Annotated in this window: 21 protein-coding genes; 14 read left to right on the forward strand and 7 right to left on the reverse strand. The window is 45.6% G+C overall.

All coding sequences use genetic code 11. The annotated features are described in order from the left end of the window. Positions 1-188: 188 nt before the first annotated feature. Entirely contained in the window at positions 189-749 is a 561-nt protein-coding gene (locus tag ACFW2W_RS01980; protein ID WP_378172622.1) for a phycobiliprotein lyase, read from the reverse strand. 136 nt (positions 750-885) lie between these two features. Here ACFW2W_RS01980 and ACFW2W_RS01985 point away from each other — a divergent pair, with 136 nt between their 5' ends. Then, entirely contained in the window at positions 886-1,410 is a 525-nt protein-coding gene (locus tag ACFW2W_RS01985) for a calcium-binding protein (protein WP_378172625.1), read from the forward strand. Between the two features lie 71 nt (positions 1,411-1,481). On the opposite strand, the gene ACFW2W_RS01990 is transcribed toward ACFW2W_RS01985, so the two are convergent. Then, the gene (locus ACFW2W_RS01990; protein WP_378172629.1) at positions 1,482-2,153 is read right to left on the reverse strand and encodes a HEAT repeat domain-containing protein; all 672 of its coding nucleotides are present in this window, start codon (positions 2,151-2,153) and stop codon (positions 1,482-1,484) included. Between the two features lie 305 nt (positions 2,154-2,458). Between ACFW2W_RS01990 and ACFW2W_RS01995 the strand changes: the two genes are divergently transcribed. The 3 genes from ACFW2W_RS01995 (at position 2,459) to ACFW2W_RS02005 (ending at position 4,552) form a co-directional block, all read left to right on the forward strand. After that, on the forward strand, positions 2,459-2,509 hold the full coding sequence (locus tag ACFW2W_RS01995) for a hypothetical protein (RefSeq protein WP_378172675.1): 51 nt from the start codon (positions 2,459-2,461) through the stop codon (positions 2,507-2,509). Positions 2,510-2,681: 172 nt separating this feature from the next. Next, positions 2,682-3,047: a Lin0512 family protein gene (locus ACFW2W_RS02000; RefSeq protein WP_190816392.1), complete on the forward strand. Its 366-nt coding sequence runs from the start codon at positions 2,682-2,684 to the stop codon at positions 3,045-3,047. A 194-nt stretch (positions 3,048-3,241) separates the two neighbouring features. Further along, positions 3,242-4,552: an FAD-dependent oxidoreductase gene (locus tag ACFW2W_RS02005; protein WP_378172632.1), complete on the forward strand. Its 1,311-nt coding sequence runs from the start codon at positions 3,242-3,244 to the stop codon at positions 4,550-4,552. 255 nt (positions 4,553-4,807) lie between these two features. Here ACFW2W_RS02005 and ACFW2W_RS02010 read toward each other — a convergent pair whose 3' ends face one another. The 5 genes from ACFW2W_RS02010 to ACFW2W_RS02030 all read right to left on the reverse strand — a co-directional run bounded on the left by ACFW2W_RS02010 (position 4,808) and on the right by ACFW2W_RS02030 (position 11,878). Next, on the reverse strand, positions 4,808-6,115 hold the full coding sequence (locus tag ACFW2W_RS02010; protein ID WP_378172634.1) for an MFS transporter: 1,308 nt from the start codon (positions 6,113-6,115) through the stop codon (positions 4,808-4,810). Positions 6,116-6,288: 173 nt separating this feature from the next. After that, the gene (locus ACFW2W_RS02015; protein ID WP_378172637.1) at positions 6,289-7,410 is read right to left on the reverse strand and encodes an ABC transporter substrate-binding protein; all 1,122 of its coding nucleotides are present in this window, start codon (positions 7,408-7,410) and stop codon (positions 6,289-6,291) included. Between the two features lie 181 nt (positions 7,411-7,591). After that, complete coding sequence (locus ACFW2W_RS02020; RefSeq protein WP_378172639.1) at positions 7,592-8,548, reverse strand: sucrase ferredoxin; 957 nt, start codon at positions 8,546-8,548, stop codon at positions 7,592-7,594. A 209-nt stretch (positions 8,549-8,757) separates the two neighbouring features. Continuing rightward, positions 8,758-11,343 carry a TonB-dependent receptor domain-containing protein gene (locus ACFW2W_RS02025; RefSeq protein ID WP_378172642.1) on the reverse strand — a complete coding sequence of 862 codons (2,586 nt, stop codon included), beginning with the start codon at positions 11,341-11,343 and terminating at the stop codon, positions 8,758-8,760. Between the two features lie 409 nt (positions 11,344-11,752). Beyond that, positions 11,753-11,878 carry a hypothetical protein gene (locus ACFW2W_RS02030; RefSeq protein ID WP_378172645.1) on the reverse strand — a complete coding sequence of 42 codons (126 nt, stop codon included), beginning with the start codon at positions 11,876-11,878 and terminating at the stop codon, positions 11,753-11,755. Positions 11,879-11,914: 36 nt separating this feature from the next. Between ACFW2W_RS02030 and ACFW2W_RS02035 the strand changes: the two genes are divergently transcribed. The 10 genes from ACFW2W_RS02035 to ACFW2W_RS02080 all read left to right on the forward strand — a co-directional run bounded on the left by ACFW2W_RS02035 (position 11,915) and on the right by ACFW2W_RS02080 (position 56,955). Then, entirely contained in the window at positions 11,915-17,692 is a 5,778-nt protein-coding gene (locus ACFW2W_RS02035) for an amino acid adenylation domain-containing protein (RefSeq protein ID WP_378172647.1), read from the forward strand. Next, a complete protein-coding gene (locus ACFW2W_RS02040) occupies positions 17,685-22,313 on the forward strand; it encodes an SDR family NAD(P)-dependent oxidoreductase (RefSeq protein WP_378172650.1) in 4,629 nt (1,542 codons plus the stop codon). The genes ACFW2W_RS02035 and ACFW2W_RS02040 overlap by 8 nt, the downstream gene beginning before the upstream one ends. Positions 22,314-22,597: 284 nt before the next feature. Further along, positions 22,598-29,431, forward strand: coding sequence for an amino acid adenylation domain-containing protein (locus ACFW2W_RS02045; RefSeq protein WP_378172653.1), 6,834 nt, complete (start codon positions 22,598-22,600; stop codon positions 29,429-29,431). 3 nt (positions 29,432-29,434) lie between these two features. Further along, complete coding sequence (locus tag ACFW2W_RS02050; protein WP_378172655.1) at positions 29,435-34,309, forward strand: amino acid adenylation domain-containing protein; 4,875 nt, start codon at positions 29,435-29,437, stop codon at positions 34,307-34,309. Beyond that, on the forward strand, positions 34,299-40,319 hold the full coding sequence (locus tag ACFW2W_RS02055; protein WP_378172658.1) for an amino acid adenylation domain-containing protein: 6,021 nt from the start codon (positions 34,299-34,301) through the stop codon (positions 40,317-40,319). Before ACFW2W_RS02050 ends, ACFW2W_RS02055 begins: the two co-directional genes overlap by 11 nt. Before the next feature lie 157 nt (positions 40,320-40,476). Further along, positions 40,477-41,523, forward strand: a complete 1,047-nt coding sequence (locus ACFW2W_RS02060; protein ID WP_378172660.1) for a TauD/TfdA family dioxygenase — start codon at positions 40,477-40,479, stop codon at positions 41,521-41,523. Between the two features lie 23 nt (positions 41,524-41,546). Further along, positions 41,547-44,918 (forward strand): amino acid adenylation domain-containing protein, encoded by a 3,372-nt coding sequence (locus tag ACFW2W_RS02065; RefSeq protein ID WP_378172666.1) that lies wholly within the window; start codon positions 41,547-41,549, stop codon positions 44,916-44,918. Then, positions 44,915-50,653: an amino acid adenylation domain-containing protein gene (locus ACFW2W_RS02070; RefSeq protein WP_378172669.1), complete on the forward strand. Its 5,739-nt coding sequence runs from the start codon at positions 44,915-44,917 to the stop codon at positions 50,651-50,653. The genes ACFW2W_RS02065 and ACFW2W_RS02070 overlap by 4 nt, the downstream gene beginning before the upstream one ends. 137 nt (positions 50,654-50,790) lie before the next feature. After that, entirely contained in the window at positions 50,791-55,323 is a 4,533-nt protein-coding gene (locus ACFW2W_RS02075) for an amino acid adenylation domain-containing protein (protein ID WP_378172672.1), read from the forward strand. Positions 55,324-55,542: 219 nt separating this feature from the next. Then, a complete protein-coding gene (locus ACFW2W_RS02080) occupies positions 55,543-56,955 on the forward strand; it encodes an aspartate aminotransferase family protein (RefSeq protein WP_378172677.1) in 1,413 nt (470 codons plus the stop codon). Positions 56,956-57,171: the final 216 nt, after the last annotated feature.

Below are 57,171 nucleotides of genomic sequence, written 5' to 3' on the forward strand. Positions count from 1 at the left end.
TTCAGTTTGCCGCTTGAAGCCCTGCCGCTGCGACGCTTTCCAGCGGAGCGGCTTTTGTAGGACAGCCGGAACGAAGGGGTGCCGCAGTTGTTCAGCAGCGCCAGTGACTCGCCATTGAGCTTGACCGCATTAAAAATGCTTGCATTAAAAATTAAAAATGAACAATCCCCATTTTTAATTTTTAATTTTTAATTTTTTGCAGCGGTATCAGCGGCTTTTTCTTGTGGCTTTGTGACACCCATGCGAATTTCCGAGCAAAAAGAAGCCATCGAGAAGCCGCCAAATCGCTTTAGAATGCTGGCTCGTAGCCGCAAGTTTTCGCTGGCAAACCAGATGCGTTCTTCCGAGTACATCGTTTCATACTCAGTAATCAGCGTGAATGAATCATCGCTACCCATGACATAACGACCGGCAACCGATGCTTTCTCGGCATAGCCCATGTCGCGGAGCAACTGACCTTCGTTGGGCTTCTCCGGGTCGGGAATCGGGACGAGAACGCTAGAACCAGCGTGTTTTTCTTGATCCCATTCCATCGTGCCATCCCAGCTAACGCGAGCGCCTCCCCAAGCTAAGGCTGGGTCAACTTCGTACTGTTCGCAGAGCTTGATTACTTCGGGGTCTTGTGCCGAGAGCATCTCGATCTTGATGTCTGACTTGCCACTTTCTGCTTGCTTGAAAGCCAGATGGTGACTGGTACGCTGGGAAAACCACTTGCCTGCACTCAGCTCAAAAAACTTTTGAATATCCATGAATCAAATTCTTCGGGACTAACACTTTTTAACATCACATTAAATATCTTAATTTACCAGTCGCCAGAGAGAGTGCCGAGCGCTGGACTCTACTTTATAAAAAGATTAAGAGTTCTCGGATTAGTAAAACTGCATCATGTCAAGAATTCACGGCACTCCCAGCGATGACTACATTGAAGCCACCGAGGGCGACGATGTTATTTTTGGCTATGCTGGCGACGATACGCTGGTAGGGAAGTCAGGCAACGATATCATCCACGGTGGGCAAGGAAATGACCTGATTCAAGGGGGAGAAGACGACGATTCCCTGTACGGCGAAGCTGGGAACGACTTTTTACTTGGTGGTTCGGGGCGCGATCGCTTATTCGGAAGCAATGGCGATGATGTCTTGGTTGGCGGCGCAGGTGACGATCGCTTGGATGGAGGTGACGGCAATGATGTCTATATTTACACTCCCGGCGATGGGTTTGACACGATTGAGGATGAGTCGGGAATCGATGTCCTGCGATTAGACAATATCTTCTCGAATGAGATTACGGTCGATTTCGTCATCGGTGGTTGGTTGTGCGTGTCTTATCTCGGTCAGCCCATCGTCAAGATGCGCGGTGTGGAGCATATCCAGACGGAAGATGGCTTGTTTTCCGTCGCCCATTGGCTGTAAGCAATTAAAAATGCTTGCATTAAAAATTAAAAATGAAGAATCCCCCATTTTTAATTTTTAATTTTTAATTTTTAATTGTTTTCAGACAAGCGCTTGAGGGAGATGGTGGCGGCGGTAGCAACGTGGGGATGACTGTCTTTTTCCAGGTAATTGAGCGCTGAGATACTCTTATCGCCAGGAAGGTGTCCTAGGGCTTCTGCTAGGCGCTGACGGATCAGCCAATCGTCAGATTGGGCAAAGCGGAGAATTTGATCGACGGCTGCTACTGCTTTGATTTCGCCGAGTGCCGCGATCGCTGCCTGTTGCAACACGACTTCTTCGCTATCTAACGCCCGAACCAGCACGTCGAAAGCGCGGGGATCTTTCAAATTGCCCAAACTAACGGCGGCGCTGAAACGCACTAGCCAATCTGTATCTTCGTAGAAAGCCCGCACCAATGGTTCAAATCCTCTGATATCGCACAGGTAGCCCAAGGCACCGGCGGCGTCGGCGCGAATGCCATAGTCGGGGTCAGTTTCTAGCAATTTCACTAGAATCGGAAAGCATTCTTCTGTAGGTTTAAGACCCAGTGCAAATACCGCCATTGAGCGAATTTGCAGGTTTTCGTCGTCTAAAACCTTTTTGATCAGGGGTACAGCTTCATCTGCTGATACTTCGCGCAACGAGGCAAGTGCCAACATGCGATCGCGCGAATTCGGGCTTTCTAGCTGGGCACCAATATTTTCTAAGCTGGGATGAGTCATAAAATCTAAGCTTTTTAATAAATCTTAACATAATTGAGCGAGTTATCTCAGGAAGTGGGATAGATAGTGAGAATTGTCATCCGCGAAGCACGAGGAGCATTAGCAGCCAAAGCCTCTCAGTTATCCGATATTCATAGGACTCGCCGCACATCACCACATATAGGGGCTTTTCCCAGGGGGATTGAACCCGAAAAAACGCTATATGTATAAGCTTTGCGTAAGTCCTGATTCATCCTTCGCAGTCCCTAGGGGCATCTCTGGGGAGTGCCCAAAGTCAGGTAATACATCTTACCGTCCGAAATCAGATGGGTTTGCACGCCCGTCCGGCTGCCAAATTCGTGATTGGGAGTCGATGAATTAAGTATGAACTTACCAGCCATTTCTACGGTAAAAGCAGGGATTTCAAAGTTGAGGATGGATGAAGTAGCAGCGATCGCATCTGCTGTCTTGCAGCTAGATTCAGCCAAAGAAGTCAGAGAATATATTGCAGGTCAGTTGGAAAAATAAAGTGTAGTCAGAGGGGTGACTGTGGCTCGTAAACGCTTGATTATCGAGATGGGTATGGGAATCGATCAGCACGGACAGGAACCCACTGTCGCCGCCGCCAGGGCTGTCAGGAATGCGATAGCTCACAATGCCTTGCCGGGTGTCTGGGAAGTTGCAGGTTTAAGCGACCCCGATCAAATGATAGTTGAAGTACAGGTGGCAGTGCCTTACCCGGAGCAAGTGCGGGAAGCGGAGGTGTTAGCTGTGTTACCTTTTGGGCGCAAAACTCTCACCGTTGAGTCTGGCGGAATGGTTGTTCAGGGTCGAGCAATTCCTTCACTTAATGATAAAAATGACGAAATGCTCATCGCTGTTGCTGCTGTTACAGTTTTGGTGGAAACTGATTAGTTGCGTGGACGAAGTGGAAGCGATCGCAACTATTCATTTGAAAAGCCCGTGTCCCGATGTTTGATATATAGCAGTCCTAAATGAGGGCAATACCAAAAATTTATTCCTTTTCTCTCCCAAGAGTAGGAAAGGGTTGGGGAGAGGTTTCCTGGTGACAGATGTGCAGCTCCCACCACGCTAAGGAATTCTAAAACATGGTTAAGAACGTTGTCATTATCGGTGCTGGCCCTGCCGGAACCCTGCTTGCACACTACTTGTTGCGTCGCGGCGACCAATACCAAATTGACATCTACGAACGCCGCAGCGACCCCCGAATTGTCTCATTCTCAAAATCCAGAACCTATCCCATTACCCTGAACGAACGGGGAACGAATGCCTTAAGTAAAATCGAGGGCATCGCCGAAGCTGTTAAGGCGATGAGTGTAGAGATAATCGGAACCCTATCTCACCAAAAAAACGGCAAGACGCGCCTCACGCCGAGAAGAAAACCTTTCCTTGCCCTCGACCGCACCAACTTAGCGATCGCTCTATTGGAAAAACTCAGCGAAAAGTACGACAATAACCGTCTCAACATTCACTTTAACTATCAATGCACGCAGGTTGATTTTGAGGCGAAGACGCTGAAAATTCAAAAAGTGACCGAAGCGATACCGGAAGGAGTGCCAGCGGATCTCACCATTGATTATGACCTGTTAATTGGTGCAGATGGGGCGCATTCGGTTGTGAGAGAGCATTTTCTCTCCACGGAACTGTTTGAATGCGAACAGAATTACGACCGAAATGACCGCAAATCGATTTTCTTTGACGGAAATGAAAAGTCAGACATCCCCCTCAAAACGAGCAATGTTCACGCCTGGAGACTCGATGACGGCACTGGCTTATTGATGCTGTATCAGCCAGACGGAACCATGAGTGGTGCCATCCGCTTTCCCCACCAGCAAAACCAGGTGGTCGATCTTTCCACAACCCAAGAGGTTCTCGAATTCTTTCACAAAAATTTCCCAACAGTTGGTCAGATGATGTCGGAGAAGGAAGCCGAAGCTTTCCTCCAAAGACCCCTATCAAGGGTGTTGATGATTCGCTGTAGCCGCTACCACCACAATGACAGCGTACTGCTGATTGGAGATGCGGCGCATTCTGTGTCGCCCTCTATCGGTCAAGCTTGCAATGCGGCACTGGAAGATTCGGTCATATTCGATCGCCTTTTGGACGAGTATTCTGACAATTGGGCGCAGGCAATCGAACAATTTACGGTACGTCGGAAGCCGGATGCCCACGCTTTGGTGGAGCTTAGCAATCACGTTTTTCCCTCATCTAAGAAATTATTGATTGAGTTTATTTTCAGGGAACGTCTTGCCAGAATTTTGCACCAACGATTTCCCCAGCGTTTCTCACCTTCCCTATCCGAACTGCTATTTGAATCCGCCGTTCCTTATTCAGAAATTTTGAAGTTATACCAAGGCTGGATATCAAAAGTAAAGGCTCTTCATTACTTGGTATGCTAAAAAGTTGATTCCAAAACTTGAAAGGCTTACCTAGCAAGGTATAACGATTTTGGACTGTATTTTCTATTTAATAAACGCTAAATTGGCTTAAATTCATGGCTAGTATAGCTTGTGGCGCTTCTTGACTATAAATTTAGCATACCAACTACGGAAGAGCCAAAGTAAAAAAGTCGAACGAAAAGTTTTTAAAAGCTTCGTAGCAATTTGTTCTATCAAATCCGCATGATTCCCTACAATTTTCCGCATCTGGAGTCCTCACCTTTGCTGGTCTGGCTCAAAATCATGGTCAGGTAAGCTAATTTCCACGTCGCGCAACACGCGGAAGCCATACCCACCCAAACCAACCAACAATAAGCTGATGGAAGTGATGACATACAAAAGCGCCATCCCGGCACCAGATCCAGTGCCGAATAGCCTGCCGAGAAGGGGTGCAAGAACACCTCCTGGCATCATCGCTGGTTCAAAAACATTGTCAGCAAGTGGCCCAGCGATTAATAGAGCGATCGCACAAACGACTTGCTGAATCGTCGATCGCGCAGCGAAAACCCGTCCTTGTACATCCGGTCTTACCTTGCTCAGCAAGATGGCTGTGTTGGAACTGCTCAATAAGGGAAAATTCAGCGATGAGCAAAACTGAGCGGTCAGCCAAATCATTGGCATCTGACCCAGACCAAATACGGTTTTACTCAGACCCGCCCCCACCATTGCCAGTAAAAAGCCGTGGATGCGGCGCTTGGAACCGCCCCAGACACTCAAGAGAAACGCCCCCGTTACCCCACCGAATCCGGCTGCTGAAGAGACGCTGCCTAACACCCTGGCATCATTTCCCGTGCGTGCCAAAATCATCGGCGCATACAAGGCAGCGCCCAGATCGTGGGCAAACCAGAACAAGGACGCCACGACTACAATGGCGAGCAAACCGGGACGCACCAGAATATAGTGGAAGCCGAAGATCATCGGCTGGAAGATTCCTTTATCGTGAGGGGATGCTTTATCGCTACTCGTGGGTTGGGGGATATGTATCTTGAGAACTGTGCCGATAGCGATCGCAAACGTAACGATGTCGATGAGCGAGATCCCGGCAAATCCAATCGCGTAGTAAAGTACACCCGACAGTGCCGGGGCAATAATAATCGAACTGTAATGAATCGCAGAATCCAGGCTGGTGGCACGAGTGTAATGCTGTTTAGGCACTAGCATCGCCATCGATACTGAATATGCCAGCGCCTGAATTTCACTAAAAGCACCGCTAACCGCACCACCTACATAAAGATGCCAGATTTGCAATTGGTTTGTCAGGTACAGCCAGAGAATTACCAAGGTACACAAAGCTGTCACTGTGTCGCCAATCATCATCAGGAATTTGCGGTTCCAGCGGTCTACAATTAGCCCAGCAATTGGTGTAATTAAGATGCTCGGCACTAGGGTAAAGAAACCCACTAAAGCGAGTGCCGTTGCCTGACCAGTCAGTTCCCACACCCAGATTTGGATGGCAAAACTGGTCATATAGCTACCGATGGTTGAGACTAGCTGACCAATCCAAATGATCAAGAAGGTTCGCATATTGGTTGTGTTATTGCATCAAACCTGCAACTGTAGAAAACACCTTCCCATCGCTTGATTTGTCTGTGACAACTCACATCTTGCACCAGTCGCATTACCCGCCTATGCTTTAAACCCCAGGCTTACAGAATCAAGTCTTCTCTTAGAAGACTTACTAAGAATTTCAGTCCATTTCAATGGACTTGAGCTATGAGCCTTGAACTTGAGTTCAAGGCGGATGGGCAAACTTGAGAATGGTGCAAGATGTCAGTTACAAGATATTTAAACAAGTCATCAAGAACGCGATTGGCTCCGATAATCCCCCAACTGCCAATCCAGGCATCATTATTTACTTGGTAAACCTTACCTTGTTTCACCGCTTTCAACTGGAACCAAAGGGGATGATTTGTGAATTGAGTTAACTTAGATTCTTTGCCTTCTCCAAGTACCAAGAAAATCGCATCGCCCTCCATTTTGGGAATTAGTTCTAATGAGAGATTTTCCGAGTTTTTATTTTTATCTTGGGCTAATGGACGCGGCATACCGATATCATTGAGAATGAGTCCGCTGAAGGAGCGCTTCATGTAAATGCGGACTTGATCTGCCCAAAAGTTAACCACAGATAGCTGGATTTGCGAGAAGCGATCGCCCATTTGCTCTCTAAACGCTTCAACGCGCTTATTATAGTTACTTAAGAGCTTTTCGGCTTCTGGCGTCTTACCCAGCGCTTCAGCAAATGTTCTCAGCCACTCTTTCCACGTAATGTCACCTCCAGCAAGAACTGTCGGGGCAATTTGTGATAGCTTGTCATAGATTTCTCGATCCCAAGACCAACCCAAAATCAAGTCTGGCTTCAAGAGTAAAAGTTTCTCCAGGCTTGGTTGTCCATTTATGCCAAGTTTCTCAATTCCTTCTGTTTCATTCCGAAGATAGGAGGGAAAATCCCCATCACCTAAGGTTGTGGCACCTACAGGCTTGATCCCTAAAGCTAAGACGTTCTCTAAGTTTCCCAGCACAATTACTCGCTGCGGATTTACAGGAACCTTTGTTTCTCCCATTGCGTGTTTGACTACTCGTACAGCTTGAGACTGCAAATTAGGATAAATATTAATACTGTTATTTGCCGCATCTTTTTTAACATTATCCTCACAGGCGGAAACTATACAAATTGTCAGAACTGTTATGAATACCAGTTGGATATTACGCTGACTATAATTCTTTGCTAAGTTCCAAATAGGGTAGCAGTGGAGACTAGAATACCGAAAGTAAATAGCAATTTTATTTAAAAACTGAGCCGACTTTTTGATTAACCACATATAACTATAAAAAAAATATTCAAACACAAATCCGCAAAGTTCACGTAGGTTGGGTTGAGGAACGAAACCCAACAAATGCTTATGTTTAGTTGGGTTTCGTTCCTCAACCCAACCTACAATTATTTTTAACCGAACCGTATTGTAATTGAATCGGCATTCACAATATTCAGGTGTTTCGCCTTTATTCCCAGATACTTACCATGTTTTTTACAACAAATTGGTTAAATTTATATAATTCAGTACCGTCACACTCCCCTTTTAAATGAAGAGTATTATTTTTATCTTCAACAATCTCTGCTTTATAACCGCCCCAATCCCCATTTGGTGTCTCAAAAATTATTTCAACTTGATTAAAACTTTCATCTTCGTTCTGCTCAATAATCTGAGAGGCAACCTTGTAATTAAACCAATCCCAGCCATGTTTCAGGATGAGTTCTTTTTCTAAGATTTGAGTTGCCCAAGGTAAAAGTCCCCAACCGCGATAGACATCGTTCAAGCACTGAATGTCACCACTCCGTGTCAGAATGGCGACAAATGATTCTTGGTTGAGCCTGCCATAGTATCTTCCCTCTGGAAAATCAATGGCAGTAGGGGCAAAGCGATGACCGCCAATGTGACTGGCTTGCCAAATGCGGACACGATCGAGTGATAAGTCAGAGACAGTGGTTAAGGCAGCTTTGTAAAAAGGATTGCCATACTTAGCACAACATTTATCATGGCTACCGTGGGTACATACTAAAATATCTCTAGTTTGAATATCTATAGCCTCATGTTCTGTAGCGTCGCCTGTTAAACAGTCCTTCAGTAAAGAAGCTACATTATTAATATCTGAAACCAGAAACTCTTGCTTCGTGTAACCTGCCGAAAGTCCAGTTTTTGAGCGAAAAATCAAAACTCGCGTGTAGCGATCGCGTTTGAGTTGGTCGCCATGAATCAAAACAAATCTAACAGAAAGTGCCTCTGTATCAATTTCCTCTTTTAAGGCTTTTAAATTAGCGGGAAGGAATTTTGAATCAAGTGGATCGGATGTCCAAGGAGGTGGACACTCAATCAGTACATAAATTTGGCGATTGGTTGCACACCCGATAATCTCTTCTCCAGCTTGGCGTGACTCTTCGGCGCAAAAGAACTTGTTCATAGCTTGATTACAAAGGAACAGAGAAAGAGAAACTGATTATTTCACGAATGAAGTAGGATCGCCTGACATCTTCAGGACTCGCCGCACATCACCACATAGTAAGGGCAACCACAGGGGGATTGCCCCTACAAAATGCTATATGTATGAGCTTTGCGTAAGTCTTGGTTTATTTACACTGACCTACTTTACCTCCACCCATTTACTTGTCTTTACCAAACGATCTGATATCCAACGCTAAGAGTTCTGCCTTGTCCGGCATAATTAGAACTGTCAAAAAAGGGCGCGAAATACTGCGAGTAGACAGGGAAATATTGGTTGTTAAATAAGTTCTGAACCCCGATAGAGAGAGTTCCTTTACCCAACCGGATACTGCTGATATAGTCTACGGTCACATAGCTGCTGATTTTTCCAGAGTCTACCCCATCATCAAAGGCGCGATCGCGGTTTCCAGAATACAGCAGTTGCAGCCGATTGAGCCAACCCGGTAAAGTTTCATGCTGCACATAAGCTGTCAGCTTTAGGGGTGGGATGGTGATGCTGTTGAGAGCAAGGTATTCGCCATCATCGTCTGCATCATTCTCACCTTCTAAATAACTCGCTGTGCCGCCAATTTGCCAGCGATCTCCTGGCTGCACGTCAACAGCCGCTTCTAACCCGTAAACTCGTTGTGGTGCCCGAATTGTTTCTAAGGGACCACCACCTGGAATCGCTCTAAAGGTTGAACCGAGATCGGAAAAGTTGTAGAAAGCGGATAGGGATGCTTGGACTGAACGCCATTGACCCCGAATTCCAATTTCGTAGTTGTCTACCTTCTGCGGTTCGGTCAGCCGAATCGAATCCTCAACACTCACAAATCCTGCTGGAGGGAGGCGGAGAACGCGACCCAAATCCGGGACGGAAAAAGCTTGTGCAAAGTTGGCAAACAAACTCACTTCCTCGGTGACATTGAAGACGGCACCGGCATTAAAAACAGTTGCATTAAAATCGCGATCGCCGCCTTTAATGTCCCGGTTCCCAACAGCGGTGGTGTAGTCATCTACACTCAAACCAATGCGTTCGTGACGCACTCCCCCAGTCAGTCGCACGCGATCGCTCACATCCCACTGCAACTGAGCAAACAAACCCAATTGATTGAGTTTATAAGCAGGAACGAAAGTCAGTTCATCCGTTTTGCGGTAAACTAAACCGCCACTTCCATCAAACTCCACCGGGTCAAAAATATCAAAGCTTTGGGAACTTCTTTCCCTCAGATAATCAACTCCCCATAGCAAGCTGAGTGTCTTTTCGGAGTTGAAGGGTGTGTCAATCTGCAATCGCCCTCCCAGCTGTTCTGATTCTCCTGGCGAGGTATAAATAAAGTCAAAAAAGCCGCCTCGATCGTCGGTCGGAGTTCCACCCCCAAAGCTATAGTTACGATAGTACGCTTGCGCCTGAACAGCAGAACCCAAAAGATTCTGGTGGGTGTAATTCAAACTGGCTATCGTCGTTCGTAAGAATGACTCATCCTTAGCCCCGATCACCCTGATGCCTTCAGGAACTTCCAGGGCGCGGGCTTTTTGAATGCCTGGAATATTGTCAATTTCAGGATCTGAGATGAAATCGGTGTCTTGCTGCCGATCGTAGTGATTGAACGACAGTTGCAGGCGTTGCTGGGAATCTAATTCTACCCCCAGTTTGAGTAACCCGTTTAAAATTAGGCTATCTTCTCCGCCAGCAAAATTAGCAATGCGATCGCCCTCAGCATCATAAAAAGCGCCCGTCGTGGCAATTGAGAAGCTGGCAGTGTAATCAAATTGACCTTCTTTTCCAGAGATGGAATGCTGGAGGTTATAGCCAAAACTCTCTTCCGAATTCGTCAAAGACGTGTTCAAACCCACATCTGTCGTAGAAGTCAGCCGGTTTTCAGTCGATCTTCTGGTAATAATATTCACAATCCCGCCAGTTGCCTGACCCCCGTAGATAGCACTAGGTCCGCGAACCACTTCAATTCTTTCAATGGCAGAGGGATCGATAGAGGTCAACTGTGCTGGAATTGACTGAATGTTAGTATTTTGCGGGATACCATCAATCAAAACGGAAATGTTGCGACCCCGCAAAGTTTGCCCAAATGTATTCGTGCGATTCGTGGGGGGTGCAAAGCCGGGAACTGTATTAGCAAGAATATCGCCTAAGTTCCTGGTTAAGCGGGTTTGTTGCTCGATCTCCTCTCGTGTAATTACCGTTACACTGCGCGGCACTTTGGTTATTTCTTCTGCTGTGCGCGTTGCTGTTACAACGACTTCAATATCCGTTTGTTCTGAATCTGGCTGAATTGGCTGTGTCTCGTCGCTACCCGGTTCCGTTTCAGCATCTGGCGCTTCCGGTACAGGTGTAGGCTGAGTCGCTGTTGTGTCAGCCGCTGTTGTGAGGCTGACAACTAAACCGCGATCGCTTTGTTGCACCTCGGCGGTTGGTACTTCTTGTACCCCCGTTACCGTCACCCGGACGCTGTTCTCATACAGTCGCTTTACCGTGACAGATGTAATGCCAAACGCGGGATTGTCTTGACGAAATTCACCCTCAGCTAACCGCAGCTGGGCACCAATCAGGTCAATCAACAGGGTTTGGTCGAAGCTCGACGTGACCACTTGGGGCGACGTCCCATCTGCCGTCTCCAAAATCACCGCTAGTCCATTAGGTGTCTCGTCGAGCCGCACGCCCGTCACTTGTGTGACTTGTGCCCAGACAGGCTGAGCCACTAATACTTGAACTGCCCCTGTAAGCAACAGGCTGGGGATTAATTGCCCTATTCTCATCAAATTTCCTCACACCCACTCGATGCGCTTGGGTCGTCACCACGACCCAATCAGTTATTGAAATTCATTGTCACTAGCTCAGCAACATATAACGTCTTATCTGCCAATGTCAAGGGTAGAAAAAAATTTAGTCTATTGAGAACTGATGTCAGTTTTCTATTAAAATACCCAATTGAGCTTCCAGCAAAATTTGCACGCCTTGACCGGGAACGCATGAAACTACGCAGCTTGGCGGCTGTTCCCGCTATTGGAACCAAAAGTGCAGGAGCGTCCCTCAAGGCTAGGTCAAATCATGCTTTCCCTAATTCCAGAAAAGCGAAGACCAGAGTTTTGAAAAATATTCGCTATTACTACTTGCCAAACTTGCAAGCTTTGTACTAAGGTTATCCAAGCTTATTAAAAATAGCTCTCAATAACGAGAGAGAAATTGCCGCTGAAAAACCTCTTGAGGAGGAGCGTTACGGTCAACGCTAACACCAGGATTGGTGAAGTTTTTTGCTCTGTCGAGGGTTCCTAAAACTCCCAAAAACGCCATTCAACAGTTCAGGGTTGAAAAAGCCGAAAAAGTAACATGGTCGATTTTTGCCAAGATTTTCCAGAAAAGCCGAAGAAAATTGCGACTTTAGCAGACATTCTGCGCTACAGAGCCGTAAACGAACCAGAAAAACTAGCGTTTACCTTCTTGCAGGATGGGGAAACACCAGCCGAAAACCTGACTTATCGAGAATTGGATCGGCGCAGTAGAGCGATCGCATCTCAACTGCAAGCGATGGGGTTAAGTGGCGAACGTGCCTTATTGCTTTATCCACCGGGTTTGGATTATCTAGCAGCATTTTTCGGTTGTTTGTACGCAGGCGCGATCGCAGTTCCCGCTTATCCGCCTCGCAACCAACGCAACACGCCCAGAATTCAAGCAATTTTGCAAGATGCACAGGCAAAAATCGCGCTCACCACAACGGGAATTGTATCTAAGGTGCGATCGCTTCTGACTCAAAAAACTGACCCAGATGCTTTAAATTGGCTCACCACAGACAACATTGCCAACGGCATCGAAGATAATTGGCAACCGCCAAGCATTCATCAAGACACATTAGCTTTTCTGCAATACACCTCCGGTTCTACAGGGACACCGAAAGGAGTCATGCTCAGTCATGGCAACCTGCTGCACAATGCCGCCATGACTTACCGACTCATGGAACATTCGCCCAGTAGCAAATTTGTCTCCTGGCTACCGATATATCATGACATGGGACTGATCGGCGGCGTCCTGCAACCCTTGTATGGCGGGTTCCCTTGCCACTTAATGTCACCCGCGTCTTTTCTAGTGAGTCCGTATCGCTGGCTGAAAGCGATCTCCGATTACCAAGGAACTACCAGTGGCAGTCCGAATTTCGCTTATGAACTGTGCGTTCAGAAAATTACACCTGAACAAAAACAAACCCTCGACTTAAGCACCTGGAGTGTCGCTTTTAACGGTGCAGAACCCATCCGCCAAGATACTTTAGAGCGGTTTGCAGATGCCTTTGCTGCCTGCGGCTTTTTAAAAACAGCTTTTTATCCCTGTTACGGGATGGCGGAGGCAACCCTGATCGTTTCTGGTGGTGTCAAGGCAGCGGTTGCGGTAACGAAAACCGTTCAAAAAACAGCATTAGAACGCAACCAAGTCATTGATGCTGATTTTGATGACGACAATTCCCAGCCTTTCGTCGGTTGCGGGAACACCTTACCAGAACAGCAGATTGCGATCGCTAATCCTGAAACTTTAACCCGATGTGCTACAGATGAAATTGGTGAAATTTGGGTTTCAGGTCCTAGTGTAGGTCACGGCTATTGGAATCGAGCAGAGGAGACGGCGCAAACCTTCCGCGCCTACCTGGCAGATACGGACGGGAAGCCTTTTTTAAGAACCGGCGACTTGGGCTTTTTGCACAATGGGGAACTATTTATCACAGGTCGAGCCAAAGATTTAATTATTATCCGGGGTCGCAACCTCTATCCGCAAGACATTGAACGAACGGCAGAATGCAGCCATCCCAGATTACGTTCAGGTAGTGGTGCAGCCTTTGCGGTAGAAGTCGGCAATGAAGAACGGCTGGTAGTGGTGCAAGAGGTAGAATTTCGCTCGAAACCGAATGTTGAGGAAGTCACCGCCGCCATTCGTCAGGCAGTTGCAGAAGAACATGAGATCCAAGTTTATGCGGTAGTTCTGATTAAAGGTGGCAGTATTCCCAAGACTTCTAGCGGCAAGATTCAACGCCGCGCTACTCGTGCGGAGTTTCTCGCGGGTGAATTGGATGTTATTGGCAGCAGTATTTTAGACAATTCTTATCGTGTCGAAAAGGAAGATAATCTTACCCGCGAAGAGTTACTGGCTGTTGAGTCGAAAGAACTCCCTCAGCGATTAGAGGCTTATCTCCGGCAGCAAGTAGCACGGGTGCTAGGTGTGGCGTCGTTTGAATTACAAGATTTAGGTGCTAATTTTTTGAACGAACCGCAGAGGACGCAGAGGACGCAGAGGAAGAATCACGGAGGAAATATTAGTGTTGAGCTGCCTTTGAGCAGTTTTGGTCTTGATTCGTTGATGGTTTTCGAGTTGAAGAATCGGATCGAGGTTGACTTGGGGGTAGCTGTATCCATTGCGGACTTGTTTGTTGTAGGTTGCATTAGCCAACTGGCAAGGCAGATACTCGACCAACTTACTCTGGCGGTTCCGTCTGCATCGATACCTTTGTGCCGAGTTGAGAAAACGACCAATCGGTATCCTCTTTCTTTTTCTCAAGCGAGATTGTGGTTTGTCAATCAACTGCAACCGGGAACTCCTGCTTATAACATTCCCATCGCGGTTCGCCTGACGGGACGGCTGGATGTGCCAGTGCTGGTTCGCAGTATTCACGAAATTATCCAGCGACACGAAATCTTGCGGACAAGCTTTGCTGTAGTGGAGGGCGAACCCGTACAAGTGATTCTTGCGGAAGGCGACGCGATCGCTCTCACCTTAAATTTACCAGAGGTGGATCTGCGGCAATTGCCCGATAGCGATCGCCAGCGTGGAGCGCAACGATTGGCGACAGCAGAGGCTCAAACGCCCTTCGACTTGGCACAACCGCCGTTATTGCGGGCAAAACTGCTGCATCTAACGCTTCAAGAGTCGATGTTGCTGCTGACGCTGCACCACATTGTTGCCGATGGTTGGTCAATTGGGGTTGTCATCCGAGAATTGGCAGCACTTTACGAAGCTTTCTCTACCGGAAAGCCTTCGCCACTGGCTGAACTTCCCATCCAATATGTTGATTATGTCGATTGGCAACGACGGTGGTTCTCCGGCGAGAGGCTAGAAACCCATCTGAATTATTGGAAGCAGCAGTTAGGGGGAGAACTTCCCGTATTGGAGTTGCCGACTGACGGTGCGCGCTCGCCTATTCAGACTTTTCGGGGGGCGCAGCAAACGTTAGTGCTGCCCAAAGCATTGACTGAGGCAATCAAAATGCTAGGTCAGCAGGAGGGTGTCACCTTATTTATGACCTTGTTGGCGGCGTTTGGGACGTTGCTTTACCGTTATACAAGGCAAGAAGACATCCTAATCGGCTCCCCGATTGCCAACCGCGATCGCGCTGAACTGAAATCATTGATTGGGTGCTTTGTCAATACTTTGGTGTTGCGTACCAATCTGGCGGGAAATCTCAGCTTTAAAGAATTATTGGTGCGAGTGCGAAAGGTGGCAATTGATGCGTATGTTCACCAAGATTTGCCTTTCGAGAAGCTGGTGGAATTACAGTCGAGTCGGGATCTGAGTTATCACCCGATATTTCAGGTAATGTTCGTCCTCCAAAATCCCGCATTATCGACGGTTTCGCTACCAGAGTTAACTTTAAAAACTTCGGAAGTTGATAGCGGAACTGCGAAGTTCGATTTATTCCTATCAATGATGGATACCGAACAGGGATTGATCGGGACGCTGGAATATAACACCGATCTCTTCAACGAGGACACTATCACCCGGATGTTAGGGCATTTCCAAACCTTACTAGAAGGAATTGTTGCCGATCCAGAACAGTGTTTATCAGATTTGCCGCTATTAACTGCATCTGAGCGTCATACAATGCTTGTGGAGTGGAATGACACTCAAGTTGATTACCCCAAACAGTGTATCCATCAACTATTTGAGCAGCAGGTAGAAAAGACACCGGATGCTGTTGCCTTAATCTTCGACAATGTAGAGACAGGATTAATCGAGTCTCTAACTTACCGCGAGTTAAATAACCGAGCGAACCAGTTAGCGCACCACCTGCAACAGCTAGGTGTGCAACCAGATGTTCTAGTTGGCATATGCATAGAGCGATCGCTAGAAATGGTAGTCGCTCTTTTGGGTATTCTCAAAGCGGGTGGCGCTTACCTGCCACTAGATCCCAAGTATCCTCAAGAACGCTTAGCGTTCATGTTAGCAGATGCCCAAGTTTCACTGCTTTTGACTCAACAACATTTGGTTAAAGACATAGTAGGTTTGGTTGAGCATAAGCGAAACCAAACTCAGGAGGCTTGTTGGGTTTCGTTACCTCAACCCAACCTACGTTCTCAACAACATCAAGCGAAAGTCATCTGTTTAGATACCGACTGGGAAACAATTACCCAAGAGTGTACAGAAAACCCAGCTTCATCCGCTACACCAGAGAACCTAGCTTATGTAATTTACACCTCTGGTTCCACAGGAAAGCCTAAGGGAGCGATGAACACCCACCTGGGGTTAAACAATCGCTTGCTCTGGATGCAGGACACCTACCAATTAACAGCAACCGACCGAGTTTTACAAAAGACTCCGTTCAGCTTTGATGTGTCAGTTTGGGAATTTTTCTTGCCTTTGTTAACGGGCGCTAGTCTCGTTTTAGCCAAACCAGGGGGTCATCAAGATAGCGGTTATTTACTCCGGCTGATTGCCCAGCAACAAATTACTACACTGCACTTCGTCCCCTCAATGCTGCAAGTATTTTTAGAGGAGCCGGGGCTAGAAAAATGTAACAGTCTCAAGCGTGTCTTTTGTAGCGGCGAAGCACTGCCTTTTGATTTACAAGAACGCTTTTTCGCACGTCTGGATGCAGCAGAACTACATAATCTCTATGGTCCGACCGAAGCAGCAATTGATGTTACTTTTTGGGCTTGTCAGCGTCACAGCAAAAGGCGAATTGTTCCCATCGGTCGCCCGATTGCCAATACACAGATATATTTATTAGATTCGCATTTGCAACCTGTTCCGATTGGAGTTCCGGGAGAGTTGCATATTGGCGGTTTTGGTTTGGCTAGAGGTTATCTGAATCAACCAGAGTTAACCCAAGAGAGGTTTATTGCTAATCCCTTGAAAGACCTAACCCCCCAGCCCCCTTCCCTACCAGGGCAGGGGGAGCCGGAAGCCCCTCTCGATCCCCCCTTTTTAAGGGGGGCAAGGGGGGATCGAGAGGGGTTGGGGGAGAGGTTTAGCTTGAAAGACCTAACCCCCCAGCCCCCTTCCCTACGAGGGCAGGGGGAGCCGGAAGCCCCTCTCGATCCCCCCTTTTTAAGGGGGGCAAGGGGGGATCGAGAGGGGTTGGGGGAGAGGTTCCGCCTTTACAAAACCGGAGATTTAGCACGCTATTTGCCAGATGGAAACATTGAATTTTTGGGAAGAATTGACCATCAAGTAAAAATTCGGGGTTTCCGTATCGAACTAGGGGAAATTGAGGCGGTGCTGGGACAACATCCACAGGTGCGAGAAACGGTGGTGATTGCTAAAGAAGATATGCCCAACGATCGCCGATTAGTCGCTTATGTAGTTCCGAATCAGGATGCTGAAGTTTCGATTAATGAATTGCGCGATCGCTTAAAACAAACTCTTCCTGAATACATGGTGCCTTCGACTTTCGTATTTCTAGACACTTTGCCGCTGACACCGAATGGAAAAGTCAATCGTCGCGCCTTACCTGTTCCGGAAAATCTGCGTTTATTAGCAGCAGTTTATCAACCTCCCCAATCGGAGATTGAAAAAACTATCGCGACTGTTTGGCAAACGGTACTGAACTTAGAGAAAGTCGGCATTCACGACAATTTCTTTGATATCGGTGGACATTCATTACTGATGCTTCGGGTGAATCACAAACTACAGACAGTTTTGAACCGAGAGATATCAGTAGTCACTCTATTTCAAAACCCAACTATTTATTCGCTGGCGCAATATTTAAGCCAACAACAACAGCCTGCTTTTGAAGAGATGCGCGTTAGCGAAGCGGGACGCGATAGTGTGCTTCGCGCTCAAAAGCAAATAGAGGCTATCAATCGCCAAAAAGAACTATTGAGCAAGCAAGGTAGAAAGATTCATGGGTAGCGCTACAAGTTACGATTCTCTGGAAGGTATTGCCATTATCGGCATGAGCGGACGCTTTCCCGGTGCTAAGAATATCGAAGAATTTTGGCGAAATTTACGCGATGGAATCGAATCAATTTCGGTCTTCACCAATGAAGAATTAACAGCTTCTGAAATCGCCCCAGAGTTACTCAACGATCCCAATCATGTAAAAGCTGGTGCCGTATTAGAAGATATCGAGTTTTTTGATGCTTCCTTCTTTGGCTTCAATCCAAAAGAAGCGGAAATGACCGATCCGCAACACCGGATCTTTTTAGAATGTGCTTGGGAGGCGCTGGAAAATGCTGGTTACGACACCCAAAGATGTGAAAGTCGAATCGGCGTTTATGCAGGTGCCAGCCTGAATAATTATTTATCTTTTAATTTAAATCGCGATTGCATCGGGTCGGCGGACAGTTTCCAAAAATTGATTGGCAACGATAAAGATTTCCTCACTAGCCGCGTTTCTTACAAATTAAATCTCAAAGGGCCAAGCCTGACCGTTCAAACAGCTTGTTCCACTTCATTAGTTGCTACAACTCTGGCTTGCCAAAGTTTATTAAATTATCAATGCGATATGGCATTGGCGGGTGGAGTTTCGATTCGGGTGCCGCAAAAAACAGGTTATTTATATCAAGAAGGGGGAATTTTATCTCCTGATGGTCATTGCCGCGCCTTTGATGCTGATGCACAGGGAACGATTATTGGCAATGGTGTGGGAGTTGTAGTTTTAAAAAGATTGGCGGATGCGATCGCAGATGGCGATCGCATTCACGCGGTAATTAAAGGTTCAGCCATCAATAACGATGGTTCCCAGAAAGTCGGGTATACAGCACCCAGCGTCAACGGACAAGCAGACGCGATCGCAGAAGCACTGGCGCTAGCAGGAGTCGATCCGGAAACTGTCTCCTATATCGAAACTCACGGCACTGGAACCGTCTTAGGCGATCCGATTGAAATTACCGCACTTTCCCACGTTTTTCGTGCCAATACCGAGAAAAAGAATTTCTGTGCCATCGGTTCCGTCAAAACCAACATCGGTCATCTGGATGCAGCAGCAGGTGTCACGGGACTAATTAAGACGGTTTTGGCACTAAAACACAAGTTAATTCCACCCAGCCTAAATTTTCAACAGCCAAATCCTGAGATTGATTTTGCCAATAGTCCCTTTTACGTCAATACCCAGCTGACGGAATGGAAGGCAAGTTCAACCCCGCGCCGCGCCGGAGTCAGTTCTTTGGGGATTGGTGGCACCAACGCCCATGTCGTTCTCGAAGAACCCCCGATGGCAGTGTCTGGAACTTCTCGTCCGTGGCAATTGTTGGTGCTTTCCGCCAAAACAGAATCGGCGCTAGAGACGGCTACGGCAAATTTGGCAGCTCACCTTAAGAAGCATCCCGATCTCAATTTGGCGGATGTTGCTTACACTCTCCAAGTGGGTCGTCGGGCTTTTGAACATCGCCGGATCTGGGTTTGCCAGACTGTTGAGGAGTTAGCAACCCGATTGGAAACCCCAGGTACCCAAAAAGTTTTCACTCACTTCCAAGAGCCTGCTGAGCGCTCCATCGCCTTCCTGTTTCCCGGACAAGGAGCGCAGTATGTGGATATGGGGCGGGAACTGTACCAGACTGAGCCGATATTTAGCCAACAAGTAGACCGCTGCGCCTACCTTCTTCAACCTGATATCGGGATGGATTTGCGATCGCTACTTTATCCCAACCCGCCTCATCCTGAAGCAGTCGCAGAAAAACTCAAACAAACTTGCTTTGCTCAACCCGCATTGTTTGTAATTGAGTATGCCTTAGCTCAGTTGTGGATGTCGTGGGGCATTTCTCCCCAAGCGATGCTAGGTCATAGCATTGGCGAATATGTAGCGGCTTGCCTTGCGGGTGTCATGTCTGTTGAAGACGCTTTAGCTTTGGTGGCGATTCGTGGGCGACTGATGCAGCAAATGCCAGCCGGGGCGATGCTTGCCGTTTCATTGCCAGAAGCGGAAATTCAAAGTCTACTGAATGAGAATTTATCTTTAGCCGCCAGTAACGCCCCTTCTTTGTGTGTCGTTTCCGGAACCCTTGACGCTGTAGACGCAATTGAAGCGCAACTCACTGCGAAAGGTGTCGAGTGTCGGCGTTTGCATACTTCTCATGCCTTTCATTCTCAGATGATGGAGTCCATATTGGAGCCATTCATTGAGGAAGTGAAAAAAGTTAAATTGAATCCTCCTCAGATTCCCTTTATCTCCAATGTTACGGGAACTTGGATTACAGCAGAAGAAGCCACAAATCCCAATTACTGGGCGACGCATTTACGGCAGACAGTACGCTTTCTTGAGGGAATCTCTACCTTACTGCAACAGCCAAATCGCATCTTCTTAGAAGTTGGTCCGGGGCGTAGTTTGTGTACCCTTGTCAAACAGCATTCCCATCAAGAAATCGGGCAAGTGGTATTACCTTCGTTACGCCATCCCCAAGAGCAAAACTCAGATATCGCCTTTTTACTCAATATCTTAGGGCGGCTTTGGCTAGCAGGAGTTGCGGTGAATTGGTCTGGTTTTTATGCTGGCGAACAACGTCACCGCGTGCCTTTACCGACTTACCCGTTTGAACGTCAGCGTTACTGGATTGAACCCCAAACCCAAGTCCCAGCAACCCGTACAGGTGAAAGCAAGCTAGGGAAATCGAATATTACTGACTGGTTTTATGTTCCTTCTTGGAAACAAATTCCCTTGGTAAAAACTAGAGAGATTCCGTCTGCTTGCTACCTGGTTTTTGTTGATGAGTGTGGGATAGGTTCTCAAATCGTCCAACGATTGCAACAAACTGGACAGGATGCGATTTCTGTTCGGGTTGGAGAGCAATTTAAGCAACTTGATAGCAATACTTACACGATTAATCCAGCTTGCCAGGATGACTATCACGCCTTGATTCGAGCCGTGCGGGAACAAGGAAAAACCCCGAATGCGATCGCGCATCTCTGGAGTATCACCCAATCACCGCCTCAGTCTTTTGAAACCAGCCAAAATCTCGGTTTCTACAGTCTGATTTATTTAGCACCAGCGTTAGGACAACAACCAGTTAGCAATTCTATTCAACTTCTAGTTGCCAGTAACAATCTTTATGACATTACTGGCGATGAGCCATTGTGTCCTGAAAAAGCAACAATCATCGGTTCATGCAAAGTCATTCCTCAAGAGTATCCTCACATTAATTGTCGTCAAGTTGATGTGGCGATATCGGCATCAGGAACCAACAACTTAGTAAAGCAACTGATAGCAGAACTAAGGGCAGATTCAAAAGACTTAATGATTGCCTATCGTGGCAATCATCGCTGGGTTCAGACATTTGAGCCAGTCCCGCTAGAAAAAGCCAGCCAAACCCGGTTACGACAAGGGGGAGTATATCTCATCACAGGTGGCATGGGAGGGATGGGCTTAGTCTTAGCCGAATATCTTGCCAAGACAGTACAAGCCAAGCTGATTCTAATCGGACGTTCTGCACTGCCTACAAAAGAGCAGTGGCAGCAATGGATCGCCACTCATGATGCGCTCGATCCTACCACTATTAAGATTCAGAAATTGCAGGAGTTAGAAGCATTAGGAGCTGAGGTACTGGTATTCGCTGCCGATGTTGCGAATTATGAACAAATGCAGAATGCGATCGCGCAATCCCTAGAACGTTTTGGTGAGATTCACGGGGTTATCCACGCCGCTGGAGTTGCTGGTGGTGGCATGATTCAACTCAAAACACCAGAAATTGTTGAGAGTGTTTTTGCTCCCAAAGTGATGGGAACTTTGGTGTTAAACGATCTCCTCAAAGATGTCAATTTAGACTTCGTGGTTCTCTCTTCATCCCTTAGCTCAATCCAAGGCGGATTTGGACAGGTAGACTATAGTGCTGCCAATGCCTTTTTAGATGCTTTTGCTCACTGCAATACTTTTAATGGTCGCACAATCTCAATCAACTGGGATGCGTGGCAAGAAGTCGGCATGGCGGTAAATACTGCCGTTCCTGAACAGCTCAAAAAGTGGCGAGAAGAAAGTCTAAAAAATGGGCTTTTACCCGCAGAAGCCGTAGATATATTGAGCCGAATTCTGGAAAATTCTCTTCCTCAAGTTATCATTTCAACGCAAGATTTATCAGATATCATTGAGCAAAGTTCTAACTTTACTTCATCGAGTTATCCCGCTCAAAAATTAGATAATTTTAGCCAATTATCGACAACTAGACATCCCAGACACCTGCAAGCAAATGCTTATGTTGCTCCTCGCAATCAGATTGAGCAAGGTATCGCCAATATCTGGCAAGAACTGATAGGAATTGAAAAAATAGGAATTTACGACAACTTCTTTGAGTTAGGCGGACACTCTTTACTGGCTGTACAAACGATTTCCCGACTGCGTGAAACTTTCCAAGTGGAATTACCGCTGCGTACTCTGCTTTTTGAAACTTCTACAGTCGCGGAAATCGCTACTGCAATTGCCGAAAAACAGCCCAAACCCGAACAAATTGCTGAGATTGAGCAGCTATTAGCAGAGGTAGAAAATCTCTCCTTGGATGAAATACAAGCACTGGTTGCTAAAGAATCACAAGCAAGCTTTCGTTAGTAATCAAAAAGATTAGAGCCGTCATCTCTAATTTTTGAACCGGCTCTTTATTAAGGAACCGCGAAGGAAGAGAAATGGAAGATTTTACAAGTTGTTTAAGATTGCTATATACCAATACAGCTCACTTAAGAATAGTTGTAGTTGTAGGTTGGGTTGAGGAACGAAACCCAACAAATGCTTATGCGTGTTGGGTTTCGTTCCTCAACCCAACCTACAATAAACCGTATTGTGCTATATACTCTCACGTCTTTCTCTAGCACTAAGCTTTTATGGAGTAATTAATTATGAATAATATTTCTCAAAGAATTGCTGCTTTATCTCCGGAACAACGGGCGCTACTGGAACTGCGACTCAAACAAAAGGGTTTTACTTCTGTTAAAACTCAATCAATTCCTCAACGAAAAGATTCCAACTCGTTGCCTTTATCTTTTCATCAGCAACGGCTGTGGATTATTCATCAACTAGAGCCAGATAGCCCTATTTACAACATCCCCATCGCCATAGAATTGACAGGACTTTTAAATGTAAAAGCACTGGAACAAAGCCTGAATCAAATTCGGCAACGACACGAAGTTCTACAAACCCGTTTTATTGCGGTGGGGGGACAACCTGTACAGGAAAAATTTTCAGGTTTGACGTTGAATCTGCCCGTAATCGATTTACGTAACTTGCCTGAAAGCAAACAACAGCAGTTGTTGGAAGATGCGAAAAAGGAGGAAGCTCAACGTCCTTTTGACCTATCACAGGAACCACTACTGCGAGTGAAGCTGTTGCAGCTGAGTGAGACAGAACACCTGATGTTGTTCGCGATGCACCACATCGTTTCTGATGGTTGGTCTCGTGGTGTGATTATTCAAGAATTGGCTGCATTGTATGAAGCGATTTGTCAAGGCAAGCCCTCACCATTACCTGAGCTTCCGATTCAGTATGCCGACTTTGCTGCATGGCAACGACAGTGGCTTGTGGGAGAAATTCTAGAAACTCAGCTTAACTACTGGAAGCAGCAATTAACGGGTGCTTCCCCAATTTTGGAACTGCCTACAAATAGACCGCGACCAACTGTTAATACTTTTAGGGGCGCTAGGCAATTTTTCACCATTTCTCAACCGCTTGCCTTATCGCTGAGGGCGTTGAGTCAGCAGTCAGAAAGTACGCTGTTTATGACGCTATTAGCGGCTTTTAAGACGCTGCTTTACCGCTATACGGGGCAGCAAGACATCTCGATTGGCACTCCCATGACCAATCGTAGCCAGAGGGAAACTGAGCCTCTGATTGGTTTCTTTGTCAACACGCTGGTTTTACGCACGCTGCTGTCTGAAAACATGAGTTTTCAAGAATTGCTGGCGAGGGTGCGCGAAGTGGCGCTACAAGCTTATGCTCACCAGGATCTGCCCTTTGAAAAGCTGGTAGAGGAACTACAGCCAAGTCGCGATCGCAGTTATACACCCCTATTCCAGGTGATGTTTGCCCTCCACACTGCCCCCAAAACAGCCTTGCAGCTCCCAGGTCTGAGTTTGAGTCTTGTGGAGGTAGAAACTGGCACCGCCAAGTTTGATTTGACGCTAGAGATAACGGATACCGAGCAAGGACTGACAGGATCGTTGGAGTACAACACTGACTTGTTCGATGCCGCTACGATTACTCGGATGCTGGGGCATTTTCAAACGCTGCTGGAAGGCATTGTGGCGAATCCCGATCGCCGTTTGTCAGATTTGCCCTTATTGACAGCTGCTGAAAGATATCAGTTGTTGGTGGAGTGGAATCAGACTCAGACTGATTACCCCGCCGATAGCTGCTTTCATCAGTTATTTGAACAGCAGGTGGAGAAGACGCCGGATGCGATTGCGCTAAGCGCACGCTTCGCGATCGCTCTCACATTTGAAGATCAATATCTCACCTACAAACAGTTAAATGAACGTGCGAACCAACTGGCGCATTACCTGCAAAAAAAGGGGATATCAACCGAATCTCTCGTTGGCATTTGTGTAGAACGCTCTTTGGAGATGATGGTCGGACTCATCGGCATTCTCAAGGCAGGAGGAGCTTACGTGCCGTTAGACCCATCCTATCCCCAAGAGCGCCTATCTTTCATGCTGTCAGACGCTCAGATGCCCGTGTTGTTAACTCAACAGCATTTAATAGAAAAGCTACCTCACCACACCGCTAAAGTTATTTGTTTAGATGCAGACTGGGATTGCATTTCCCAAGAAAATGTAGAAAGTCCATCGAGTGAAGTTAACGCCGATAACCTCGCCTACGTCATCTATACTTCCGGTTCCACGGGTAAGCCAAAAGGAACCTTGATTCCCCATCGAGGACTGGTGAACTACTTAAGTTGGTGTTCGCAAGCTTACGCAGTCGAAACCGGGAAAGGCGCTCCGGTTCACTCTTCCCTTAGCTTCGATATGACGATTACCGGGTTATTTTCACCTTTATTAGTGGGAAATCGGGTAATCTTGCTGCCTGAACAGGGTATCGAGGCTTTGGGTATCGCACTGCGGCAGGGTGGTGACTTTAGTTTAGTTAAAATTACCCCGGCTCAGTTGGATTTGCTGCGCCATCAGTTAACACCTGAAGAAGTGGCGGGTCGAACCAAAGCCTTTATTATTGGCGGCGAAAATCTTTTAGCTCAAAGCATTGCATTTTGGCAAAAATTTGCTCCTGAGACTGTATTGGTAAATGAATATGGTCCTACAGAAACTGTTGTGGGATGCTGCATTTATCAAGTTCCTCTAGGCAAGCATGAATCTGGATCGATCCCGATTGGTCGTCCGATTGCGAATACTCAACTTTATATTTTGGATCGGAATCTGCAACCTGTCCCGATTGGCGTGATTGGTGAGCTACATATCGGCGGTGCAGGAGTGGCGCGGGGTTATCTAAATCGTCCAGAATTGACAGCACAGAAGTTTATTCCTAATCCGTTTAAGAACCTAACCCCCCAACCCCCTTCCCTACAAGGGAAGGGGGAGAATTGCTTCTCTCTCGTGGTAGTGGAGGGAGAAAATTGCTCTCCTCTCGTGGTAGGGGAGGGGTTGGGGGAGAGGTCTCGCCTATATAAAACGGGGGATTTGGCGCGTTACCAAGCTGATGGCACGATTGAATATCTGGGAAGATGCGATCGCCAAGTCAAGCTAAGAGGCTTTCGGATTGAACTAGAAGAAATTGAATCGGTATTAGCACAGCACCCCCAAATTCGAGACGTGGTGGTGCTAATTCGGGAAGATGAACCGGGACCTAAATTGGTGGCTTATGTTGTTCCTAAGTCAGCAGCAGTCCCCACAGTTAGCGAATTGCGCTCTTACTTACAACAGCAACTGCCAGAGTATTCGATCCCATCTGCCTTTGTCACTTTAGAGTTTTTACCGCTAACTCCCAACGGAAAGATAGATCGTCAAAAATTGCCATCTCCGGGGATAGCCAGACCAAACTTAGATGATGCTTTTGTGGCACCTAGAACGCCCGCAGAGCAGGTTTTGGCAGAAATTTGGCGCGAAGTTCTCAAACTGGAGCAAGTTGGCATCCACGACAACTTCTTTGCTTTGGGCGGTGATTCGATTCGGAGTATACAAGTGCGATCGCTTGTGCAAAACCGAGGCTTAAACTTCTCTCTACAACAACTATTCCAATATCAGACGATTTCCGAATTAGCACCATATCTAGAAGCGAGTGAAATTGAAAAGACTGCTTCCGTTGCACCTTTTAGCCTCATTTCCGAAGCAGATAGTCAAAAATTACCTAATGGAATCGAGGACGCCTATCCCCTCACCAAGTTGCAAGCAGGGATGCTATTCCATAGCGAATACAGCCCAGAAACAGCAGTTTATCACGACATTGTAAGCTTCCAGGTGCAAGCAACTTTTGACCTGGAAGCTTTGCGAACAACCATCAAATATCTAATCAGTCGTCATGCAGTGTTACGCACCTGCTTCGACTTAACTACCTTCAAAGAACCGCTACAACTCATTCATCAAACAGTTGAAGTTCCTCTGCAAGTAGAGGATTGGCGTCATTCTGAACAAGCAGACGCACTCACTAACTGGTTTGAAATCGAAAAAAGCCGAAACTTTGATTGGACTCGTCCTCCTCTGCTGAAATTTCAGGTACATCGCCGCAGTGAGGCAACATTTCAACTCACTCTCAGCTTCCACCATGCTATTCTCGACGGCTGGAGTGTAGCTTCTTTATTCTCCGAGTTGTTTCAACAGTATTCTGCCTTGCTGGAAGGCAAACAAACTCTGGCAGTTTCGCCATCACCTGTTAGTAATTTCCGAGATTTTGTATCTTTAGAACGTCAAGCGATCGCATCCGAGGAATGTCGCAGCTTTTGGAGCGAAAAGTTAAAAAACAGCACCATTTCTAAACTGCCTCGCTGGTTTCCTCCGGCTCAAGAAACCCATCAAAAGAAGTCATGCACGCAAGAACTTTTCCTCTCCTCTGAGACTTCCGCAGGTTTAAAAGAACTCGCTGAATCCGCAGGCGTTCCCCTAAAAAGTGTTCTCCTAGCAGCACATCTGCGAGTATTAAGTTTGTTAAGCGGTCAATCAGCAGTTTTAACTGGCTTAGTATCCAATGGCAGACTCGAAAAAAAAGATGGTGAAAAGGTTCTAGGACTTTTCCTAAACACGCTACCATTTTGCCAAGAATTGCCAGGAGGAACCTGGATAGACTTGGTAAAACAAACCTTTGCCTCTGAACGGGAATTACTACCTTTTCGTCGCTATCCCCTGCCATTGCAGAAAGTGTTAGACAGGCAATTGCTTTTTGAAACGGCTTTTAACTTTACACATTTTCATGTTTATGAAAGTGTTCTAGGATTAAAAAATATTGAGATATTAGACGCGGCGTTTTTTGAAGAGACAAACTTTGCTTTAATTGCTAATTTTGTCTTGAATCCGGTTAGCGATCGCGTCCAAATCAAGCTGGAATATCAAGCATCATTTTCTCAAGAAGAAACAGAGGCGATTCGGGGATATTACGCTAAGACTCTTGAAGTCATGGCAAACCAACCTTCGGCACGTTATGAGTTATCAACTCTAATTTCTGCGAAGGAACAACATCAGTTACTTGTAGAGTGGAATAATACTCAGCTTAATTACCCAAAAGATGCGTGTCTCCATCAATTATTTACCGCTCAGGTAGAGAAAACCCCTGACAATATCGCAGTCGTTTTTGAAGGCAAAGAATTAACTTATCGGCAATTAAATCAACAAGCTAACCAAGTAGCGCATCGCTTGCAAAAGCTAGGCGTAAAACCAGAAGTTTTGGTTGGCATTTGTATGGAACGCTGCCTAGAAATGGTGGTGGGATTACTTGGCATTCTCAAAGCAGGTGGAGCTTATGTTCCTCTCGATCCGTCTTATCCCCAAGACCGCCTAGCTTTCATGCTGTCAGATGCTCAAGTAACTGTGCTGTTAACTCAACAGCATTTAGTCGAAAATATTCCCAAACATAATGCTCAAGTTTTATGCCTCGATTCAGATTGGGAAAGCCTTGCCCAAGAGAGCTTAGAAAATCCTCCTAGCGGTGTGACTGCGGAAAATTTAGCTTACGTTATTTATACCTCTGGTTCCACAGGAATTCCTAAAGGGGCAATGAATACCCATCGCGGTATCTGCAATCGTTTACTGTGGATGCAGGATACTTATCAACTAACAGAAACAGACCGAGTTTTACAGAAAACGCCCTTCAGCTTTGATGTTTCCGTTTGGGAATTCTTCTTGCCTTTGTTAACCGGATCTTGTCTAGTTGTGGCTCGACTCGGAGGACATCAAGATAGTGCTTATTTAGTGGATCTGATTGCCCAAGAGCAAATCACCACCATTCATTTTGTGCCGCCAATGCTTCAGGTTTTTCTAGAAGAACCAGGATTAGAAAAATGTCAATGTCTCAAACGAGCGATCTGTAGTGGTGAGGCTTTATCTTACGAACTGCAACAACGCTTTTTTGCCCGGATGGACGCGGAATTACACAATCTTTATGGCCCGACAGAAGCGGCAATTGATGTCACTTATTGGGCTTGTAATCCAGAAAGTAAATTAACAAGCGTTCCGATTGGTCGCGCGATCGCTAATACTCAACTTTATATCCTCGATCGACACCTGCAACCCGTTCCAGTTGGTGTGCCTGGTGAACTCCACATCGGCGGTGTTGGCTTAGCGCGAGGCTATCTCAATCGTCCTGAATTGACAGCAGAGAAGTTTATTCCGAATCCATTTAAAAACCTAACCCCCCAGCCCCCTTCCCTACAAGGGAATGGGGAGAATTGCTCCCCTCCCCTACCAGGGGAGAAGTTGATTCCGAATCCATTTAAAAACCTAACCCCCCAGCCCCCTTCCCTACAAGGGAAGGGGGAGAATTGCTCCCCTCCCCTATCAGGGGAGGGGTTGGGGGAGAGGTTCCGCCTATACAAAACTGGAGATTTAGCGCGTTATCTACCTGATGGAAACATTGAGTTTCTCGGCAGAATTGACAATCAAGTAAAACTGCGGGGTTTTCGCATCGAACTGGGAGAAATTGAAGCAGCGCTGATGCAATATTCAGCCATCCGAGAGACGGTGGTTTTGCTGCGGGAGGATAACCCCGGTGACAAGCGTTTAGTCGCTTACGTTGTTCCCAAAGAACAAGCATCCAGCATTCACGATCTACGCGGCTTCTTGAAACAGAAACTGCCGAGTTATATGGTGCCATCCGCCTTCATGTTTTTAGAGGCGTTACCTTTAACGGCGAATGGCAAAATCGATCGTCGAGCATTACCTGCACCAGAAAATATACCGTCATCGGCAGTTGCTTATATAGCTCCCCGTAACCCGGTTGAAGAAAAGCTAGCGCAACTTTGGACTGAAGTTCTCGACCTTAAGCAGGTAGGCATTCACGACAACTTCTTTGAGCTTGGCGGTAACTCTTTAGTAGCGACTCAACTAATTTCTAAAGTGCGCCGTACATTTCAAGTAGAAATTCCTTTGCGAAATCTATTTGAGTTGCCAACTATTGCTGGAATTGCCGAAAGCATTGCTCAAACTAAAGAGAGTAACGCTGATGCTCAGGAAGCAGCGATTAAGCCAATTTCCAGAACGGCTCGTCGCGGTTTCCACAATCAATTAAAAAAGGGAGAGTAAACGATGACACTGCATTCTTCCTGGGACTATTCCACAGATATTGACAATGCTGTGAATTCTTCAGAAGACGATATTTTCGTTCTTCCAACTTCTTTTGCACAAGCGAGATTGTGGTTTCTGGATCAATTTGAACCAGGCAGTCCTTTTTATAACATTCCTGCCGCTGTCCGCCTCACAGGGAGACTTAATGTTGCCGCATTGGAACAAAGTCTCAATGAAATGGTGCAACGTCATGAAGCTTTGCGGACGACATTTGCAGTTGAAGATGGTCAACCAGTGCAAGTTATCCGAGCCAGCTTGACTCTAAACTTGCCGATTGTAAATTTAACAGCGCTACCAACAACTGAGCGAGAAGCTGAGATTTCCGCAAGAGCAAATGCAGAGATTCAACAACCTTTTGATTTAACGCAAGTTCCTCTGTGGCGAGTGACGCTGCTACGACTGAATGAAGCAGATCATGTGTTGCTACTCACCATGCACCATATCATCTCGGATGGTTGGTCTTTGGGAGTGTTTCTGCGAGAAATGGCAGCACTTTATGAAGCCTTTTCTAATAGCAACTCCTCCCCGCTACCGGAACTTCCGATTCAATATGCAGACTTTGCCGTTTGGCAGCGCGACTGGCTTCAGGGGAAAGTTTTAGAAACTCAGCTCAATTACTGGAAACAACAGTTGAGTGGTTCTCTGCCAGTGCTGCAACTGCCAAGCGATCGCCCTCGACCTGCTATTCAGTCTTACACAGGTAGAAAACAATTCTTCACCCTCTCCAAGACTTTAACAGCAGCGCTCAAATCGCTAAGTCAGCAAACGGGTGTCACTTTGTTTATGACAATGCTGGCGGCATTCCAGACGCTAGCACACCGTTACACAAACCAAGATGACCTGATTGTGGGGACTGCGATCGCTAATCGCAATCGAGCGGAAGTAGAAGGATTAATCGGGTTGTTTGTCAATACCTTAGTGCTGCGAACAGATCTCAGTGGCAATCCCACTTTCCGAGAGTTACTAAATCGAGTTCAGAAAATAGCTTTAGGTGCTTATGATCACCAAGATTTGCCCTTTGAAAAGCTAGTAGAAGAACTGCAACCAGAGCGGGATTTGAGCCAAAATCCCCTATTTCAGGTGTGGTTTGCGCTTAACAACGCTCCCATGCCAGCGATGCAGCTGGTGTCGGGACTAACCCTAACTCCCTTAGAAGCGGACAGCGGCACCGCACAGTTCGATTTGAGCTTAGATATGGTCGAACGGGGAGAAGAACTGATTGGCTCGTTTGAATACAATACCGACCTATTCGACACTACCACTATTACTCGCATGGTGGGGCATTTCCAAACCCTGCTGGAAGGAATTGTTGCTGATTGCGATCGCTCCCTATCACATTTGCCATTACTGACAGAAACCGAACAGCATCAGTTATTAGTTGACTGGAATGACACCCAAGCGAATTATCCTACAAATCTCTGCATTCATCAGTTATTTGAAGCGCAGGTAGAGAAGACACCGGATGCTGTTGCTGTCGTATTTGAGAACCAGCAACTAACTTATGCAGAACTCAATGCTAAGGCGAATCAACTAGCGCATCACTTGCAAAAACTAGGGGTAAAACCAGAAGTTTTGGTAGGCATCTGTGTAGAACGCTCCCTAGAGATGATTATCGGAATTTTGGGCATTCTCAAAGCGGGTGGCGCTTATGTACCGCTAGACCCTGCCTATCCTCCAGAGCGCTTGGCTTTCATGTTATCAGATACCCAAGTACCCGTGTTGCTAACTCAACATCGGTTTTTAAATAGTCTGCCTCAACACGAAGCAAAAGTTGTGTGTCTGGATGCAGATTGGGAAGCAATTTCACAAAATAGCATCCATAATCCCCTCTCCAAAATAACTGCCGAGAACCTGGCATATATCATCTATACCTCCGGTTCTACTGGCAAAGCTAAAGGAGTGATGATTCAGCATAGCAGCCTGGTTAATATCTATTTGGCTTGGGAAGAAACTTATCAACTTCGCGCTGCACAAAGTTGTCACCTTCAGATGGCGAATTTCTCCTTTGATGTATTTACAGGAGACTTAGTTCGTGCCTTATGTTCTGGTGGAAAGTTGGTTCTGTGTCCCCGCGAATTATTGCTAGAACCACCAAAGCTTTATGAATTGATGCTCCAGGAAAAGGTTAATTGTGCCGAATTTGTTCCAGTTGTTTTGAGGAGCTTAGTTCAATATGTGGAAGACAACAAAAAACGTCTCGATTTTATGAGGCTGCTAATTTGTGGCTCTGATAGTTGGTATGTGCGAGAGTATGAAAAATTCCGCCAATTTTGTGGAAGTCAGACGCGACTGATTAACTCGTTTGGCTTGACAGAAGCCACGATTGATAGTTCTTATTTTGAAGGAACGGCTACTTTATCTAGTGAGCAGTTAGTACCGATTGGGCGTCCCTTTGCCAACACTCAGCTTTACATTTTAGACTCGCATCTACAGCCGTTACCTATTGGAATTCCTGGCGAATTGTACGTTGGTGGTGCTGGCTTGGCGCGGGGTTATCTCAACCGTCCTGAGTTGACACAAGAGAAGTTTATTTCTAACCCTTTTAGTAACGAACCGCAGAGGCGCAGAGAGCGCAGAGAAGGAAGAGAAGAAGGCGTAAGTTTTATATACAAAACTGGAGATTTGGCGCGGTTCCTACCTGATGGCAATATTGAGTATCTTGGCAGAATTGACTATCAAGTAAAAATTCGGGGCTACCGTATCGAATTGGGAGAGGTTGAAGGAGTGTTAAGTCAACACCCTGCTGTGCGTGAAACGGTAGTTTTAGCTGGCGAAAACAAGGCAGAAAATAAACGCTTAATTGCTTATATAGTGAGCAATATTAGCAATTTTGAATTTAAAGAGGCGCACAGCAGCGTACCCCTACAGGATTCAGGATTAATCAAAGAATTGCGTAGTTTTCTAAAGGAAAAACTACCGCATTATATGGTGCCATCGGCTTTTGTGTTGTTGGAGGCTTTACCACTAACACCTAATGGTAAATTAGATAGGCGATGCCTAGGGCAAGGACTCCGTCCTACGCTTCCTGTTCCAGATCAAACCCGTTCCCAAGTCGAAGCAGCTTACACCGCACCTCAAACCACAAGGGAAGAAGTTCTGGCGAGAGTTTGGTCGCAGGTTTTGGGAGTTGAGAAAATTGGCATTCACGATAACTTCTTCGAGTTAGGTGGAGATTCTATCCTGAGTCTTCAGGTAATATCTAAAGCGCGCGATGCTGGACTTCAGCTAAGTCCAAAACAAATTTTTCAATATCAAACAATCGCAGAGTTAGCAACAGTAGCAGGTACAACGCAGACGACAATTCAAGCCGAACAAGGTATCGTAACTGGCTCGGTACTTTTGACACCAATTCAGCAATGGTTCTTTGAACAAAATCTACTCAATGCTCACCACTGGAACCAGGCAGTTTTGTTAGAAACTAGGCAACACCTGGATATCACTAAGTTAGAAAAGGCGGTACAGGCATTACTGAAGCATCACGATTCACTTCGATTACGTTTTGTCAAGGATGCATCCGGTTGGCAACAGTTTTACGCTGACGTTGATGAAGTAGATACAGTAGGTTGGGTTGAGGTAACGAAACCCAACAAGCCTTCTGAGTTGGGTTTCGTCGCTCAACCCAACCTACGCTCACACGTTATCAAATTTGATTTTTCTAAGCTGCCAGAAACCGAACAAAAACGAGCGATTGAAAATACTGCTAATGAACTCCAAGCCAGCTTAAATTTATCCGAGGGGTTGCTAATTCGGGTTGCTTTATTTAACCTTGGAGCGAATCAACCGAACCGTTTGCTGATTGTCATCCATCACTTAGTTGTTGACGGGGTTTCTTGGCGAATATTACTAGAAGATTTGCAGACAAGTTACGAACAAATCAGGCGAGGTGAATTAATTCAGCTTCCAGCTAAAACAACTTCATTTAAAAAGTGGTCTGAACAACTCCAAGAATATGCACATTCAGCCGCATTAAAGCTAGAACTAAATTACTGGCTGACAGAATTGCAAAAACCGATTTCTCGCTTACCCGTAGATGCTAACGGAATCAATACAATGGCTACGGCTCAAACCGTATCCGTCAGCTTGAGCCAAGAAGAAACTCAAGCTTTATTACAAGAAGTTCCCAAAATTTATAACACCCAAATAAATGATGTGTTACTAACCGCTTTGGGACAAGCTTTTTCGCAATGGACGGGGATGGATTCGGTTCTGGTGGATCTAGAGGGACATGGACGAGAGACGTTCTCTGAATCACTTGATTTATCGCGCACTGTAGGCTGGTTTACTTCAGTTTTTCCCGTGTTGCTGGTGGGTAAAAATAGCCAACCCGGAGAGGCTTTAAAAGCAGTTAAAGAACAACTGCGTCGGATTCCCAATCGTGGCTTTGGCTATGGTGTGTTGCGCTACCTCAGCAGCGAAGAAGTCGCCTTGGCACTAAAAGCATTGCCTCAAGCCGAAGTGACTTTCAACTATCTCGGTCAATTCGACCAAAGTTTACCGCCATCCTCGCTATTTAAAATAGCTTCCGAATCTACTGGAAATCTTTATAGCCCAAGAGGAAGTCGAGCGTATCTATTAGAAATTAATGGATTAGTTGCAGTTGGTCAACTGCGCCTGGAATGGAGTTTTAGCGAAGCGGTACATCGCCTTGCAACGGTGCAGAGACTGGCTGAGGGTTACATAGAGGCATTGCGATCGCTTATTGCCCACTGTCAATCCCCAGAAGCAGGCGGCTACACTCCCTCAGACTTTATCGCCGCCAAAGCTAGTACCAGCGACTTCGATAAGTTGCTAGCCCAAATTAGTCAATCCAAAAAAGGCAGCCGCCATGAAAGTTGAAAATCTGGAAGACATCTACGAACTTTCACCGATGCAGCAGGGGTTGCTGTTCCATACGCTGTATGCCCCAGAATCGGGAATGTATTTCGAGCAGTATAGCTGGACGGTGCAAGGAGATTTTAATGCCTTGGCGTTCAAGCAAGCTTGGCAAAGCGTAATCGACAGACATTCGATTTTGCGGACTGCCTTCTTTTGGCAAGATTTGGAAAAGCCTTATCAAGTGGTTTACCGTCAAGCTGAACTGATTTGGGAGGAACAAGATTGGCGGCAAATTTCGCGGGAGTTGCAAGCAGAACGGTTAGAAATGTTTTTGCAGGCAGATCGCGATCGCGATTTCGACCTTTCCCAAGCCCCCCTGATGCGTCTCGCCTTGATCCAATTGGCAAATGATGCGTATCAAGTGGTTTGGAGCCATCACCACATCCTTTTAGATGGCTGGTCGGGTCCCCTGGTATTTAAAGAAGTTTACGCCTTTTATCAAGCCTTCTGCCAAGGTCAAGACTTACACCTAGAACGCCCCCGCCCCTTCCGGGAGTACATTACCTGGCTCCAACAGCAAGACTTGTCGAAAGCGGAAGCATTCTGGAAAAAGACACTGCAAGGCTTTACCGCGCCGACTCCTCTAGGGCTAGATCGGACTTTGCACAACCAGGCTCTAGAAAAGAACGAGAACGAGCTGCAAATTAAGCTATCGCAGGCTGTCAGCGCTACTCTGGAATCTTTAGCACGACAGCATCGCTTAACGATTAACACCTTAGTACAAGGTGCTTGGGCTATCCTTCTGAGTCGTTATAGCGGCGAACAGGATGTCGTCTTTGGGGCAATTTCTTCTGGGCGTCCGACAGATTTAGTAGGGGTAGAATCCATTGTCGGGATGTTTGTCAACACTTTGCCGATGCGGGTATATGTCAATCCCGAAGCCCAACTTTTGCCCTGGTTAAATAGTTTCCAAGCTCAACAAGCAGAGATGCGTCAGTACGAGTACAGTCCTCTCGTCAAAATTCAGGGCTGGAGTGAAATTCCTGCCAACGTATCTTTCTTTGAGAGCATCGTCACCTTAGAAAACTATCCCGTTGAACCGGAACAATGGGAAGAAAATCAGAACCTAAAGATATACAATTTGCAGGTTTTTGAGAAGACAAATTATCCCCTAACGATCATGGCAGGAACGGGAGCGGAGTTGTCGCTCAGAATTTTGTACGACGATCGCCGTTTTGATGCCGCTACAATTACTCGGATGCTAGGGCATTTCCAAACATTGCTGGAAAGCATTGCGGCTAATCCTAATCAGCGTCTTGCTGACTTGCCAATTTTGACCGCAGCAGAGCGTTATCAGTTGTTGGTGGAGTTTAACCAAACTCAATATTGTGTGGCAAACCTAACCCCCCAACCCCCTTCCCTGCGAGGGCAGAGGGAGCATGACTCCCCTCTCATTGCAGGAGAGGGGGAGAGGTTAACCCAAGAGTATAGCTACCCGACTCAATCCCCAATTAGGCAATGCATTCACCAGTTATTTGAACAACAGGTAGAACAAACACCGGATGCGGTTGCGGTAATTTTTGATAACCAACAACTTACCTACGCCGAACTCAACAATCGAGCCAACCAACTAGCACATTACCTGCCAAAACTCGGCGTGAAACCAGAAGTTTTGGTTGGCGTTTGTATGGAACGCTCTTTGGAAATGGTGATTGGACTTTTGGGTATTCTCAAAGCGGGTGATGCTTATGTGCCGCTAGATCCCAAGTATCCCCAAGAACGATTGGCGTTCATGTTAGAGGATACGCAAGCATCGGTATTGTTGACGCAACAGCAACTCATTGAGAGTCTTCCGAAACACAATGCTAAGGTTGTATCTCTAGACTCAGATTGGGAAATTATTGCTCAGGAAAACCCAGAAAATCCTGTCACTCAAATAAGCGCAGATAACCTCGCCTACATCATTTATACTTCTGGTTCTACTGGCAAACCGAAAGGGGTGGCGATCGCACATTACAATACTGTTGCTCTAATTGATTGGGCAAAAACAGTGTTTACAGCAGCGGATTTAGCTGGGGTTTTGGCTTCTACTTCTATCTGCTTCGACTTGTCAGTTTTTGAAATTTTTGTTCCCTTAAGCTGCGGTGGTACGGTTATCTTGGCTGAAAACGCCTTGTATTTGCCGATTTTACCAGCAGCGGAGCGAGTGACATTAATTAATACTGTGCCAAGTGCGATCGCTTCCTTACTCCGAGATAACGCCATCCCCGCTTCAGTCCGCACGGTTAATCTCGCTGGCGAACCCCTGCCAAATAATCTGGTACAGCAACTCTATCAGCTTAACCACATCCAGCAAGTATTTAATCTCTACGGCCCTTCCGAAGATACTACCTACTCAACATACGCCTTAATCGAACGCGGTAGCCAAGGAACTCCACCAATTGGTCGTCCGATTGCCAATACACAAGTCTATGTATTGGATAACACTCTACAACCTGTCCCCATCGGCGTTGCTGGCGAACTCTATATTGGTGGTGCAGGACTGGCGCGAGGTTATCTCAATCGTCCAGAACTGACAGCACAGAAGTTTATTGCTAACCCATTTAATAAAAACCTAACCCCCCAACATCTTTCCCTTGCAAGGAACGATGAGAATTGCTCCCCTCCCCTAGCAGGGGAGGGGTTGGGGGAGAGGTTCCGCCTCTACAAAACTGGAGATTTAGTTCGTTATCTTCCTGACGGAAACCTAGAATTTTTAGGTAGAATTGACCATCAAGTGAAAATCCGAGGATTCCGCATCGAACTTGGGGAAATTGAGGCGACATTAGCGCAGCATCCAGTCGTTGATCAAACCGTTGTCTTGGCTCAAGAGGAAGATTTGAATACGCCTCGCCTCGTTGCTTATTTGACAACAAAACAACTTCCTCAAGATTCAGGTAAATTGCCAAAAACACAATGGTATTCTGAGCAGGTATCGGAATGGGAAACAGTCTTTGAAAAGACTTATCACCAAAATTCCAATATTCAGGAAGACACTTTGAATATTAGTGGTTGGAATAGTAGTTATACAGGCTTACCAATTCCAGCCGAAGAAATGCGGATGTGGGTTGACTACACCGTTCAGCAAATTCTCGCCTTAAAACCCTCCCGCGTTCTTGAAATTGGTTGTGGATTGGGTCTACTTTTGTTTGGGATTGCACCTTATTGCTCCCATTACTTGGGCACCGACTTCTCTCAATCTGCACTTGACTATGTTCGGCAGCAATTAACAACGGAAAACCTGCCCCAGGTAGCGCTAGATAGACGAATGGCGGATAACTTTGAGGGAATAGAAGCGGGTGCATTTGACGCGGTAATTATTAACTCCGTAATTCAGTATTTCCCCAGCACAGATTACTTGTTGCGCGTCTTAGAAGGTGCTATCAATGCTGTAAAACCAGGAGGTTATATTTTTGTGGGGGATGTGCGTAGCCTGCCACTATTAGAAGCTTTTCATGCTTCTGTACAACTGCACCAAGCTCCTTCTAACCTTTCCATAACTGAATTACGGCAGCGGATTCAAAAACGCTTACAACAAGAACAGGAACTAATTATCGACTCGGCATTTTTCACAGCCCTGAAGCAGGAATTTTCCAAAATTAGTCACGTCCAAATTCAACCGAAACGAGGTAAATACCAGAATGAATTGACAAAGTTTCGCTACGATGTGATTCTTCGAGTCGGTGCTAAAGTCGATTGTATACAAGATTTTACTTGGCTGAATTGGCAGAATAAAAAATTGACTCTTGACAAGATTCATCAGTTACTGGAAGAAACCAACCCAGAGATTTTAGGAATTACGGAAATTCCTAATGCGCGTCTCGTAGCTGAGATGAAAAATTTAGAATTGCTAGCTGAAACCGATGGAGGAGAAACTGTTGCAAACTTGCGAAAATTCCTGCGAGAAAGCGATACGGAATATGGGATTGAACCTGAAGATATTCTGGCTCTAGGTCAAGACTTATCTTACTGCATTCACCTTAATTATTCGGGCGAACATTACGATATAGTGTTTGTGCAGAAAACCTTGGCATCTCCAGACAAAGTTCCAGGCTTTTTGGAAACAAGTGGCAAAGCAAAACCTTGGAAAAATTATGCGAATAATCCGCTGCAAGGAAAACTAACTCGTGAATTGGTGCCTCAACTGCGTGATTACTTGCAAGAGAAGCTGCCGGAATATATGGTGCCTTCTAACTTTATCCTGCTGGAAGAATTGCCGCTAACTCCTAATGGTAAAATCGATAGGCGGTTGCTAAATACCCTTAGTCAAATACACCCTTATCTTGAAAAAACATTTGTTGCGCCACGTACACCAATTGAACAAGCAGTTGCCGATATCTATGCCCAAATTCTAAATCTACAGCAGGTAGGTTGCTCTGATAACTTCTTTGAATTAGGCGGTCACTCGCTACTCGCTACACAAGTAACTTCCCGGTTGCGAGAAACTTTCCAAGTCGAATTACCGCTACGGACTTTATTTGAGTCACCCACTGTTGCGGAATTAGCTGAAGTAATTTCCTCAACTCAGCAAGCAAAACAAAGTTTAGATTCTATTTCCATTTCGCGGGTTTCCCGCAATCAGCCACTACCGCTATCTTTTGCTCAACAACGACTGTGGTTTCTCGAACAGCTAGAACCAGGTTCGCCTGACTATAACATTCCGGCACCAGTTCGCCTGGTAGGACAATTAGACGTTGCGGCGCTAGAGCAAAGTTTTAACGAAATTGTGCGGCGACACGAAATATTACGCACCAGTTTCGTGATGGAAGGGCAACCGATTCAAGAAATTGCTCCTACTATGACAGTGACATTTCCTGTTATCGACTTGCAAGCATTTTCAGAGGCGGATCGAGAAGAGAAAATTCAACAATTAATTGCTGAAGCAGCATTAAAACCCTTCGATTTAACTCAAGCACCGCTGTTTCGGATGCAACTGCTGCAACTCGGTGAGGAAGAACATATTTTAGTTCTAGTTTTGCACCATATCATCTTCGATTTGTGGTCAATTGGGGTGCTGCTGCAAGAAGTGACTGAACTCTACAAAGCTTTTACGACTGGGGAAATTTCTTTGCTACCTGAATTACCAATTCAATATGCTGATTTTGCGGTTTGGCAGCGGCAATATCTCCAGGGAGAGGTGCTGGAAAAGCATTTAAGTTATTGGAAACAACAATTAGGCGGCAATTTACCATTAGAAATACTAAGCGATCGCTCTAGATCCGCTGTTCAGTCAAATCGAGGTGCCATCCATTATTTTGCTTTCCCCAAGGATTTGAGCGATGCAATTCAAGCTTTCAGTCAGCGGGAGAAAGTAACCTTATTTATGACGCTTTTGGCGGCGTTCAAAACCTTGCTCTACGCTCACACGGGACAGGAAGATATACTCATCGGTTCGCCTATTGCCAATCGCGATCGCGTTGAACTAGAAACACTCATTGGATTCTTTGTCAATACTTTAGTTCTCCGCACTGATTTATCTGGAAATCCCAGCTTTCGAGAGTTACTAGCACGGGTGCGCGAAGTCACTTTAGGCGCTTATGCTCACCAAGATTTGCCCTTTGAAAAGCTGGTGGAGGTGCTGCAACCCAACCGAAAACAAAGTGAATTTCCCTTATTTAAGGTATGGTTCGCACTGGAAAATGCCCCAATTCCAGACGTAAAGCTGCCGAAATTAACGCTTAGTTCGGTTAATTTTTACAGCGGTATTGCGCGATACGACTTAAGATTTGGTTTAACGGAGACAACCGCAGGTTTAAAAGGCTCATTAGAGTACAAAGCCGAGTTATTTGATGCCACAACCATTGCTCGAATCGTCGGACATTTAGAAGCGATTCTGCGACAAGCCGTGGCACAACCAGACATTAGATTAGAACAACTTGCTTGCGCGATCGCGCAAGCAGAACAACAACAGCAAATCGCCCAAGAAAAAGAACTCGCACAAACTAGCCTGCAAAAGTTAAAGCGAGTTAAACGCAAGGCAATGCACGGCTAGAAACGCCCGAAAATCAATTTCTACAGCTTAAGCAGAAATCCGTCAAAACGGACTAACACATCTAATATTTAGTCGGTTTCAACCGACTTTGGCTATGAGCCAGGAATTTAAATTCCTGGCGTTATTACGGAAAAAGCACACTTTTGTAAGAGGTCTAATGAACACCCCAAAATCTCCTAAACTCAGCCTTAAAAAAGTAGGGACTGCCCAAAGAAAATCAATTACTATCTCTGAAGGTGAATTGATTAAAGTAGCACCCCTGCAACCTAACCAACTACCGCTCGTTATCGAACCAATGGTAGACGGCTTGGACTTAATTAGTTGGGCGCAAAATAATCGTTTATTCATGGAAACTCAACTTCCCAAGTCCGGGGGAATACTCTTCCGCAACTTCAAAATTAATGGCATTGAAGTATTCGAGCAGTTCGTCAAAGCCACTTCTGATGGTAAATTTTTACCGTATCAAGAGGGTTCGTCACCGCGCACTCTGGTGAAAGACCATATTTATACTTCCACCGACTATCCAGCCGACCAAAATATCTTTCTTCACAGCGAACTTTCCTACGCCAATACATGGCCTTTAAAAGTTTACTTTCACTGCGTAAAACCTGCGGAACAAGGTGGAGAAACGCCAATTGCGGATATTCGGAAAGTATGCGATCGCATTCCTTTGCAAATACGCGATCGCTTTCTCCAAAAAGAAGTGATGTACGTTCGCAACTTTGGCGCTGGACTCGGACTTCCCTGGCAAAAAGCGTTTCAAACTTCAGATAAAACCGTTGTCGAAGCATACTGCCATGAGAATGACATTGAGATGGAGTGGAAAGAAGGCGACAAGCTGCGAACTCGCCAAATTCGTCCGGCGGTAGTTAACCATCCGAAAACGGGCGAAACAGTTTGGTTTAATCATGCAGCTTTCTTTCACGTATCAACTCTAGAAGCAAAAATTCGTCAAGCAATGTTAGCATTTTCGGAAATTGAGCTTCCCTACAACACTTATTACGGGGATGGTTCCCCCATTGAACCCGAAGTTTTAGAGGAAATTCGCTCTGCTTATCGCCAAGAAACTGTGATGTTTCCTTGGCAAGCAGGAGATATTTTGATGCTCGACAATATGTTAACTGCTCACGGAAGAACACCCTTCGTCGGTTCGCGCCAAGTTGTTGTAGGCATGGCTGAACCTTTTAGCAGTAGCCATATTTAATCCAGCCTAGACGAGGTTTAAAAATGAAAAATAAAGTTTTAAAAATGCCCAGTGAAACCATTCAAGGATTCCAAATTTCTCCCCAACAAAAGCGCCTTTGGGGGTTGCAAAAACTTGATTTAAATCAAGATTATCAAGCTAGGTGCTATCTTTTAATTGAAGGGGTTATCAATGTAGAGATGTTTAAAACATCTCTGCAACAAATTGTCAATCAACATGAAATCCTTCGCACCCATTTTCGTTGCCTATCGGTAATGACAATTCCCCTACAAGTTATTTCAGAGAAAAGCACGATTAACTGGCAATCTATTGATTTTAGTCATAGTAATATCCAAAAACAAAAAATACAACTTGAAGCGCTTTTTAACAAAATAAGTAATCAAAACTGTAATTTGGATCGAGATTCCTTATTACAGTTAACCTTAATTACTCTGTCAGAGCAGAAGCATATTTTGCTGATTAATTTACCTGCTCTTTGTGCCGATACTGCAACTTTACAGAATTTAGCAAAACAAATTAGTCGTACATACGCTGCTTGTTGTCTGGGTACGGAACTCGACGATGAAATCATGCAGTATGCCGACATCTCGGAATGGCAGAACGAATTGCTGGAAGGAGAAGACACGGAAGCGGGACGAAACTATTGGCAAAAGCAAGACTTTTCTGCACTGTTAAATATCGAGCTACCCCTGGAAAAAATAGTTTCAAAACCAGCAAACTTTCAACCGCAATTGATTACCCAAACAATTAATACCGAGCGAGTAGCCAAAATAACAGCATTAGTTAGTAAGTATGGAACCTCTGTGCCGTCATTCCTTCTTACTTCTTGGACAATTTTGCTTTGGCGACTCACCAAACAATCAGATTTGGTAATTGGGACAGCTTTCGATGGACGGAAATACGAGGAGTTAGAATCAGCGCTGGGATTGTTTGCCAAATATTTACCGATTCAAAGTCATTTAGAAGCAAAGCTTTCGTTTGGTGATTTATTGCAAAAAGTTCATCAAGCACAACAAGAAGTTTACCAATGGCAAGAATACTTTAGCTGGGATTTGAGCGCAGCGGCTGATTCATCCTTTTTCCCAGTTTGTTTTGAATTTAATCAATGGGTTGAAAAGTATTTTGCTGCTGGTGTTACCTTTTCAATTGAGCGGCACTATACCTGTATTGACCGCTTCAAGATTAAGCTTGCTGGCGTTGAGCGGGAGAACTCTTTGAGTGTCGAGTTCCACTACGACGCAAACTTATTTGATGAAGCGGATATTCAGCGTTTAGCCGGACAATTTAGCACTTTAGTTGATAGTGTCCTCGAAACTCCAGATGTTGCAATTAGTGAGTTAAAAATTCTCAGCGAGGTAGAACGCCAGCAACTTTTGATTGAGTTCAACAATACAAAGATTGATTTTCCTCAAATTCAGGGAATACATCAACGATTTGAGCAACAAGTTGAACGAACGCCGGACGCGATCGCGCTCGTTTATGAAGACGAACATCTGACTTATAAACAGTTAAATCAATGCGCTAACCAACTCGCTCATTCCTTGCGAAAGCTGGGTGTCGCACCAGAAGTTTTAGTTGGTCTTTATCTAGAACGCTCCCTAGAGATGGTTGTTGGACTGTTGGGAGTGCTGAAAGCTGGGGGAGTTTATGTCCCCCTAGACCCCACCTTGCCACCGGATCGTCTAGCGTTCATCCTGCAAGATACTCAGGCAAAGGTGCTGTTAACGCAACAACAGTTAGCCCCAAACCTTCCCGACTCAACAGCTACCGTTTTCTGCTTAGATTCCGAGTCGGAAATGCAACAAGAGAGCGATCGCAACTTAGAGCCAGTTGCAACAGCAGAGAATCTTGCCTATATAATTTACACCTCCGGCTCTACCGGAATACCCAAAGGTGTCGCCATTGAACACCGACAAATTCTCAACTATCTCAATGGCATTTTGGAAAGATTGAATCTTCCAAATGGTGCCAGTTTTGCAATGGTTTCTACCTTTGCTGCCGACTTGGGAAATACAGTCTTATTCCCCTCTTTGTGTACGGGAGGATGTCTCCATATCATCTCCCAAGATCGCGCCGCCGATGCTGAAGCGCTATCGCAATATTTTCAACAACATCCAGTTGATTGCCTCAAAATAGTTCCTTCTCATTTATCGGCTTTACTGGCATCCTCTCAACCAGAATTTATTTTGCCTCGTCAGCGATTAATTTTGGGTGGAGAAGCATCTAGTTGGGGTTTGATTGAGAAAATCCAGAACTTGGCTCCATCCTGTCGCATTCTCAATCACTACGGGCCAACAGAAACAACTGTCGGCGTACTTACTTATCAGGTGGAAGGCGGGAATGTAGCTAATGTTTCAAAGACAGTTCCGCTCGGTCGTCCGCTAGCAAATACCCAGATTTATATACTGGATAATCATCTTCAGCCTGTGCCAATTGGTGTGTCTGGTGAAATTTACATTGGTGGAGAAAGTTTAGCGCGAGGTTATTTAAATCAGCCGGAACTAACAGCAAAAAAATTCATTTCCAACCCCTTCATAGAGAGGTATGAGTTTTCAGATTTGAGTATTGAGTTAAAAGATATTCCACCCAACTCAAAACTCCGAAACGCGATAAATTGGCGTCTCTACAACTCAAAACTTTATAAAACTGGAGATTTGGCTCGCTATTTGCCTGATGGAAACATTGAGTTTCTGGGACGAATTGACCATCAGGTAAAAATCAGGGGCTTCCGTATCGAACTAGGGGAAATTGAGGCGGTGCTAAAGCAGCATCCAGCCGTAGAACAGGCTGTGGTTGTAGTTCGTGAGGATGTGCCTGGTGATAAGCGTCTAGTTGCTTATTCGGTTTTGAGTCAGCAGCAGGCGAGTAGAGGAGAATCCACTCAATTAAATCTAATGAGTGACTTACGTTCTTTTGTAAAAGCGAAGTTGTCGGAATACATGATGCCTTCAGCTTTTGTAATTTTAAAGACTCTGCCTTTAACTGCTAACGGGAAAGTGGATCGGGAAAAAATGCCAGCACCTGAGCAGATTCGACCAGAGTTAGCAGGAACATTTGTTGCTCCCCGCAGCAGTGTTGAGGAGGTATTAGCTGGAATTTGGGCTGAAGCCATCGGGATTGAACAAGTAGGCATTTACGACAACTTTTTCGAGCTAGGAGGGCATTCGCTGCTAGCAACTCAGGTGATTTCCCGATTGCGCGATGCCTTTAATGTCGAGTTGCCTTTGCGGCAGTTTTTCGACTCTCCCACTGTCGCGGATTTAGCAGTAGCGATCGCTCAAAAACTAGCTGAACAAACCGATGAGGAAATGATGGCTCAGATGTTAGCAGAGTTAGATGAAATATCGGAGGAAGAAGTCCGAGAAGTTTTGGCAAAAGAAGGAGTAGGCAAATGAGTAATTTAAGCGATCGCATCGCCGGACTTTCTCCAGAAAAACGCGAGTTGCTGCTCAAACGGCTTAATCAGAAAAAAGAGCCAAGCGCACCAACCCAAATCCCACGCCAAAACCGGGAATCTAACTCGTTTCCCTTGTCATTTGCCCAACAGCGGTTGTGGTTTTTTGACCAACTAGAGCCAGGAAATACCAGCTATAACATCCCTGCGGCTGTGCGGGTTGAGGGAACGTTGGATGCGATCGCTCTCGAACAAAGTCTCAACGCAATTATCGAGCGTCACGAAGTCTTGCGAACTGCCTTCACGACAGTGAATGGGCAACCCGTTCAAGTCATTACCCCAGATTTGAAATTAACGCTTCCACTCGTCGATTTGCGGAAACTTTCCAACACCGAACGAGAGCAAGCAGTACGGCAATTAGCCACCTCAGAAGCGCAAAAACCCTTTGACCTCACACAGGCACCTTTGCTGCGAGTTAGCTTACTGCATCTAAGCGAATTTGAGTTTGTGGTGTTATTCACGATGCACCACATCGTTTCTGATGGGTGGTCAATGGGGATATTTATTCAAGAGTTAGCTACCTTTTATAAAGCTTTCGCTTGTAGAGACGCGATTAATCGCGTCTCTACACCCCGCAACGTCTCTAGACCCCTTCCTGAATTAAATATCCAATATGCAGACTTTGCAGTTTGGCAGCGACAGTGGCTACAAGGAGAAGTTTTAGAAGCCCAGATTGCTTATTGGAAAAAGCAATTGGGGGGCAATCTTCCTGTATTAGACTTGCCGACAGACCGACCGCGACCTGCGGTGCAAACCTTCCAAGGCGCAGAAGAAAAATTTGTCTTGTCCAAGGCGCTGACTGAGGCACTTACTAAATTAGGTCAGCAGCAAGGAGCGACTTTATTCATCGTTTTGCTCGCGGCGTTCAAAACCTTGCTTTACCGTTACACTGGACAGGAAGATATTTTAGTTGGTTCGCCAATTGCCAACCGCAACCGGGCTGAATTTGAAGGACTAATTGGTTTTTTTGCGAATACTTTAGTTTTGCGTACCGACTTATCGAATAATCCTACTTTTAAGGAGTTGTTAGGACGGGTGCGCGAGGTGGCGCTGGGAGCATACAGCCACCAGGATCTTTCCTTCGAGAAGCTGGTAGAAGTGTTGCAGCCAGATCGAGACATGAGTCGTAACCCGCTGTTTCAAGTGTTGTTCGCTCTGCGGAATGTTCCCACAGAAACTTTAGAATTGCCGGGGGTTTCTCTCACTCTTGAAGAGATGGAAAGCCAAACGGCAAGATTCGATTTGGTACTCAACTTATCCCAGGAAACAGAAGGTTTTACAGGCGTATTTGAATACAACAAAGACTTATTTGATGCCAGCACTGTCCAGCGGATGGCAGGACATTTTCAAACGTTGTTAGAAAGTATTGTTGCAAATAGCGATCGCTCCATCTCTACATTGACATTTTTGACGCAACCCGAACGGCATCAGTTGTTAGTGGAGTGGAACAATACTCACACGAACGACTCGCCGGATCGGTGTCTGCATGAGTTGTTTGAAGAACAAGTGGGACGAACACCAGACGCGATCGCTATCGTTTTTGAAAACCAACAACTTACCTACGCCGAACTCAATGCTAAGGCGAATCAACTAGCGCATCATCTACAAAAACTCGGCGTGAAGCCAGAAGTTTTAGTGGGGATTTGTGTAGAACGTTCTCTAGAAATGGTAGTGGGATTGCTGGCTATTCTCAAAGCAGGTGGAGCCTACCTTCCACTAGATCCAGCCTATCCGCCGGATCGCCTTGCTTTCATGTTAGAAGATGCACAAGTTTCGGTGTTATTAACCCAAAAACGGCTGTTAAATACCCTACCGTCGCATAATGCCAAGATTGTATATTTGGACAGCGATTGGGAAACTCAACAAATCTATAGTCAAAATTCAGTTCAAAATCCTTCCAATTTAGCCTATGTTATCTACACTTCCGGCTCAACCGGACGACCCAAAGGCGTACAAATTTCCCACACCTGTGTAGTCAATTTTCTAATTTCTCTACGCCAGAAATTAGAAGTAACGGAGCGAGATATTTTCTTAGCTGTTACCTCCTTATCTTTTGATATTGCCGCGCTGGAAATATTCCTCCCAATAACTGTAGGATCTCGCGTTGTCGTAGTCACCCGTGAAATCGCCTCTGACGGCGCACAGTTGTTAACAACATTGACCCATTCTGGGGCGACCATCATGCAAGCAACGCCTGCCACTTGGCGACTGCTTTTGACAGCAGGATGGCAGGGTAGCAAAAACTTGAAAATCCTTTGTGGTGGCGAAGCCTTACCTCGACAACTCGCCGCTCAATTGCTCGTGCGAGGCGATCGCTTGTGGAACTTGTACGGTCCCACCGAAACCACTATCTGGTCTACTATCTATCCGGTTGAGAGTAGCGACACTATTTCCATCGGTCGTCCGATTGCCAACACGCAAGTTTACATCTTAGACCGCTATCTACAGCCTGTCCCTGTGGGTGTTACGGGTGAACTGTATATCGGCGGGAAAGGTTTATCTAGAGGCTACCTAAATCGACCTGAACTGACAGCACAGAAGTTCATTCCCAATCCGTTTTTAGAGAAGTCAGAAAAGTCGGAATTATTATACAAAACTGGAGATTTAGCGAGATATCTGCCGAATGGTGAATTGGAATATTTGGGACGCATCGACCACCAAGTTAAGATTCGCGGCTTCCGGATTGAGTTGGGCGAAATTGAAGCGGTACTGAGCCAACATCCAGCAGTGCAGCAAGCTGTAGTTATTGCCAGAGATAATTCTAGCGATCGCAATTTGCTTGCTTATGTCGTACCGAAGCAAGAGGAAGCTGCAACAACACCCTTACAACTGCGCTCATTTCTCAAGCAAAAGTTGCCTAATTACATGGTGCCTTCTGCCTTTGTACTGCTAGAGGCAATTCCTTTAACACCCAACGGAAAAATTGACCGTCGCGCATTGCCAGAACCCGACACCGCCAGACCAGAGTTAGATAGCGCCTATATTGCTCCCCGCACCGCCATTGAGGAAGTTGTAGCAGGGATTTGGACTCAAGTTCTAGGTCTTCAGCAAGTCGGTATGCGCGATCGCTTCTTTGACTTAGGCGGACACTCGCTGTTGGCAACTCAGGTAATTTCTCGCCTCCGCGAAGCCTTTCAAGTTGAACTCCCCCTGCGCTATCTGTTTGAGTCGCCTACAGTAGCTGGTTTGGCAGAACGTATCGAAGCTTGTCGCGCCCAACAAAGTCTTCAAACTCCGCCCCTAGTGCCAGTTTCGCGGGATGGAGAATTACCCCTCTCCTTTGCTCAACAGCGACTGTGGTTCCTCGACCAATTAAATTCGGGCGATGCCTATAACATTCCCGCAGCAGTGCGCCTGGTAGGTGCGCTCAATGTCGTAGCGCTAAAGCAAAGCTTTCAGGAGATTATCCAGCGTCACGAAGCTTTGCGGACAACCTTTGCCACTGTGGAAGGGCAACCCGTGCAGGTAATTATCCCATCTGCTACTTTTAAACTGCCAGTAATAGACCTGCGAAAGTTGCCACCATCCGAACGAGAAGCGGAGATGCTGCGACTTGCCACCGAGGAAGCGCAACGACCTTTCGACCTCACTCAATTGCCGTTGCTGCGCGTCACTTTATTACAACTGGATGAGGCAGAGAATGCGGTACTGCTGACCCTGCATCACATCATCGCTGATGGCTGGTCAATGGGGGTACTGATCCGGGAAGTGGCGACATTCTACGAAGCCTTTTGTGCCGGGAAACCCTCGCCACTGACTAAATTGCCCATACAGTACGCAGACTATGCAGTTTGGCAACGACAATGGCTGCAAGGGGAAGTTTTGGAAGCCAAGCTTGCTTACTGGAAGCAGCAGTTAGGTCACAACCCGCCCCAGATGAAACTACCCACCAAACAACCGGATGCTTCTACTTTTCAAGCTGCCATTCAATCCTTTGAGCTATCTCCAAAGCTATCTGAGGCACTAAATGTACTCAGTCGCCAAGAGAATGTAACTCTCTTCATGACCCTGCTGGCAGCCTTTCAGACGCTGCTGCACCGCTACACCAATCAGGATGACATCATTGTTGGCACCGATGTCGCCAATCGCACTCTAGTTGAAACTGAATCGTTGATTGGTTTCTTTGTCAACATTTTGGTCTTACGCACTGATATGCGTGGCAACCCCAGTTTCCGCGAATTGCTCAAGCGAGTGCGCGACATAACTTTAAAAGCTTATGTCCATCAAGACTTGCCCTTTGAGAAGTTGGTAGAGGAACTGCGTCCTGAAAGGAATTTGAGCCGCACTCCCCTGTTTCAAGTGTTGTTCGTGATGCAGAATACGCCCGTTCCCACTTTAGAGTTTTCAAGCTTAACTTTAACCCCAATTGAAGTAGAGGGCGGGACAGCGAAATTTGATTTAGTGCTATTTGTGTCAGAAACAGAGGATGGCATTGTTGGCAGTTGGAAGTACAACGCCGATTTATTTGATGCGGATGCGATCGCTCACCTCTCAGCTCATTTTGAAACCCTCCTCAACAGCATTGTCGCGCAGCCGGATACTCGCCTCAATCGTTTAGAAATCCTCACCGAAGCTGAAAAGAAACAAAAAGCTATGCAAGAAGTCAAACGCGAAAAAAGTAACTTCAGCAAGTTCAAAAACATCAAACCCAAAGCCGTTACTCTACCTAAAGGCGAATTAGTCAAAACCGAATCTCTCCAACCGGGAGAAACATTCCCCTTAATTCTCAAACCTGCTGTAAACGAGGTTGATATCGTTGACTGGGCAAAAAACAACCAAGAATTAATCCAAACCAAGTTATTACAACATGGAGCAATTTTATTTCGAGGCTTTAACGAACCTTTAGTTTCCATTTTTGAGCAATTTGCCCAAGCCATTTGTCCCCAATTATTCGGGGAATATGGAGACTTACCCCGCGAAGGAGTTAGCGGGCAAGTTTACGGTTCTACTCCTTATCCTGCGGATCGATCTATCTTGTTTCATAACGAGAGTTCGCATTTACACCGTTGGCCTTTAAAAATTTGGTTTTTCTGCGTCAAAGCTGCACAGCAAGGCGGAGAAACCCCGATTATCGACTGCCGCAAAGTCTACCAACTACTCAATCAACTTAAAGAAAGATTTGCCCAAAAGCAAATTATGTACGTCCGCAACTATACAGACGGATTAGATGTTAGCTGGCAAGAATTTTTTAGAACGACAGACAAAAGTGTGGTGGAAGATTATTGCCGGAAAGCTGTAATCGAGTTTGAGTGGAAAGAAGACAATGGTTTGAGAACTCGCCAGATTCGTCCGGCGATATCTAAGCATCCAAAAACGGGAGAAACGGTATTTTTTAATCAAATTTTCTTGCATCATGTCTCCTGCTTAGATCCAGCAGTCCGCACCTCTTTATTATCTGTATTTGGAGAAGAAAATCTGCCCCGCAATGTCTATTACGGAGATGGCACTACTATTGAAGATTCTGTAATCGCAGAAATTCAAGAAGTTTATCGACAGGCATCTGTTAGTTTTCCTTGGCAGGAAGGAGACATATTAATGCTGGACAATATGTTAGCTGCACATAGTCGCAACCCATTTGTAGGTTCGCGGAAGATTGTGGTAGCTATGGGAGAAATGATGGCTGACGAAGAACGTTGCCGTCCCGCCGGGGAATTTATTCCCCGTCTAATAGCTTAAGTCCCGCCGGGGAATTTATTCCCCGTCTAATAGCTTAAGTCCGTTAAAACGGACTGAAAAATTTAAATGTTAGGCGGTTTTAACCCCTGGCTGGTGAGTGGAAACAAGAAAAATATTAAAAACGAGCAATTTGAACAATGCAAACAATTAATGGATTTCGGTTATCTCCTCAGCAAAGATATCTTTGGGTGTTACAACAAGATAGCGCCGCTTATTGCGCTCAATGTGCCATTTTGATAGAGGGAAACCTTAAAATAGAAGTTTTAGAAGAAAATTGGCAACAAATTACCAATCGTCATGAAATTCTCCGGACAAGTTTCCATCGAGAACCAGGGATAAAAATACCAATCCAAGTAGTTAGCGATCGCATCCACGTAACTTCTTGGTATTCTATCAATCTAAGCAACTGTAATTCCCAGGAACAAGAAGCCAAGATCGAGGGAATTCTTGAAGAAGAAAGGCGCTCAATTTCTACTTCTGAACCTGCTGGTTCGCTGTTGCGTGCATCCCTAATTACTCTGTCAGATGACAAACATCTTTTAATTGTCACTTTGCCTTCCCTTTGCGCTGACAGTTGGACATTGAAGAATTTGGTACAAGAAATTAGCCAAGGATATGCCGCCAGTCTTCAAGGTGAGGAAATAGCCGAGGAAGAAATTGTGCAATATGTACAATTTTCGGAATGGCAGAATCAATTGCTTGAGGATGAGGATGATTTAACGGGTAAAGAATACTGGAAGCAGCAAGATTTCTCTATCTTGGCTAATTTTAAGCTGCCTTTAGAGAATAAATTGCTTGGCTTACCAGCTAACTTTGAACTCAACTCTATTGAGTACCAGATTGAGCCAGATTTGGTTGCCAAAATTACAGCGATCGCGCAAAAATACAATATTTCTATTTCAGCCGTTTTACTCGCTTGCTGGAAAACCCTACTTTGGCGACTAACTAGACAGCCAGATATTATCGTAAGCACTGCTTTTAATGGTCGAAAATATGAAGAATTAGAGCCAGCGCTAGGATTGTTTGCCAAATTTTTACCGCTTTGCACTCATTTAGAAGATAGCTTAATATTTAGTCAATTAGTGCAGCAAGTTCAGCAGTCTGTAAGCGATGCCGATAAGTGGCAAGAATATTTCTGTAGGGAAAAGATTAGGAATACAGATTTAGCCATTTTTCCCTTTGGTTTCGAGTTTGAAGAACAGCTAAACAAGTATTCTGCTGGCGATTTATCATTTTCGATTTACCAGCAGTACGTCTGCTGCGATCGCTTCAAAGTAAAACTCTCTTGCGTGTGTCGGGATGATTCGCTGAGTGCAAAGTTTCACTATGATGCCAGCATCATCGGTATAGAGGCGATTCAATCCTTGGCAGAACAATTTCATACCTTAGTGGAAAGTGCTGCTAACAACCCAGAAACTGCAATCAGTCAGTTAAATATACTTAGCGATCGCTCTCGACACCAATTATTAGTTGCATTCAACAACACTCAAGTTGACTATCCCAAAATTAAGTGCATCCACCAACTGTTTGAAGAACAAGCAGAACGCACCCCAGACAACATTGCCGTTATATTTGAAAATCAACAACTGACCTACCGCGAACTCAATGCGGGTGCTAACAAAATAGCGTATCACCTGCAAAAGTTGGGAGTTAAGCCAGAGGTCGTAGTCGCTATTTGCGTTGAACGTTCCCCAGAGATGGTGATGGGAATGCTAGGCATTCTCAAAGCAGGTGGTGCATATCTACCGCTAGATCCGGTAATGCCAACAGGACGCCTCGCCTTGATGTTGCAAGATGCTCAAGTGCCAGTATTGTTAACTCAGAAACAGTTTTTAGAAATTCCTCAACACAGCGCCAAAGTCCTATGTCTGGATACAGATTGGGAAACCATACCAGTCGAAAGTCAAAATTCTATCCAAAAACCCTCAAATCTCGCTTATGTAATCTACACCTCCGGTTCCACTGGCACACCCAAAGGAGTTGCGATTGAGCATCAACAACTGCTGAATTATCTCAACGGTATTATCAACAGACTAAATTTACCAGCAGGTGCCAGTTATGCGATCGCTTCCACCTTCGCCGCCGATTTAGGTCATACAGTTGTTTTCCCGGCTTTGTGTACGGGTGGGTGTCTTCATATAGTCTCGCAAGAACGCGCAACTGACCCAGAAGCACTGGCAACTTACTTTCAACAACATCCGATTGATTGTCTCAAAATTGTTCCCTCTCACCTATCTGCTTTACTGACAGCTTCTAATCCCGCGCACATCTTACCTAGAAAGCGATTAATTCTGGGTGGTGAAGTTTTAAGTTGGAATTTAATTGAGACAATTCAAAAACAAGCTTCCGGCTGCCAAATCTTCAATCATTACGGTCCCACAGAAGCAACAGTAGGCGTACTTACTTATCAGTTAGAGCATCAGAAAGCGGATTGTATTTCTGAAACAGTTCCTCTAGGTCGTCCAATCCCTAACACGCAGATTTATATCTTGGATGCTCATTTTCAGCCAGTTCCAATTGGCGTACCGGGTGAGTTATACATCGGCGGTGCTGGTTTGGCGCGAGGTTATCTGAATCGACCGGAACTCACAGCGCAAAAGTTTATTGCGAACCCGTTTAATCAAAACCTAACCCCCCAGGAGAATTGCTCCCCTCCCCAGCCAAAAAAATTTATTCCTTTTCCCTCCCCTACAAGGGGAGGCTTAGGGAGAGGTGGTTTGGGATTGGGGGAAAAGTCTGAATCCCTCCTTTACAAAACTGGAGACTTGGCTCGTTATTTACCAGATGGAAACATTGAGTTTGTGGGACGAATTGACGACCAGGTAAAGATTCGGGGTTTCCGCGTTGAGCTAGGAGAAATTGAGGCGGTACTGTCGCAACATCCATCTGTACGCCAGAGTATCGTTTTGCTGCGAGAGGATGAACTGGGACAGTGTTTAGTGGCTTATATCGTTTCAAATTCAGCACTAATTCACAATCTGCGTTCCTTCCTCAAAGAGAAACTACCGGAATACATGGTGCCTTCTGCTTTCGTAGTTTTGAAAGCTTTACCGCTTACCCCAAATGGCAAAATAGACCGTTCGGCATTGCCAGCACCGGAGACAATAAAACCCGTAGCAGATACATTTGTAGCTCCTCGCAACGGCGTTGAGGAGGTACTTGCTGGAATTTGGATTCAACTTCTCAAACTTGAAAAGGTAGGGATTTATGACAATTTCTTCGACCTTGGGGGACACTCTTTACTCATCCCTCAGTTACTTGCCAAAATGCGAGAAACTTTCCAGATAGAACTGTCCTTACGCGATTTTTTTGATGCTCCTACCATCGCCGATTTAGCAAGAAGCATCGAAATGAAACAGGGAGTAATTCCTTTTGTTTCTCCCGCCTCGAATTTAAATCTAAACGCTGAAGCTGTCTTAGATCCGACAATTCGCCCTGATTCTATACCTAACCGCCCAACCCCCTTCCATACTATGGAAGGGGTTGGGGGAGAGGTTAGATTTGAGGCTGAACCCAGTTGCATCTTTTTAACTGGAGCAACCGGGTTTTTAGGAGCTTTTTTACTTTCCGAACTTTTGCAACAAACGCCAGCAGATATCTATTGTCTAGTACGTGCTAGCAATGCAGATTCAGGGAAAAAACGCCTACAAAATAGCCTGGAATCTTACTCGCTTTGGGAGGAAAGTTTAAACTCACGAATTATCCCCATTTTAGGAGATTTATCTCTACCGTTGTTGGGGCTTTCAGATGAGCAATTCCGAGAAATGGCAAGTCTAATCGATGTTATCTATCACAACGGTGCATTAGTTAATTTTACTTATCCATACTCTGCTCTCAAACCTGCCAATGTGCTGGGAACTCAGGAAGTTTTGAGATTGGCAAGTTTAATTAAACTTAAGCCAGTGCATTTTATTTCCACAATTGGCGTCATCTCGGCTGCTGGTTCGGGTTTGCAAATCGTTCGGGAACAGGACAGTATTGATGATTGGGAAGCGGTAAGCGAAGCTATCCTGAAGGGAATCGCTAGCGGCTACACCCAGAGTAAATGGGTTGCCGAAAAGTTAGTCACGATTGCTGGCGAACGAGGACTTCCGATATCTATTTACAGACCCGGACGTATCTCAGGACACAGCCAAACGGGTGTCTGCAATACCGACGATCATACTTTCAGAATGATTAAAGGCTGCATTCAGCTCGGAAGTGCCCCAAAGCGTGACACGATGGTGAATTTAATTTCTGCGGACTATGCGAGTCGAGCCATCGTTCATTTATCAAGACAGAAAGCTTCTTTGGGCAAGGTTTTTCACCTTGTCAATCCCCACCCTATCCAGTGGAACGAACTGGTTAATTTGATTTGCTCGTTTGGCTATCCACTGCGGCAAATTTCTGATGAACAGTGGCGAACGGAATTAGGCAATTTGGCTGAGCGATCGCTCGATAATGCCCTATATCCGCTACTGCCAACTTTTTCGGAAAGCGAATCTCATCAAACTAAGATTAGTGAGTTAGTAATTCGCCATATTGACTGCCAGAATACACTCGCTGGACTGGAAGGAACTTCTATTGTTTGCCCGCCAGTAAATAGGGAATTGCTCAGTACCTACTTCTCATATCTCATTCGCAGTAAATTTCTGAAGGCTCCAGAGCCAATTGGAATACAGACATCCTAAATGAGTGACGACCGCAGAGAGAGGAAAGAGGATTTGACAATTCATTTAGCTAATTTGTAGGGAATGGTTGAACGATAGTGCAACCCAACAATCGCTATGTTTCGTTCTTCAACCCAGCCTAAAATATTAGGGTATTTCTGCCAGAATGCAAGACTTTTAAGTGAACATGATTGGTGCTTCAGAAAGCAAACGTTAGTTTTAACAAAAGGAAATTTCATCATGCAAACCATTCAACCGGAATCTACAAATAGCCCCTACCGTCAGCAAAAGCATTTAGAAACCTTCATTGAACGCTACACCAAGCGGACAAAAACTTCAAAACAACTCGCACAAGCCTATCGTCCAGTTCTAGCTGACAACAAAACCTTTGTAGAGTTCAGTTTTCCTTTCAAGGAAATGTTTTATTCTATTGTTGCCAAACGCTCCCAAGGCTCTAAAATTTGGGATGTCGATGGAAACGAATATATAGATGTAACGATGGGATTTGGGGTCAATCTTTTTGGTCACAATCCACTCTTTATCAAAGAAGCTTTGCAAGAGCAACTTGAGCAAGGAATCCAAATTGGCCCTCAATCCGAGTGTGCCGGTGAGGTTGCCCAGCTAATTTCTGAACTGACAGGAATGGAGCGAGTTACTTTTAGCAATACAGGCACAGAAGCCGTAATGACGGCGATCCGCTTGGCAAGAGCTGCAACAGGTCGTAACAAAATCGCCATGTTTTCAGGCTCTTATCACGGTCATTTTGATGAAGCATTAGCGAAAGCCAAAAGAGTAGATGGAAAGCTACAAACCGTGCCACTTTTTTCAGGAATACCGCATAATATTGTTGAAGATGTTTTGATTTTAGATTATGGAAATCCTCAATCTTTAGATGTAATAAAATCGCATAATCAAGAATTAGCGGCTGTGCTAGTTGAACCCGTGCAATCTCGCAGGCTGGCTCTACAACCTAAAGAATATTTACAACAATTAAGGCACTTAACCCAACAATTAGGAATAACCTTAATCTTTGATGAAATGGTTACTGGATTCCGAATTCATCCAGGCGGCGCACAAGCATGGTTTGGCGTTGAAGCTGACATCGCAACTTATGGAAAAATTGTCGGTGGTGGGATGCCGATTGGAATCATTGCTGGCAAAGCTAATTATATGGATGGTATTGATGGCGGTAATTGGAACTACGGAGATTCATCTTATCCTCAAGCGAAAACAACATTTTTTGCCGGAACTTTCTGTAAGCATCCACTAGCTATGGCTGCTGCGAAAGTAGTTCTTCAGCATCTCAAAACTCAAGGAGCAAGTCTACAGGAGCAGTTAAATTCACGTACGTCGCACTTTGTTGAAACAATCAATAATTACTTTGAAACAGAGAAGATGCCTATCCGAATGGCACATTTTGGTTCCCTGTTCGGTCCTGCTTCTTCTGGTAATGCTGCCTCTTCAGGAGAGTCTACTTCTTTAAGTGTTTTGGACTTGTTATACTATCACTTGCTCGACAGGGGAATTATGCTCCGAGGCGGGGGTGGTTTCTTATCCACAGCCCATACAAATGAGGATATCGAGCGGATGGTTTGGGCGGTTCAGGATAGTGTAGAAGAATTACGGAAGGGAGGTTTTGAATTTTATATTTAGCGTCATCTAACGCAATTATGACGCAGAAGAAAAAATAGGTCAAATCAACATGACTATCTTTTCTAAAGCGGAAATAAACTGGCAGCGTTGGCGTTGCTGAATTAGGGTATGATGCGAGCGAGAATGCGAGAGGGGAGCCGAAAATGATTTCTTTGATTTTGATAGGGAATTGGAACATCTCCAAATCTGAGATAATGAATTAGTAATCGAATTGAA

The organism is Coleofasciculus sp. H7-2 (genome assembly GCF_042747725.1).
Lineage (GTDB): Bacteria > Cyanobacteriota > Cyanobacteriia > Cyanobacteriales > FACHB-T130 > FACHB-T130.

What these genes read in the sequence shown, in the direction of transcription:
- ACFW2W_RS01990 (WP_378172629.1), bottom strand. Translation starts at nt 2,153, where the DNA reads ATGACTCATCCCAGCTTAGAAAATATTGGTGCCCAGCTAGAAAGCCCG.
- ACFW2W_RS02075 (WP_378172672.1), top strand. Translation starts at nt 50,791, where the DNA reads ATGCAAACAATTAATGGATTTCGGTTATCTCCTCAGCAAAGATATCTT.
- ACFW2W_RS02060 (WP_378172660.1), top strand. Translation starts at nt 40,477, where the DNA reads ATGAACACCCCAAAATCTCCTAAACTCAGCCTTAAAAAAGTAGGGACT.
- ACFW2W_RS02055 (WP_378172658.1), top strand. Translation starts at nt 34,299, where the DNA reads ATGAAAGTTGAAAATCTGGAAGACATCTACGAACTTTCACCGATGCAG.
- ACFW2W_RS02010 (WP_378172634.1), bottom strand. Translation starts at nt 6,115, where the DNA reads ATGCGAACCTTCTTGATCATTTGGATTGGTCAGCTAGTCTCAACCATC.
- ACFW2W_RS02015 (WP_378172637.1), bottom strand. Translation starts at nt 7,410, where the DNA reads ATGTGGTTAATCAAAAAGTCGGCTCAGTTTTTAAATAAAATTGCTATT.
- ACFW2W_RS02025 (WP_378172642.1), bottom strand. Translation starts at nt 11,343, where the DNA reads ATGAGAATAGGGCAATTAATCCCCAGCCTGTTGCTTACAGGGGCAGTT.
- ACFW2W_RS02020 (WP_378172639.1), bottom strand. Translation starts at nt 8,548, where the DNA reads ATGAACAAGTTCTTTTGCGCCGAAGAGTCACGCCAAGCTGGAGAAGAG.
- ACFW2W_RS02045 (WP_378172653.1), top strand. Translation starts at nt 22,598, where the DNA reads ATGAATAATATTTCTCAAAGAATTGCTGCTTTATCTCCGGAACAACGG.
- ACFW2W_RS01985 (WP_378172625.1), top strand. Translation starts at nt 886, where the DNA reads ATGTCAAGAATTCACGGCACTCCCAGCGATGACTACATTGAAGCCACC.
- ACFW2W_RS02030 (WP_378172645.1), bottom strand. Translation starts at nt 11,878, where the DNA reads ATGGCGTTTTTGGGAGTTTTAGGAACCCTCGACAGAGCAAAAAACTTC.
- ACFW2W_RS02050 (WP_378172655.1), top strand. Translation starts at nt 29,435, where the DNA reads ATGACACTGCATTCTTCCTGGGACTATTCCACAGATATTGACAATGCT.
- ACFW2W_RS02040 (WP_378172650.1), top strand. Translation starts at nt 17,685, where the DNA reads ATGGGTAGCGCTACAAGTTACGATTCTCTGGAAGGTATTGCCATTATC.
- ACFW2W_RS02005 (WP_378172632.1), top strand. Translation starts at nt 3,242, where the DNA reads ATGGTTAAGAACGTTGTCATTATCGGTGCTGGCCCTGCCGGAACCCTG.
- ACFW2W_RS02065 (WP_378172666.1), top strand. Translation starts at nt 41,547, where the DNA reads ATGAAAAATAAAGTTTTAAAAATGCCCAGTGAAACCATTCAAGGATTC.
- ACFW2W_RS02070 (WP_378172669.1), top strand. Translation starts at nt 44,915, where the DNA reads ATGAGTAATTTAAGCGATCGCATCGCCGGACTTTCTCCAGAAAAACGC.
- ACFW2W_RS02080 (WP_378172677.1), top strand. Translation starts at nt 55,543, where the DNA reads ATGCAAACCATTCAACCGGAATCTACAAATAGCCCCTACCGTCAGCAA.
- ACFW2W_RS01980 (WP_378172622.1), bottom strand. Translation starts at nt 749, where the DNA reads ATGGATATTCAAAAGTTTTTTGAGCTGAGTGCAGGCAAGTGGTTTTCC.
- ACFW2W_RS02035 (WP_378172647.1), top strand. Translation starts at nt 11,915, where the DNA reads ATGGTCGATTTTTGCCAAGATTTTCCAGAAAAGCCGAAGAAAATTGCG.